Here is a 57,671-nt window from a genome sequence, read left to right on the forward strand (position 1 = left end):
TGATATTTCCAGGCGCCAATACTATTGATGGAGTAGCGCGGATCGGCCGGGACAGTCGCACTGCCTCACTTTGCGCGCGCATCAACGGGCCTTCACGGCGAGTGCACGGCGTTACCGCGCGAAGAGCAAACGTCTTCTCCTATTTTCTCAAGTCCTGCGGACTTAAGGGCGAGTACTCACAAAGCCAAATCTTGCAATGCCTGACCGTTACTCCTCGTCAGCTGATCGAGCACGGTTCGCTCATCCCCATTTGATCTACCGCAGTATCCTTGGATTAATAAGCCACGTTGAGATACCCAGGCAATTCCGCCCTCAGCGAACACTTCTGCGAGACCATCGCCTGCCCCCGTCACATGGACCCGATGAACGAGCGAGCGACCTGATCGTGATATTTCCCGGGCCGGGCACTACGGCATGGCAAGCAACCCGCGGGCCTAGCCGTCCTGTGTGAGCTTGGCACCGGAAGGCGATTGCTTGATCATGACTTGCCAGAGCGCTTGGCAAGCACAATGCCGGCGGCGCGGTGTGGATCATTCGTGATCTGTACACAGCGATCTCCACTGTTGAGCAGATGCAGGTCGAACTTTCCAAGCCGGCGGAACGGACTCTGCGTCATGTCGGACGCCTCGCAAGAAAGCAAGATGTGGAACTTTCTGCCGGAGCGTCAGGCAGGGCTCAGAGGCTGTATCAATAGCGGCGAGCGTCTGCTCGATCTCTGTCAAGTCGCCTTCGAGCACCATCTCCACAATCCTTATTGCCAGAACAAACGTTCAGGGTCGGCGTTCAGAACCGCTGTCGCCAAGCCAAGCCGTTGATGGGTCGAATGCCACTCCCAGACGCCCTTGCGGTGATCTTTGCGGAGCAGCTGCCATGCCGCCCCAGTCCTATCGTGGTGCAGCAGCGCGACGTCGACGAGGCCGCCCTCCGAATTGATATTGCCTGAGCAGCACGGGCTCTCGACCAGATAGCCGCCAGCAACCGCTGTCACCTTTGGCGAGACATATCGGTAGTGCTCGCGCTTCAACAGCGCGCGCACGATCCGCCACCGGTCGAGCTCGTTGGGATGCGCAGGCAATCCGGAATGATGTCGTCTGATGATTGCGGCGTTCATTGCGCGATATCCTAGACTGCAGAGATTTCTGCCTCGAGGCAGCCAACCACCAAGTGCTTGCCGAAGTCGACCATATAAATAGGTAGGTTCGCTTCGGTATGGCGACCGACCTGGACGATCTCACCAATGTACCCGACGCTGACCAGACACTCTTCCGCCGACGCGCCGGGAAAGGAACCGTCGTTGAGCAGATCGATTGCCGCCTTGACACGTTGGCCTGGCCGGTATTTTGGCGATCTTGGTTCGATCATCGGGGTGCCGCTCCTGGCAAGAACGGCTCCTCGCCTTCGTGGCTTGGCGTGACTAGATCGAGCTCCTTGCATTTCATGCCGACGCGATTGCCGGAGCCGAGGAATTCGACTCCATAGATATAAAATTGTTGCAGGAACGTGCCGATCGAGATCACATAGCCGAGCTCGCCTTTCTTGACCAGAACCTCACCGATGTCCTTGCCCACATAGGTGCCGTCGTTACGGATGGTGCGGTTGGCCCGCACGTTGTCACCATAATCAAAGAAGGGGGCGTCCGTCAGCTCGACGATGTCACTGTCACGGGCGATGTTGCTCATGCTGCCGTCCCTGTTCCATAGTTCAACTGTACCGCGCCTTGCAGGCGCCCGGCCTTACGGACCACCTATCATGATGCTCGATCAACCCCCTCCATTCCCGCACGGCGGCGCTTGCGATCACGGATTGCATGAGCCTGTCGGGATCCCGGTGCAGCAACATCAACGCCCGCAACCTAAACTCCAGATGCTCGAGACTATCGTGAGCCCATGGTTGATGTTGAAGAAGCCATCGACGCGGCACGCGCGTCTGCCATCGAGGGAGGCGTGCTTGAGCCGGCGGCGAGGCGCGTGCTTCAGCGCGGGATGCGCACAGCCGACAGAGTCGACCTGATTACCCCGGCAACCGATGGCATTGTGGACGTCATCACTCACGGTCCCGCCCATACGCTCGAGCGTGCCCAACAACACCTTGGCGCCAGCCTTGTCCGCGGGGCAAAGCCCCAGCAGTCTCCCGACAGCTGCCGTCCTTCCCGAGTTGCCCGAGACGCATCTGCAAGTCGGCAATATGCGTCGAGCGAGAACAGGAAGACCCACACGAGGTGCTCTCATAGCAGGCGAATTCCGGCTTGGTGGCGCCCACCGCACCGGTGGCAGGAAATTCGTTTCCGCATCACGTGATCGGGTGCGAACGCCTTGGCGTGGCGCAGGTGTACTTTCTGCACTTTCATCGAGGTGATAGGATAGCCCTGTCGCCCTGGGATGATGCTCGGCCGGCTCGACACCGTGCGACCAAGACAGGACTCGGCGAGGACGTCCTCTTTCGGATGACCAACTGAAGAAGGCCTCGGGCATGAATGTCGCCTCATCAACAATGGCTGCAGGTGCCTGGATTGATGTCGCGGAAGACGCGTCCGCCCTTCGTGGGCCCATCGGCGAAATCGATCCTCCACGCTCAAGACGCCGGCCTTCGGGCCGACAGGAATAGCTCGAAGCGCTCCCGCCGACGTGCGCGTCGCCAGAATATGACTTGGCAACTTGCGAAAACGTTTGCGACCAGGGCGAGCCGTCCACCTGGTCAGAGAAGGCGAAAGCTGCGACCGGCGCCTCGTCAAGGCGGAGCATCATCCGCCCGAGTTTCTGAACCTTTAGTGTCGTAGTGACATCCATCGTAGCCCTCAAGCAGGCTCCTGGTGACGCGGCAGTGCCGTGTCGAGCACGCATGTATTGTCAACCGGGCAAACCGCCACGCATTGCGGCTCATCAAAGTAGGCGGCGCACTCGGTGCATTTCTCAGGATCGATCAGGAAAACGCCGGCTCGCTCGGAAATAGCAAAGTTCGGGCACTGCGTTTCGCACGCCGAACAGCCCGTGCATTGCGAGGCGATGATCTTGAACGGCATTGTCTGAACCCATCCTCTCAGGCGGCGGAAATCAGCGCATTGCGGCGGGCCGCCGGATCGACCCGCTCAATGTGCTTGATCTTCCCCTCATTGACTTTATCGAGATAGAGTTTGAACCAGGCGATCGCCGAGCCATCAATGAACTCGTAGGCATACTGATCGACCGGTTCGATTCCGGCCTTGATCAATTCGGCCTTCGGGCAGCCGCCGATCTTTGACACGAACACGGCATGACAATCGTTGATGGCGCCGATGGCGATTTCGAGCTTGCTGTCCTCGCCATGGCCGCCCTGGCAATAGGGATGAATAGGACGATGACCAACGAATTTTGCGCCTGAAGTCGAGAGCTCGTAGATCTGGAACTCCTTGGCATGACCGAAGTGCTGGTTGATCAATCCCGAGCCCTTGGTTGCAACCGCCACCAGCACCTTGATTTCGCTGGACGCGCTGGCGAGCCCCGCAACCTGCTCCTGCTTGGCCGCAAGCTTTGCAATGCGCGCCTTCTCGACTTTGGCCTGATACTCCTTTCGGGCCTGCTCATCATATTTGATGTCCATGGCCATGATCTTTTCCATGGTGAACTCCGCGCCGCGGTCCTCCCCGAGTAGTCCGACGGCGTCGGCGCGGCACTGGCGACAGTGACGCATCATGTTCATCTCTCTTTCGCAGCTATCCTGCAATGCTGTCACTTCCTGTGCGGTCGGGCCGCGTTGCCCGCTGAGACCGAACACGGTGCCGTGCTCGGGCGACGATATCAGCGGCATCACGTTATGCAGGAAGGCGCCGCGCGACTTCACGGCCTTGTTAACCTCAACCAGATGCTGATCGTTAATCCCGGGAATCATCACCGAGTTGACTTTGCAAAGGATGCCGCGCGCGGTGAGCATCTCCAGGCCCTGGAGCTGCCGATTGCTGAGGATGCTTGCAGCTTCAATGCCTGTGTAGCGCTTGTGGCGGTAAAAGATCCAGGGATAGATCTTTGCGCCAATATCGGGATCGATCATGTTGATCGTGATCGTCACGTGATCGACCTTGAGTCTTGCGATCGTGTCGACATGATCAGCTAGCGCCAGGCCGTTCGTCGAGAGGCACAGCTTGAGATCTGGCGCGAGTTTATTGACGAGCTCGAACGTCTTGAATGTCTTGTCCGGATTCGCCAGGGGGTCGCCAGGGCCAGCAACGCCGACCACGCTCATCTGAGGGATCGCGGAAGCGACCGCCAGCACCTTCTTGGCGGCCTGCTCCGGCGTCAACTTCTCGCTGACAATGCCGGGGCGCGATTCGTTGGCGCAATCGTATTTACGATTGCAGTAATTGCACTGAATATTGCAGGCGGGCGCGACCGCGACATGCATGCGGGCATAATGGTGGTGCGCCTCCTCGCTGTAGCAGGGATGGTTCTTCACCTTTTCCCAGACCTCATTTGGCACATTGCCGATGCCGGCCTGAGATCCGCAGCTCGCCTTGCCGCTTCCACCGACCCTACCGCAGCTCTTGTGCTTAGCCATGACTTGCATGGTCTCGCTGATCTCGCCGCCGCCGCAGGATACCTGGTGTTGCGCTGAAGCACTCATTTTTCCAATTCTCTTCGCAAGTCGAATTCCTTCCAGGCAAGCATCCCCAGAATCGTTTCTGAAAAGCCAAGAGCAACTGGCGTGCCATACCTGCCCACAAACGAATTTTTTGGTTCGCTTCAAGCAGTTAGATAACGCCTGCTCGAATGTCCGTTTTATCAACTCATGTTGGAAAGCTGACAGAAATTGCGATCACAAGAGCGCTGGCCGCGCTATGATGACGGCGGGTACGCTGCTTCATCTATGCCCTTGGGCCAAGAGCATGGCGGCTGGTGTCGTTGAAAGTTGATCTTGTCGCCGAAATGTGACGCGTATGCAAAGCACAATCCGCAAAAGACGTTTCCGGACGCTTTGAAGGACAACTTGAACCGGCGATCCTACGTAGATGCAGACAAGAAGCAGCCCCCTATGTCGTGAAGATCACGCGGGCCCCTGCCCTGACACTCCGGAAGGCATTGTCGGGGTGAAGAGAAACGCCGAGTGGCCAGGGTGCCGACGGCCATGAATTGGACCGTGCGTCCAAACGTTGGTTGGCATCTCGAAAAGGTCGTGCGGGTTTGGACGCCGATCAGATTCGTAAGGCTGCAGCCGCCTCGGTCGACATCGCACGAACTGCCGTCCAACAACTACACTACGTCGCTGACGTCTCGGTATCCAGCCAGCCGATCCTGCTCTTCAGGAAACGCAGGCCCAGCACCAACAAGCTGGCGTGCTCCCTGTTGCCCTTGCCATAGCCGTGGCCGCCGGCGGCATGCTCGTAGAAATAAGCCTCATAGCCCATCGCCTGCAGCTTCGCTGCCATTTTGCGCGCATGTCCGGGATGGACGCGATCGTCCCGCCGCCTGGTGGCCATCAGGATCGGTGGATAGGACTGCCCGGGTCTTGCGGCATGATAGGCAGAATAGGTCTTCAGCCACTCCCACTCCTCAGCGTTGTCGGGATCGCCATATTCGGCGAGCCAGTTCGCCCCGGCGAGCAGTTTGGTGTAGCGGCGCATGTCGATCAGCGGGACGGTGCAGAACAGTGCGCCAAAGAGCCCGGGATATCGCGTGAGCATGTTGGTAATGAGGATGCCGCCGTTCGATCCACTCTCGGCCCCGATCCGCTTGGCCTGTGTCACGCCGCGCTTAACGAGATCGGCGGCGACGGCTGCGAAATCGTCATGCGACAATCTCTTGCCGGCCAGCCGGCCGGCGTCGTGCCAGCGCGTGCCGAACTCACCGCCGCCGCGCAAATTTGCCTGAACCGTGGTGCCGCCGCAGTGAAGCCAAAGCTTACCGAGCGCGGAATTGTAATACGGTTTCACGGAGATCCCAAACCCGCCATATCCGCTCAGATGGACCGGCGCGTTGCCGGTCTGTCTGACCGGGCCGGTCTGTAGGTAGGGAATTCGCTCACCGTCGATCGAGATGGCCTCGTGCCGCGTGACCACGCAGTGCTCCGCGGCAAACGTCTTCGGCGCCTGCTTCAGCACGGCGGGACTGCCAACGCCCCGCTCCATCAGGATGAGGGACGGCGGGGTGAGCGGATCCTCGACGTGAGCCAGCAAGTCGCCATTGCTCTCGGACGGATTGCGATCGAGAGACCAGATGTCGACCACGCCAAGATCAGGAAGCCCGCCCAATTGCTCGCGGATCCAGCCATGATCGGATGGCGTGCAGATCTCGAAGACTGGCCGGAGTTCGTCGAGAATACAAAGCACAACTTTGCCCGCACTCCAAAAGAAGCTCTGCAGCGCACGGCGCGGCCCCGGCTCGAAGAGAATCTCGAACTGGCGGCTGCCCGCCAGGAATGCCGGCAGCGGGATGACGAGCACCGTATCCGCGGCATAGGTCTGCCCTGCCACAGACCAGGATTCGCGCGGCTTCAGGGCAAGCCAGTTGCGATGCGACCGCATCCAGATGTTACTTGGCAAGTCGAGCCTCGTCTTGGCGCCCGTTTCATCGCCCAGCCAGACCACGCAATTGGAGACGTCTGTCGCATCGAGGAACCAGATCCTGGGCGGCACGACAGTGTCGTCAACACTGCAACCGACGGACACATGAGCGGCCTTGGCCTCAAAGATCACTGCCGCTTTGTCAACATGCGTACCACGCCGCCACAGCCTCACCGTGCGCGCATAGCCGGTGGTCGCGGCCATGCCATCGCCATGGGAGCTTAACAACACCAGCGTATCGGAATCGAGCCATACGCCGCTGCCTTTGGCTTCCGGCAAGATAAAGCCATCGTGGATGAAGAGCTTCGTGTCTGAATCGAATTCACGCAAAGTGACGGCATCGCTTCCGCCGCGCGATAGACTCAAGATCCATCGCGAGTGATTTCCAGGCGGTGCGGCCGTGGCATTCAGAAGCCAGTCTTTGCCTTCGCTGACGGCAAGTTGATCGAGGTCGAGCAGAATGTCCCATGACGGCTTCAGCGTGCGATACTCTTTCAGAGTGGTTCGCCGCCAGAGGCCGCGTGGATTAGTGGCGTCCCTCCACAGATTATAGAGATACCCGCCGCGCCGGCTGACATAGGGGATATTGTCAGGTCGGTCGTAAATCGCTGTCAGCGCATCTCCGTCTCGTTCGGCTGCGGGTCCGCCAAACACCTCCAGGGTTCTGCTATTCTGCCGCTCGACGAAGTTCAGCGCCCGCGCGCCTTCGATCTGTTCCAACCATAGATAGGGATCATCGTCAGGAGCGGAGGGCGTTGGCCTTCCAGTTCGCGCGCCATCGACGCTCCTTGTCTGACCATGCTTCATTTACAACCTTAGTCTTGACGCGTAGTTCGACTGATTCAAGGATTTGCATCGCGAACGTTGCATCAAGATTTGCAAGCTACGAGCTGGCCCGAGATTCAATCCTCTCGAAAATGAATCTTGCGGAGTTGCAGCAATTGGCCTGACGCTGTTAAGATGTGCGGAATGCAACGACCGGGCTGGCGATGTCAGCACAATGGGCCCTCGCGAGGGCCTTCCCACCAACGCCATCTCGTTGGCCCAACGCCTCAGTGCTGGCCTAGGCCGAGATATTGCGTGTGGCACCGCGCGTCGGCGCCTTCTTGGTTCCCAAGAATGCTTCGAGCGCTTCCGGAGTCATCGGCACGCTCGGCTGGAACCTTCGGTCACGCCAACCCAAAGCCAGAGAATGATGTGGCCTTCCTCGCAGGGGCCAAACCGCTTCGCCAAGAATAGCTTCCGCATCCGCCGGTTTGGCGAGGTTCTGTGGAGTCGCAGCATTCATCATTCGGTTGCCTCGCCGCCGCGCTTCTTGGCGTTGATAGTGATTGGAAGGATGGTGTCACTCGCCATCGCGGGTAGGTCGAGCACCCAGCCATTCGCGATTCGAATCCAACCACCCCACAGCGTCTCGTGCTCACATTCGACAATCGACTCCTCAAGATCCTTCTTGGGCACATAAATCGAAAGCCCCGTCTCGGGCGAACGGCAAATCATGACCTTCATAGGAGCTCCGCAAGTTGTGATCTCTCGCCCGCGTGCTCCTGACACGCACGCCACAAGGCTCTCTGTTTGGCATTGATGTCCGCCAGGACTTGCAGGACACGATCGATCTCATCCGCCGCCGTCTCGCGCGACAGCGAGAAGCGAACCGCACCGCGCAAAAAGGCCGGTGGTACTCTCATCGCGCGCAGGACATGGGACGGCTCCATCGAGCCGGACGCGCAGGCTGAACCGAGTGAGACGGCAATTCCGTTGCGGTTCAGGTGGTCGACGATGGCCTCTGCTTCGAGATGCTCGAATGCAATGTTAGACGTATTTGGCAAGCGGTTCTTGATATGACCAAGCACGATGCAACAGCCGAGAGCGAGAATGCCTTGCTCCAGCCGGTCGCGAAGGACGCCTATCTGCATCTGCTCTTGTACGAGGTGTGCCGCAGCGAGTTCCGCCGCCTTGCCGAGCCCAATAATGCCCGGAACGTTTTGGGTGCCAGCTCGGCGATGCCGCTCCTGTGCGCCGCCGAAGATTAGCGGTCGGAACTTGATGTGCTTGCGCACATACAGCGCGCCGATCCCCTTCGGACCATGGAGCTTATGGCCGGAGAGCGACAGCATGTCGATGTCCGTAGTCTTCAGGTCAATCGGAATCCGCCCGACCGCCTGGACCGCGTCGGTGTGAAAGAGCGCGCCGACTGAGCGCGCCATCCTGGCGAGGGATTTCACCGGAAAGATCGTACCGGTCTCATTATTGGCCCACATGACCGAGGCGATTGACGTGCGCCTCGACAATGCGTTGCGATAAGCCTCGATGTTCAATCGGCCGCTTGCATCGACCGGAATGACATGGGTCTTGATTCCTCGTCGGCCCAGCTCCTCGGCAAGGGACAGCACGGCTGGATGCTCAACGGCCGTTGTGACGATCTCGTCGCGCCCCTCCTGCACGGCGAGCGCGGACAGGATCGCTGTGTTGTCGGATTCAGTCGCGCCCGACGTGAAGACGATCTCGTGATCGAATGCCGCGCCAACGAGGGCCTGCAGCTTCTGGCGCGCTTGCTTCAATGCGGGCGCAACCTCAATGCCGAATACATGCGCGGACGACGCGTTGCCGAATTGCCCAGAGAAGAACGGCAGCATTGCCGCGACCACCAAAGGATGGGCACGGGTCGTCGCGTTGTTATCCAGGTAGATCGGCCGCACGGACTGTCCGCTCTGCACTTAAGGCCCCACTTTGGCAGCTCCGGGGAGCGGGATCAGGCGGACGAACTCGCCGAGCCGCACGATCAGGCGCGCTTGAATGGCCGCGAGCGTCGTTCCCGCAAGCTTGCATAACATGCAGGCGCCGGTGAGCCTGACCATGATCTTGTTGCCTTCGATTTCGACGAGCTCACAATCCCCACGATCACGCCTGAGCCTTGGCCGACTCTCATCGAGCACGGCGCGGACAATCCGCTGGCGATCGGAAGGCTCTGCAGTCGAAGATTGCTTCGTTCGTTCAGCCTTCAGGCCCATGTTCGATGCTCCTTCCATTGCGAATGGTCCGAAGGCGGCTCAGCTGAACGATTTGCCGCAGGAGCAGCTCGATTTGGCATTTGGGTTATCGAAGCGGAACCCTGATCCTTCGAGCGACACCACGAAATCGATCGTGGTGCCGTTGAGATGCGCCCGGCTCGCCTTGTCGACGAAGACTTTGATCCCGTCTTGCTCGAACACGGGCTCATCGGAGACCGGCTCATGAGCAAGACCCATTTTGTATGTGAACCCTTGGCAACCGCCGCCTTCGACCATGACCCGCAAACCGCTTGCCGGCTGGGCTGTCGAGGAGATTGCGGCCTTCAGTGCGTTGATGGCGCTATCCGTTAGGTTGATCATTGCTGGCTCGCTCTCAGTTTCTGTCGCGAGGCACAATTCGCAAATCCCATGCCAGTCGAGATGCAGCTGAAATCAATTGGTTTTGCAGGCGGCGACCATACGATTTGCGACCTGTCGGCTTTGCGACAGGCGGTTTTCCGGCGTCCCGACCTCATCCGGCCGAGACCTCGTGATGGTGCCGGCACGTATTCATGCACATTGCGCCAAGCCGCCGCTTACGCTGTGCATCGCTGCAGACATAGGCGCACGGCAAACAACTTGCATAGGGTTAGCGGACACGCCGCGTTCGGCGATGAATGTACACGACAGATTGATGAGGAGCCTTCCATGACGTCGATCGACAACACCGCTCTTGGCCAGTTGGACAAGGAGGGGCGGTTGCTGAATGCGGTGCTTAAGACCGAGACAACGAAGTCGGGGCGATTTGGATTTCGGGGCGACATCGCGCTGAAGTTCCAAGCCCAGCTCGCCGACGAAAAACGACCGCCGGACTATTCCATCGAACAAGTTCTTGCAATCGCGCAGGAAGGCGAACCGACCATCCCAGTCCTTGCCGGATATCTGCATTCCTTCGCCTATCTACCTCAGGCCGCAAAGGTTCTGGATGGCAGGCTGAGCCCCAAAGGCAGCTATTTCATGTTCTGCAACAACATTGATCTGCTCGCGAAGTACCGCACTAAGATAGGCGACATCACCTTCCGCATTCTGCCTTGCGACGAATCAACTGTATGGAAGGAGATGATGGACCTCGCCGGCGTCGACAAGAATGACATCAAGAAGCTCGGTACGGCCGGTAGGCTCGACTACTTGCTCGACGCGGCCAAGGACATCGGTGGATCATACACGGAAATTTCATACGAGGACGGCCTGGCCAAAATGGAGCCGGTGAAGAACAGAAGCGAAAACCGCCCCGTCTGAGGCATCGCCTCAGACCCTCTCTCTCACCAGCTCGACGAGTATGCCGCAGAGAGAGTCACTGCACCCGCTTCGCCGGGACTGGCTCTGACAAACCCTGGTGATGGACTTATCGGCCTACCTTTCGGGAGAGAACACACCGCCACTCTGCTAAGCGTGTGTTGGTCAAGAGCACTGTCGTCAATTGCACCGAGGAGCGGCTGGCCGCGACGGTCCGGCTGACTGCATCCATGGGGATCCGGACATTCCAGTGCTCATCGGTTCATGATCGCGGTCACATTTCAGAGGGCGGATCGACGATGTATGGATCGGCTTTCGCGCCTGTGCGCCAGGCCTTTGCCAGCCTGCGTGGCGCAGAGATGTCGCGCGTCGATGCTCGCCAGCCGACAGTTGTCGACGAGCTGCGCCCATGGACGATGGAAACCGACCCGGGGATTGGGTAACGCGCAGGTTGCATCGCTCGAGAGAACCCAGCGAGCCAGCGTCGAGCGGTTTGCCTCGTACATGCAGTTCCGCAGAGCCTCAAAATGCGACGGCGGGGTGCCGGTCGATCGAGCCAAGCCAAGCGATAGCTGAGCAGACTTGGCCGCCGTCCTCAATGTTGTGAGAACGAAGCGAAGCTATGCAGAATGCCGCAACCGAAGCTGTCCCAGGACCTGTACCTAAATAGCGCCAGGTGATTCCCTCTCCTGCGAGTTTTTGATTCGGGGGCGAGAGAATGCGCGCGGGTTTGTTTTGGCTGAATGATCGGCAATGGGGACGTATCGAGCCTCATCTGCCGACGGGACTGACGGGGCCGGATCGGGACGACGACCCGGGATCATTCACACGCTGCAGTCGGGTGCGCGATGGGGCGACTGCCCGCGTGAATACGGCCCTTACACGACCGTCTACAATCGCTTCAACCGCGGGGCCAACCGCGGGCGATGGTGCGCAATCTTCGAAGCGCTGGCCAAGCCCGGCGAAGACGGCGTCGTGCTGTCGCTCGACGCGACCTCGATTAAAGCTCACCGGTGTGCCTCCGGCGGAAAAGGGGGGAGCACAATCAAGCAATCGGCCGCGCGCGCGGAGGCCGCACGACAAAAATCCATGCGCTGAGCGATCCGCTCTGCCGGCCGGTCGTCCGGCATCTGACCCGAGGCCAGAATGCCGATATCGCGGCGGCGCCCGATGTTCTGGCGCTCGGGCGGCCCACGAGCGCGCTCCTCGCTGACAAAGGGTATGACGGCGTCGACCTTCGGGGCGAAATTGTTCGTCGCGGCGCCAAGCCCGTCATCCCTAACAAATCCAACCGCGTTGTCATCCATCGCTTCAACAAACGCGCCTACAAAGGCCGAAAGTCATCGAGCGCTGTTTTTGCAGGCTCAAAGACTTCCGCCGCATCGCCACCCGATACGACAAGCTGGCCGGGAATTTCTTGGCCACTGTTCATCTCGCCGCTCTCGTCGCATATTGGCTCAATTGAGTCTGGCACCTTCGGCGCCTGCCGGTAGGGCAGCATGCTTCCTAGCCGCGCCGTCAGTTCCATCAGCTCCGGTGTCGCTCGATCGGGACAAATTTCCTTCGGCGGCGGAAAGCACCGACCATCCCTGGACGGCATTCCCGGCACAGCATCCGGGGATTGCGAACCTCAACGGTGCCGCAGACGGTTCGGATCGGGCGTGTCGTGTAGTCCTTGACGCGGTCGGAACGTATGGCACTCCGGGCAAACCCGGCGAAGAAGGGCATACGTCTCCGCCTCATGATTCACGACCGCGTTCTGCAGCGCTGCCATGATCTTCTTGCTATCGCCGATCGACAAGCCGATGTCGCCGTCGAATAGGCTCTCCCAGCTCTTGTCTATGCGGACCTCCTTCCGGCATGTTTCACCAAATTCGTTCCGGCCCTCGATCGTAAGCGTCCATTCCACCGCCATCGCTTTGTCTCAAAACGATGCTGATGGACTGCTCGAGCCTAACAACCCGTGTTTGACCCCAGAGAAGTTACCGGTCTCCTCACGACCGACCGCGCATGACCGGGCGTCAATGTGGATCGCTACTCCTTCATTGCAATGGACTTGCACCATCTACTCCTTGCCGGTCTCCCGGCCCACCTTGTTCCGACCCCTTCAGGGGCTCAGCTCGTTCGGCTTGGCCGATCACCCCGATCAAAGCATCGACATAAGCGTCAAATGCGGCTTCACTCTGAGCTGTCCAGTCGGGCATCGCCGGGCGCTTCCCTGATCACGAAGCAACACCCTAACAAATCCGCGCCAGCGCGAATCCACCCGCATCCGCGACTTTCTGACTCAGTAAGACTAGGCGCCCGCCGCCACGTGCGGGCGACGCCGGCATCAACCGGCGGGCAGATGCGCCGAGGGCAACAAGCGCGCCTGACGCAACGCCGCGAGATCAGCCGAGCCGGTGCAGAAGCAGGCGACGGCCAACTGGCGGATGACGATCTCGAAATGCGCGACAACCGCCTCGGTGGATACCGTAGCCGCGCGCAGCACGCCGGCCGCCTGCCCGGCGATGTCCGCGCCCAGGCGAATGGCCTTGGCTACGTCGACGCCGTCGCGGATTCCGCCCGACGCGATCAGCTTCACGGTTGGCAGCGCCCGACGTACCGCCTGCACGCCGGCCGGGGTCGGAATCCCCCAATCGGCGAACGCCATCGCCACTGCACGGTCGGCGGCATCGCGGGCGCGCTCGCCCTCCACCGCGGCCCAACTGGTGCCGCCGGCGCCGGCAACATCGATCACCGCCACGCCCGCCTCGACGAGCGCACAGGCCACCGAGGCGGACAGGCCCGAGCCCACTTCCTTAGCTACGATCGGCACGCCCACGCTGCGCGCGGCGCGAGCGATCTGCGCTAGGACGCCGCGCCAGTCGCGGTCGCCCTCCGGCTGTACCGCTTCCTGCAGCGGATTGAGATGGACGATGAGTCCATCGGCCTCCAGCGCATCCACCGCCCGGCGCGCCAGGTCCAGGCCGTCGGTCTCGCGCAGTTGCGCAGCGCCGATATTGGCCAGCAAGGGAATGTCTGGGGCCAGGCGGCGCAGCGCGCGTGTCAGCCCCTGGGAGTTGCGGGATTGCAGGCTCACGCGCTGCGAACCGACGCACATGGCGATCCCCAAGACTTGCGCTGCCTCGCTCAGATGCCGGTTGATGGCCTCGGCGCGTGACGTGCCGCCGGTCATAGAGCTGATCAGCAGCGGCGCGCGCATGGTCTTGCCCAGCAGCGAGGCGCGCAGGTCGATCTGCGTCAGGTCCAACTCGGGCAATGCGCAGTGTTCGAAACGGATGTACTCCCAGCCGGCGGCGATCGTGGCCGGCGCCGTTCGCCGATCCAGCACGATGTCCAGATGGTCGTCCTTGCGCCGGCTCAGGGCGGTGTCGCTCATGCTCGCTCCATCCGTCGCATCGGGCGACAGCGTTGCGTCGGATCGGACCGACGGCAGCGCGCGCACGCCGCCGCCTCCCGCGCGTTCAGGCCGGCGCACGCTGGCCTCCCCCGCAGCGTCGCTGCGGTAGCGGCTGGTCGAGGTCTGGTAGTACTGCCCGCGGATGGCCGCCATGGCCTCGATCAACGGTCCCCACGGCGCGGGAAAGCGTTCTGAAGCCATCACCCGGTGCAGCATGCGCGTATGGCCGGCCAGCTCGTCGTTGAGGAACTCCACCACAGGCATAGCCGGATAGCGCTGCAGCAGCAGGATCGCCGCGTTATCGGCCTCGCCGGCCGACCTGTCCTTGTCGCGTCCATGCAGATCGTTCTGCAGGCGCCCTATCGCGGAGATGAGCCGCAGGACCTGGCGAAACGCCGGACGCGCGCGCAAGGTCGCCATGTCCAGCCCCCACAGCAACGACAGGCAACAGAACACGTTCGTGTAGGCGATCGAATCGATGCCGTTGTGCAGGTATTCGGCGTAGGACCAGCATTCCGCCCCTGCCGCCTGCGCGTGTCCGGCGCGCAGCGCCGCGCAGTAGCACCGAGTATCGGCAAGAAGCTGAGCATAGTCGCGACGATCGTAGGCGAGCGCGGCCAGCGAAGCACGCAGCACAGCGCAGCCTTCGAATCCGGGGAGCGCGCACGGCACGCCCTGCCCCAGCGCCTGCTCCACCGCAGCGAGCTGCTCCGGCGCGATCAGGCCAAGGTCGTTGCAATCGTCGAGCCAGAACAGCAGCGCCAGTTCGCGATAGAACGCCACGATCAGCGTTTCGTCCTGCGGATCGCGGCCGGTGCGGGCGCTGGTGTCGCGCAGGCTCGGGTGGATGCGCTGCAGGATGTACTGGCCGCCCCTGACCGCTTCCGCGGCATGCTCGTCGGCGAACCCGGTCAGGGAACGCCCCCACTCCAGCACCTGCTGCAGCGCGCGTTCGGTCTGAATCATGGCGCCGCTCCTGCTCCCCCGGCCGGGACGCGCCGCCCCCAACGAAGCGCCAGCCACAACCCGGCGAGTTCGGCCACGCGCACGACCCGGGTGGGGCAATACAGTTCCTTGCCGATCCACAGCTGCGTCTGCGGCAATGCATGCGCCGCATGGCGGGCGAGCATCCACTCCAGCGCACGCGCCACCGCCTGCGCGATGCGCCGGCGCCCTGTCGGCTCTTCGCTCCCGTCCATCACGTACAACGCGAACAGCGCATAGGCGGTTTCCTCGAATGTGGACGCGCGACCGGCGCCCCAGCCGCCGTCGTCGCGCTGCGCCTGCAGCAGCGCCGCCAGCGCGCGCTCGTCGCGCCACTGGGGCTTGCCTTGCGCCAGCGCAGCGATCGCATGCGCGGTGGGATACAGCCACGAAACGTGCCATTTTTCGTTGTCCCATAGACCGTGCGTGTTGCGATTGGCCTCGACGTAGGCGCTGGTGCCGGCGGCGGGCTTTCCCAACAGTCGCAACGCATGCAGGGCATGGATGTTGGTCGACACCGAGGCATTGCGCTCGCCGGGGAAGGTGACGAACAGCTCGCCAATTTCGAAATGGCGCAACGGATCGACCGCCGGGTCGCGGCCTGCAAGGCACAGGACGCACAACGCAACGGCGGTGTCGTCCGCATCGGCCGCGAAGTGCAAGGCCGGTCCCAGACCGCGCACGCCCAGACGGGCGTCGAGCTGCGCGATGATCACGCGCACCGCCTCGGCGAGCGCGGGATGCGCGAACAGCCCGGCCAGATGCAGGGTGTACAGCGACCAGCATGGCTCGAACACATTGATCGGCCAGACGTTGGGAACGACACCTTCGATGCCGCTGCGCGTCGCCCGCGATGCCGCCTGCAGATACGCGTCGGCGCGCGCGGCCTGCGGCGTGCTCCCCTGTGTCACGGCGTGCGCACGACACGCCGCGGTGGCCGCCGGACTGATGCCGATGCTGCCGTCGTCATCCGGGCATGCGGTGGTTAGCGACGTGCCCCAGGCTTCCCAGGAGTGCAGCAACGGATGGCCGCTCGGCAACGTCGCCACCGCCCCCAGCTTGACTAGGCACGCTTGCCGCAACGGCAACAGCGCCGAGTGGCGCGGAAACGCCACGCCGCCCAGCAAGGATGCGGCCTCGCCGCACAACTGCGGCAGGATCAGCTCCGCGCCGATCGGCGCGTCTTCCGGCACCGTCTGCGCGTAGGGATCGGGCTCGCGCTCGAGGAACCGGGTTGCAGCCTGGACTGCGTCGGCAGCGCCGGGAAGACGATCGGCACGCTGCAATGCCAGCAACGCCGCCCAAGTGGGCGCATGGCGGAACAGCGGGAAGTCCGATTTTCCCCATCCTCCATCGGCCTGTTGCTGCGCGATGAGCCACGCGTATGCGTCCTGCCGACCGGTGACGTTGCCGCGGAACTGTAGAGCTCGCGCCGTGTCATAGACGGACGGGCCGACGCTGCCGCCGTCGCTCATCTCGCTCAGCAGGTGGCGCAATTCGGAAAGGATCTGTTCAGACAGCGCGTTCACTCGGGATGTTCCTTCTGCAGACGGTTCGGGCAGACGCCGCGCACGTCGCCGCAGGCCCGTCGCGGCCCGGCGCATGGGCGGTGCCGGACGGTCGCCCTGCTCCGGCGCGGCGACGCGCCGATGCTGGCGCCGGTCCGCCGCATAGGCTTGCGCGCAGCGCGCCGCGGCCGTGCTGGGCAACCGCTGCGATCGGCGCCGCGGACTCGGACACAGTGCAGCATGCACCGCTGCCGCCGGGCGATCGCAGCGGCAGGGGCGACTCCATGCGGACGGGCGCGCTCATGCGCATGGCGCGTGCTTGAACAGATACGCGTTGGCCCGCTGCAGCATCTGCGCCAACCGTTCCGCACGAGGGCCCAGCGGAGCGATGGCCTCCCCGGCGTCGCGCAACAAATCCAGCGCGAACTGGCGCGCTGCCTGCAGCCCCATGATCGACGCGCAGGTCGGCTTCTGCGCCGCCGCGTCCTTGCCGGGGGTCTTGCCCAGCGTCGCGGTATCAGCTGTCGCGTCGAGAATGTCGTCGACCACCTGCAACGCCAGGCCGAAACAGGCGGTGTAGCGATCGAGCGCACAGTACAGCGCAGCGTGCGCGGCATCCTCCGCGATCGCGCATAGCGCGCCCATGCGAACGGACGCGCGCACTAGCGCTCCGCTCTTCATCCGGTGCATCGCCACGATCCTGTCCAGCTCGACGTGCTTTCCGACCAGCGACAGATCCATGGCCTGCCCGCCTGCGGCACCCTCGGCGGACACCGCCTGCGCCAGTTCGCGCACGAGCGCGATACGGTTGTCGCCCGGCGCATCCAGGCTCGCCAGGGTCAGGAAGGCGTGCGCCTGCAGCGCATCGCCGACCAGGATCGCAGTGGCTTCGCCGAACTTGACGTGCACGGTCGGGAGGCCGCGGCGAAGCACGTCGTCGTCCATCGCGGGCAGGTCGTCGTGGACCAGGGTACAGGCATGCATCATCTCGAGGGCGGCGCCGACGTTGTCGAGCATGTGCGCCGGCGTGTCAGCCAGTGCGCCGGCAGCCAGACAGAGCAAGGCGCGGGTGCGCTTGCCGCCATTCAAGGTGGCGTAGCGCATCGCCGCCATCAGCTCGGTCTCACCGTTGTCTTCGGCGCAGAGAAGACGCGCCAGCGTCTGTTCGACCCGCTTTGCGCCGTCCTGCATCCAGATCTCCGGCAGCAGCCTGCCGGACGCGCCGCGCACCTGCGCGCCCAATCCGCCGAGCGCGGAAACGCCAGTTCGGTCGTCCTGTAGCGTAGAACCGGTCTGCATGTTGTTCATGTCCTTGTACCTGACACGGCCACGGCGAGCGCCGAGCCGCCGCGGTGTTGCCGGCGTCGCACCGAGCGCACGCGCCGAGTGCAGCAATGCCGCGCGTCGCCGGCGCCGCTGCCTCGCCACACGGGGATGCGATGCCAGCTCATGAGAATTCGATGCGGATTGTCATGGACGGATGTGCGGTCGGGTAATAGCGCCGGCCTTTTTCGACGCCGCTCAGCAACCGCGGCCGCACCCCGGCCTTGTGCATGGTCAGCGCCAAGGCGATGCAGAACTGCACCAGTTCCAGCCATACCAAGTGGTAGCCGATGCAGACGTGTGGGCCGGTACCGAACTGCAGCATGTCCACCGGCTGGATCGGCTCCGTGCGTTGCAGCCACCGCGCCAGGCGGAACTGATCAGGCGCCTCGTGCAGCAGCGCCGAGGTCGAGAAATGGAGCAGCGGGATGCACAGATGGGTGCCCGCGGGAATGCGCCGTTGGCCGAGTTGCAATTCCTGCAGCGCGCGACGCGGCAGGAGCGTGGCCGTCGGATGCACGCGCAGCGTCTCGCGGAACAGCGCCTCGGCGACCGGACACTGCGCCAGGTCCGCGTGCCGGGTCGGCACCGCGCCCACGCGTTGCGCCTCCTCGACCAGGGCGTCCCACAGCACAGGCTGCCGCGCCAGCTCGATCACCATCCAGGCCATCGTCGAGGCAGTGGTGTCGTGACCCGCAAGCAGCAGCAAGCGGATATTGGCGACCAGGACGTCATCGGAGAGCGCATCTTCGCTGCGATCGAAAGCGCTCACCATCTCGTTGATCAACCCCGTGCGCGCGGCATGCGCGCGCACGTCGCGGACGAACTGGCGCAACTGCGCGTCGATCCAGTCGCGGGCGGCGCGGCCGCGCCGCAAGGGCAGTCCGGGCAGGTCGACTGGGGGCGCGACGATCAACTGCACCACTTGCCGGTACTTGCGATGCCATCCCGGCAGGTCCTGCGCGGGGATTCCCATGAGGCTGAAGATGAGCTTGAGCATCAGGTCGCCGGTTTCGCGCAGGATGGTTACGTCGCCGCGGTCGCGCCACGCCTGCACCCGTGCCCGGATGACGGGCACGAACAGGTCGCCGATGCCGGCCTGGGTCAGCCCCTTGGGCAGGAACGCCGCCTTGATCGCATCGCGCGCCTGCCGGTGCGCGCCGCCGTCCTGGGTAACCAACGTTCCGCCAAGCAATTCGGGCGCGATCTCTTCGATCAGCGCCGAGGACACGTCCTTGTGCCGGAGCAGTGCGAACGCATCCGGATCCACGCAGGTCATCAGGTGTCCGGCAGGGCCGAAATCCAGCCAGAAGTGGCTGCCCAGCGTCCGTTCCGCGCGCCGCAGCAGGCGCGGCAGGTCGCAGACGATGGCGGGAAGATGCCCGACCAGGGGGAAAGCGCCGGGCACGACCGGGATGTCCTGCCGCAGCCGGTGCCGACGGTCCAGCGGGTTGAGCAGCATGTCCATCAGCAGCGCGGCGCCGCGGCCGCTTCGGCGGTGTGCCGGCAGGCCGCGCGGCGCGGCTGTTGCCACCGTCGGCGTACGTCGGCACATGCGCCAGCATGCCGCCGTCGATGCACACGACCTGGCCGGTGATGAACGCAGCATCGTCGTAGAGCAGGAATGCCATCAGCGCGGCCACGTCCCTCGGGGCAGCCGACGCGCGGCAGGAGCTGGTGCCGGCGCAGATGCCGTTGCATGCACTCGTGCAGCTTGGCGAGGAGACGCTCCGTCATGACGAGACCCGGCGCAATCGCGTTGCAGCGGATCTGCGCATGACCGTACTGGGTAGCGAGCGAGGCCGACAGCATTTTCATCGCCGCCTTCGACGCGGCGCAGGACGTCTGCGCGGTGTCACCGCTGAGCCCCTGGCACGACGACATGTTGACGATCGCACCACCGCCGCGGGCATATGGCCTGCCGGCAGCAGAGCAGCATGGCGCGCAGATTGGTCGCCATGTTCTGATCCCAGACCGCCAGGTCCAGGTCGAGGATCGCACGGTGGCGCGGGGTCAGATGCATGTCGCTCCACCAGCAGGTCGACCCCAGCGAAGTGCCGCTCCGCAGTCTCGAGCAGCGCTGCGCGCATCGGCGATGTCCATGGCCAGGGCCAGCGCGTGGCCCGCTTCGGCCGCGACCTGCGCGGTGCAGGCGATGGCCGCCGAGCCATCAATGTCGGCCACTACCACTCTGCCGCCCTCGCGTGCGATGGCGAGGGCGCATGCCTTGCCAACGGCGCCGGCGCCGGTCACCACGGCCACCTTGCCTTCAAACCGTGCCATCGTGTCCTCCTGGATTGCGTTGGTCTTTCGCGGCATGCCGCTCGGCCCCCGCAGGAGAAGGCGCAGGGCCGACGCTGGCGCGCTCGTCATCACCAGCGTCGCTTTCGATGACCCGAATGGCGGCGACCGGGCACTGGCTGGCCGCGAGTCGCATGGCGGCGTGCAGCGCCTGCGGGACCGTCGCCACGCACACTTCGGCCACGCCGTCGGGTTCGCGTTGGCGAAAGGTGCCCGGCAGCGTCAGCACGCACTGCCCGCTGGTTGCGCACATATCCTGGTCGACCAAGATGCGCATCTCAGCCCCCCTGCGCATGCAGCCGCACCGGCAGCGCGCGGAACGTCCTAAGGAACTCGGAGGTCTCCCGCGTCGGCGGCTCGGCCAATGCCAGCGTGGGGAAGCGCGCCTGGATCCGCGGCAGGCTCTCGGCCAACTGCACCCTGGCCAGTTGCGCACCGAGGCAAAAGCGGATGCCGTGGCCGAAGCTCAGCATGATCTTCCCGTCGGTCGACATGCCAGGACTGGTGCCGTAGAACCGCGCGGGATCAAAGCGGTCGGGATCGGCGAAGGCGTCCGGGTCGCGATTGCCGGCCGCGATCAGCACGCGCACGTCCGCGTTCTTCGGGATCACCACGCCGCCCAATTCGATGTCGCGCTGGGCGATACGCAGAGTGGCGCTGAACATGACGGGCGAGTCGCGGCGCAGGACTTCTTCGACGAATGCCTTCACCCCCACGGCGTCTCCCTGAAGCCAGTGCCGCTGTTCGGGATACGCCAGCATCGCCAGGACCGCATGGTCGATGGTCGCAGCAGTGGTTGCGAAGCCGCCCAGCAGCATGCCCCAAAGCATGCTGATCAATTCCGCATCCGACAGCGTGTCGGCATCGTCGTCGTGTGCGCCGACCAGCATCGACACGATGTCGTGGCGGGGATCGGTGCGCTTGCGCTGTATGAGGTCGCCGAAGTAGGCCTGCACCCTGGCGCTGGCCGCGTCCGCCGTGGCGAGCTGGGCGTCGCTGGCGTGCGGGCCCAGGCCTTTCAGAATGGGGTCAATGACGGCGGCGAGCCCGAACATGTCGTCCTGGGGCATGCCGAACAGTTCGGCCAAGACCAGCATGGGCAAGGCCAGCGCGAATTCCCGATGCAGGTCCACCGCCTCCCCGCGCTCCAGCGCGGGCGCCATGCCGTCCAGGCGCGCTGCGACGATGCGCGCGATGCTCGGCCGCAGGTTGTCGATCTGGCGCATGGTGAAATCGGGCGAGATCAGCCGGCGCAGACGCGTATGCGTCGGCTGGTCCTTCATCGCTAGTGTAGACGCCAGCAGATTGAGTGATAGGCTGGTCGCCGCACGCGGGAAGTGGCGCGCCAGTTCGCCCGGCGCCGGTGCCCGAAACGCATCGCCCGTGGCCGTGAGCGCCCAATAGATGTCGGCGTGGCGGCTCAACAGAAAGAGGCCCGACGCCGCGCGATGCACCGGATCGTGCTCGCGCAACCAGTGCATAAACGGATACGGGTCGTGGATGCGCGCTGGCGACGCCAGTTCGGCGAAGGCGTCCCGGCATGCTGCCGTGGTTTCTTGCACGTCCATCTTGGTTACCTGTTGGCTGGCTGATCTGATCGGCGCGCGCCAGGCGCGCCGGCAAATTGCGGAGAACATCGCGATTCCCGGCGGCGTCCGAGCATCACCAGAGCACCGGGAACCCCTCGAACCCGCCAGTGATGATCTCCTTGCGCAACTTCGCTCCTTCGGGCGCCACGGCCAGGCGCAGCGCGGGAAAGCGCGGGAAGATCGAACCGAACACCACCTTGAGTTCAAGCCTGGCCAGCGCCACGACGATGCAGTAGTGCGGGCGGCGAGCCTGTTTGTTAGGGGGCGATTTCGCCGAGGCCCCCTTCCCATAGAATGCTATCTGATGCGGATTTGCCATTTTGCTTTTCTTTCTTCGTTCCATCGATCGCGGTGTCATCCACGAAATGAAGGTCGGTCGGCGGCTCCCAGCTCGCAACGAAGGGTTTCAAAACTCGTGCCAATTTGGCCGACCCAGCAGAAGAAAAGATTGTGATTGCTTTTCAGCGGATTAGCCTGAGGCCAGACAAGAGCTCGGCGAAATAGGCCGGTGTCGCGGACCAACAAAGGCGACAGGACAGTGTCGGATAGTCATCAGACGTCAGACCGGCGACACCTTCTTTATCAGTTCTCCTGAATGACGATTCCAGTTGCTTAGTATATCCGGCCTCTCGCCGCTGTTGCAGCCAAGCCATGATGAGATCCACGCACGCCGTTCCCAATAAATGGTTGGGGCACGAAGCCCGCTTTTTGCACAGGGTTTACGGTATGCTGATCCACTGTTTCGTCATCACTATTCGCGAGCCTTGCGATCGAGCTAGAAGCGTCAGGTAAACGCGGGATCTCTGCGTTCGTTGCCAGAACAGCATCTGTTCGAAGCGCTAACAAAGACAGTGCTCCAGATCGACTTCACGTCGGTCGTCATGAACGGGATGCTAGAATTCTAGCTCTTCGCGGGAGCGCTCCACGTCGATCTCGCAACATTGGTAAGCCGCGCCGTACCCGCAATCGTGCTTGCCACTTCGCCACCATCACGTCGACGTTTATCGTTGGCTTTCTATTCTGGCAGGCCGCTGGTCTCCTTGGTCAGTCGCTGCCGCTGTCCTGGGCGCTGGTGTTTGGCGCGCTCATCGGCCTGACCGATGCGGTGGCGGTCATACGCTCAAAATGTAAAGGCACCTGAAAGGTCGAGATGCAGGGCGAGTCACTCTTCAACGACGGTGTCGGCGTTGTCGTTTTCACGATCCTGCCGGCCTTCGCCGCGGGGGCCCATGCGAGGTCGCGGCCGATTCGGAAACTGCCGGCTTCACGCCAGAACAGGTAGGATCTGGGCGTTCCCTACCAGCTACTATCTGACAACTGGCTCGTCGATCTCGTCGGAGAAAGCTAAGTCAACCAGGTGGTGTGTGGGTCTGACAGTTTGTTGGGCACACCCGGGCGCAGGCGCTGCAGCCGATGCAAGCGCCTTCGTCCTTCAGCACCATGACCTTCTTTTCGAGCTCATCGTCGTCCTCGTCGAGATCGATGATCTCGCCACCCTCACTTAGCCCCTTCAGCGTCATGACCTCACGGCCGCAGATCTTGTAGCAGCGGCCGCAGCCGATGCACTTCTTGGGATCGATAGCAACCAGGTAGTCCGGCCTCCAATTGCGACCGTCGCGGGTCCTGAATGACATGGCTAACCGTCCGTTATGTTTTGTCCAGCGCCTGGAGATATTGGCGTTTGCTTTCGAGCTCGCTGAAGGCAGCGTGGGCCTTCTGGGCCACGCTCAGGATCGACGACCAGTTGACCGGCAGCTCCTCGGAGAGGTCGTGGAGGTCCATCTTGGCCTGAGTCGCCTTGGCCGACAGCTTCTTTATTTCCGCTTTCAGAATTTCGATGTCGCTCACACTTGCCTCAACAACTCGCCACTTCCGGGAACTTACGGATCATCTGAACGCCACTGTTGACGAATTTGTCGCCTTGATTGGCGAGATCAGAGAGATGGTCGAAACCAAAGCGATGCACGTCGCGCAGGTGCTTGCTCACGACAACGAGCCGGCCGCCGATCAGCACGATCCGACCGAACCCTTCGTGATGCATCTTCAGCATTGGCGAGATCATCACACCGGTCGCCTTCTCGATCGAGAGCGCAACGGCGTCGAAGAACAGCTCCAGCCGCCATGTCGTGTCCGGGTCGGGATTGCCGACGATCGGCAGCGCACGGCGCTTGCGCTTGTCGAGAACGTAGGGTTCGAGCAGCTCGAGATCCGTTTTGCCCTCCCAGGCGCCGTGGGTGTCCTGGGCGCGCCAGATCTTGATGAGCTCTTTCAGAAATGGCCCCTCCGCCGCGGCGGCGGCTGGAGTGACTTCAGACGGATCGGCCATCTTTGTTCCTTCAGGCTTCGAAATCCACCGTACGTTCACGGCTTTTGGTGAGCAGCTTCCGCAGCCAGGGCGGCGGCGACCCCTTCAGCACGGTTTCGAGTTTGACGCAAAGATCGTGGATGGGCTCTGGCTGCAGCACCTTCATGGGATGGATGTTCCTGGCGACGACTCGCGCAGCACCCGAGCCGCCAATCGCCGCAACATAGAGGATTGCGCACTCCCTGATCGCCTCGATCTTCGGCGCGAGCTTATCCTCATTGCCGTCTTCGGTGAGGTCACCGTCGAACTGGATCGCCCCAATAAACCGATGCCCGTCCGGGTCGACCTCGTAGATCGCGATGTTCTTGGCCCAGCCGAAGTGGGCATCGACGTGCTTCAAGTCCTGAGTGGCGAATGCAACTTTCATCCGGGTTGTTTTCTCTACCTGCTCAATGCAACTGGGGCGGATTGGCCTGCGGCCCGCCGCAGGTTGATCGCCAGGTGTCGGGCGTCGGCCCATGGTTGGCTTCGCGGTCGGTGATGATCAGATTGGCGATGTCAAAGATCAGATCGCGCGTGCCGCGATAGCCAGCGATCGTGAGGTGCGCAGCGCCAACGCGATCGAACATCGGAAAGCCGACCCGGAAGAACGGGACATTGAGTCGCGAAGCGGCCTGGCGGCCATGTGAATGCGACATCAAGAGGTCGCAGTCACGCGACCTGGCAAGCTCTTCAAGATCCTCCAGATCGCCGATCAGGACGTCCTCGGTCCTGACCCGCTGGAGCACCGGTGAGTTCGTCGTCGTCACCGCAGCACTTACCTGTGCGCCCATTTCGTGGAGCAAGCTGGAGAGATCGAATAACAAGTCCGGCTCGGCGCCGATCGCGAGCTTGCGGCCGCCGATATGGAAATGTGCATCCAGCATGGCGTCTGCCAGCTGTCCACGCTGCCGGCGATATTTCCAGGGCACCGACCGGCCGCTGATCTGGCTCAGGAAGGCGATGAATTCGTCATTTGGGACAAGGCCACAGAGCCGCTCGAACAGGCGGAACGGCGTGCCTGTCCGCACCTGCATGGCCTCGGCCGCACGGCGCATTTGTGCTCCGATCGCGATCGTCCAGGCCACCTGCCCCATGGTCGCAATCTCGTCCACTCCAATGCCCCCGATCGTGGTGGGCGTGAATTCGTCGGGGATGTGACCGTCCAGCGAACCGGCAACGTCCGGCAGGAACGAGGGCTTGAGCCCAAAATCCTCAAAAATCGTGCGAAGCTCGTCGAGATCGCCGGGCGTGAGGTGACAACCAGGTAGTACGTTGACGCGGGAGATATCGCGCGGTCTCGCTGTGTCGACCGGAGCCACAAGCACCTCGATCATCCGCGCCACTGTCTTGCCCCAGCCATCCTGAAAGGCATCCTTGAAATCCGGGGTCGAGACGTAGACAAGGGGGAGCTTTTCGAGCTTCGGATGCTTCTGTCGGATCAACCGGATGAAGGCTTCGACGTCATCGCCGTTGGTCTCGGTGACGCCAGTCGAATTGATGCCAATGATCTCGGGCTCGACCCGATTGTAGATGTTGAGGATCGCCTGTTCGAGATTCTCGTGGCCACCGAGCACGGTGGCAACCTCGCTCATGGCGGTCGTCTGCATCGGCACGGCTTCATTGAAATGGCGCACGAACAGCGTCAGCCCGAAGGAGGTGCAACCTTGCGGGCCGTGCAAAAGCGGCATCGCGCCGCGCAGGCCCAGGAAGGCAAATGAGCCGCCGATCGGCTGGCTCATTTTGAGCGGATTGACCGAACAGGCTTTCTTCGAGGTCGTGACGATCGCCATGTCGTTCCCCTACTCCGCCGCCTGCAGTGCCGGGGGCTGCAGATCGGAACGAATGTCCTTACAAGCAACGCACCGTGCGGTGGAATTGGTGCACGGCCTGGCGGGCTTGGCGAGATTCGGGCCATGCGCCTCAATCGCGCTCTCACCACCGCCGGCCTCACCTTCATTGGAGGAACTTATCGTATTGACGCCGTTCTTGCTCGCGTCCCGAACTGGATCAGCGGCTTGCGCATACATCTGCGCAACTGTCCTTGCCTGACGCTTCCGGTCGAACTCATCCCATGGCGCGGGTTGGCGGAGCTGATCCCATATCGGATTGTAGAGCGCTTTCTCGATCTCCTCCATGAGATTGACAATCCCGATATACCCCATGTAGGCGTGGCAGCGCTCCTGGTTGATATCGAGCCACGGCATCGCCGCCTTTAGTGCGACGAATTGCGACTTGCCGCCGGAGAGCATGATGTCGGCTTTTGCGTCCTTCAGCATCTTGTAGATCTCGCGAGGCGACATGTCCTCGATCATGTGGGCGTCCTGGCCCATTAATTCCTTGATACGTTCCTTGTCCTTCTTGGTCGATTTCTTCACGGACGTGCCGACGATCTCGAGCCCGGCCTCTTGCAAAGCGGCCACCATCGACCAGGATTTCACGCCACCGGTGATGAGAACAACCCTCTTGGCGGCAAAGCGTGGTTTGAAACGTTCAATCGCAGCCCAGGCTTTGGTCTCTTCGCGTGCGATCAGGGCTTGCGTGCGCTCCATCAGCTCAGCCGGCGCGCCGCGTTCGATCAGCATGCGCGCGATCTGGCGCAGTGAATCGCTGGAATCCTCAATACCGTAGAACGAGCCTTCAAAAAACGGGATGCCGTAGCGCTGCCTCATCTTGCGTGCGACGTTTATCATTGCCTTTGAGCAGACCATCATCGCGGCTTTGGCTCGGTGCGAATAAGCGACCTCGCGATACTTGCCGTCCCCCGAGATGCACGACAGGACCCGGATTCCGAGCTCATCGAGCAGCGGCTTGATCTGCCAGAGTTCGCCGGACAGGTTGTATTCGCCGATGATGTTGATGTCATACGCAGTGGTGTAATCGGGCTCTCCGGTACCGATGACGTGCTCCAGCAGTGCTTCGCCCGCGAGCTTGTTGCCAAGGTTCTTCGACCCCACAAATCCCGGTGCATTGATGGGAATGACCGGTTTGCCAAATTTGGCGGAGGCCGCCTTGCAGACCATATCGATGTCGTCACCGATCATTGCGGGCACGCATGTCTGGTAGACGAAGATGGCCTGCGGGTCGTATTTCTCTGTGATCTCCTTGACTGCCCTGTACAACCGCTTCTCGCCGCCGAACACGATGTCGGTCTCGCTCATATCTGTGGTGAAGCTTCTGCGCCACAGATCGGAGCCGGAGGAGGCGGAACCGCGATTGTCCCAGGAATTGCCCTCACAGGCGATTGGACCATGCACAAGATGGGCAACATCGGTGAAGGGCTGCAGTGCGACTTTGGCGCCATCGAAGGCACACCCACCGGCGACGCCGCCCGGCTTCAGCTGCTTGGTGCATCCATTCTTGCGCTCGACGTTCGACTTGCTCGCGTTCCTGGCGCAGCCCGGTTCGTTAAAGACGTCCTGTATGGTCGTGGGAAGCGAAGTCATGGCGTCTCTTTCGGGGATGTCAAGACATTCGCACAGACCAAGAGGATGGTCCGGCGGATAACCCGGGATCCCCGCCACAGCGCCGCTGTTCCTGCGGACAATGAGGCGGGGCGCTCGCCTCAACGTATGATGTCGAAGCTGTAGTCTGTCTTGCCAACTGAGCTGGTTTTTCGATCGATCTCATCAAAGATCTTGTCGAGAATCTTGACCAGCACATTCATGCTACCCTGATAGCCCCACACTGGATAACGATGGTGATGATGGCGATCGAAGATGGGAAACCCGATGCGGATTAGCGGCGTTCCAGTGTCACGCTCGAGATACTTGCCATAGGTGTTACCGATCAGGAAATCGACTGGTTCTGTGAACAGGAGCGAACGCATGTGCCAGAGATCCTTGCCCGGGAAGGCGCGGCAGTTTTTACCGAACGGCGAGCTCGCGAACAGCGCCTGCATCTTCTGCTCCCAGGCCTTACTTCCGTTGGTCGAGAGCACGTGCGTCGGCTCAGCGCCAAGCTCCAGCAAGAATGCGGCCAGGCCATAGCAGAGGTCGGGATCGCCGTAGATCGCGAACTTCTTGCCGTGAACATGCGCGCTAGAGTCAGCCATTGCGTCTACCAGACGCCCGCGCTCCCGCTCCAGCGCATTGGGAATTGCCTTGTTGGTGATACGCGACAGCGTCATCAGGAAATCGTCCGTGGCGCTGACACCCAGCGGGTGATTGAAGGCGACGACCTCCTGGTCGTGCCCCTTGATGAAGGGCAACGTCTTCTCCGTACAATATTGCTGCATGGAAATGGTTGCCTTCGCATGGACTGCGTTCGCGGCATCCTTTAGTGTGGTGCCGCCATCATACATGCGGAACTCGCCGTCGGTGGGGGTATCGAACACATCGCTGTTATCCGCGAGGATCGTGTAGCCGATCCCCATCAGCTCGAAGATGCGCTTGATCTCACGGATGTTTCCGACAGTGTAGCCATCGAAGCCACCGATGAAGTTGATCCAGTTGTTCGCTTTGCGCTGGAGTTTAGGCGCCGTGCCGGCTTTGCCATCCCAGAAATGCTCGAGGATGCCCTTGAGCGTGTTGTCGTAGCCCGTAATGTGGCTACCGACGAATGCAGGAGTGTGAGCGAATGGTACGTCGTAGTCCGCGGGGACTGAACCTTTTTCCTTTGATGTTTTGATGAAGGCGTTGAGGTCGTCGCCAATGACTTCCGCCATGCAGGTCGTGGCGACCGCGATCATCTTCGGCTTGTACATGTTGTAGCTGTTGGCAAGCCCGTCGGTCAGGTTGTTGAGCCCCCCGAACACAGCCGCGTCTTCCGTCATGGACGAGGAGACGCACGAGGTCGGCTCCTTGAAGTGCCGCGACAAATGGCTGCGATAATACGCGACGCAACCCTGGGAGCCGTGGACGAACGGCAGTGTGCGCTCGAACCCGAGCGCGGCGAACACCGCACCTAGCGGCTGGCAAGCCTTCGCCGGATTAACAGTTAGCGCCTCGCGGGCGAAGTTCTTCTCGCGGTATTCGGGCGTCTTGGACCATTCTCTGATACGGTCGACTTCGGCGGGATCGTGCGGATTCTCAAATAGCGCCTTCTTATTGGCCAGCATCTGCTGGTATTCGTCTCCCCGGAAAAGCTCAGAGTGGTCGAGGATGTGTTCGGCGTTCTGTGTCATCATGGCACTCTTCAGGTTCTTGTGTTCGTTCTCCTGCCCTTCCCTCCTCTGCGGAAGAAAGGGCCCGAGCGTCGGCTTTCCTATTCCGCCGCCATGAGGCTCGGCCGCGGAGCGTCCTTCCATGGTGCGCTGGTCTTCCCCCAGATCGGGGAGTTGATTGCCATGTCCATGTCTCGGGCGAAGATCGCGAAGCCGTCATAACCGTGGTAAGGACCCGAGTAGTCCCAGGAATGCATTTGGCGGAACGGCACGCCCATTTTTTGGAAGACGTATTTTTCCTTGATACCGGAGCCGACGAGGTCGGGCCGGATCTTTTCTACGAAGCGCTCGAATTCGTAGCCGGTGACGTCGTCGTAGATCAGCGTGCCGTCCTTGACGTAGTGCTGGGCGGTGCGCTGATAGTCGTCGTTGTGACCGAACTCATAGCCTGTGCCGACAACATCCATGCCGAGGTCCTCATACGCGCCGATGACGTGGCGAGGACGTAGGCCGCCTACGAACAGCATTACGGTCTTGCCATCGAGCCGCGGCCGGTATTTCGCGGTCACCGCATCGACCAGCGGCTGATATTTCGCGATGACGCGCTCGGCGCCCTCCTTGATCTTATCATCGAAGAAGCTTGCAATTTTGCGCAGCGACTCCGCGATTTTGGAAGGCCCGAAGAAGTTGTACTCGCACCAGGGAATCCCAAATTTTTCCTCCATGTGCCGTGAGATGTAGTTCATCGAGCGATAGCAATGCAATATGTTGAGCTTCGCTTTCGGCGTCGCCTCCAATTCAGCGAGAGATCCATCCCCGGACCACTGGGCGATGACGCGCAGGCCCATTTCTTCGAGCAGGATCCGTGACGACCAGGCGTCGCCGCCGATGTTGTAGTCACCGATGATGGCGACGTCATATGGGGTCGGCTCAAATTTAGAGCTGGCTTCTGGGGCGCTCTTGTCGAAGATCCAATCTCGAACGGCGTCGTTCGCGATGTGATGGCCGAGCGATTGTGACACTCCACGAAAACCCTCGCACCGCACAGGCACGATGGTTTTGCCGCCATATTGCTTTGACTTTTCTCTGGAGACTGCCTCGATATCGTCACCGATCAAACCAATTGGACATTCGGACTGAATGGTAATGCCCCTGTTGAGAGGAAACAGCTCCTGCAGCTCGTCGATGAGTTTGGTGACCTTTTTATCTCCGCCGAACACGATATCCTTTTCCTGGAAATCGGAAGTGAACTGCAGTGTCACGAACGTGTCGATGCCGGTCGTGCCGACGTAGTAGTTGCGCCGCGAGCCCCATGAGTACTGACCACAGCCGACCGGACCGTGGCTAATGTGGATCATGTCCTTGATCGGCCCCCAGACCACGCCCTTGGAGCCCGCGTAGGCGCAGCCGCGGATGGTCATTACGCCCGGAATGGACTTGATATTGGATTTGACGCCACAATCCGACTTTCCCGCCTCGTGAACACTCAGATGCTTGGCGCGCCTTTTGGCGGTCTTCTCTGGGTAGACCTTCAACACCTCATCAATTAGCTGCTTGTTGCGCGCCTTGATCTCTGCGACGCTTTCGGTAGTTGATCGGCTCATACAAATTTCCTTTCCATTGTCGTCTCAAATGAAGAAGCGACGCTTTTCCGGTAGATCGACGGATTTCCGATCCGGCGTTGCGGTGTAAAGCGTGCAAATCTCCCTGGCCGGTCCTACCGAACGCAACTTCGCGGGCTTCCGGATCCAGCGGCCGATCAGGATGTTGCAGCTCATCTCGGCTAAGCGCTTGCGAGCACCATGTGTGACGCTGTTGATTTGTCGACGGAATCGCTGACCAAGACGCGTCTCGGTGATGTCATGCCTGCCCTCCAGCGATTGGTCATATCGGCTTCTTTACTCGCTCGCGTGCCATCAGGGGCGGCCTGCCCGTCTGCATGTCGTGCAAAGGGCTGACAGCCGCCTGTTGCGCAGGGGTCTGCAACGAGTGTGCCAGTGCTGGTTGAATACAAAAACCCACGTCTGTAGAGCTAGATAGCTGATAGGATGCGGATTGTTATAAAACTGACCCTGCGTGGCACCGACAGGCTTACCCGCTAAAGCCCTGTCTGAAACAAAACAATCACTTGCGCTCTCCGCCAGCGAGATGGCTAAAGTCTTCCCCGCGCGCCGACGTCACTCCGGTGCGGCAGCTTTGCTTGGCGCACCCATCGAGCGATCGCAAACACGATCGGTTCGAGAGAGTTCAGCGCACGTGACCTTGCCCCACAGGCTTAATCCAGTGTGAAGTTTGCTCTGGCCCAAGACGAGGACCAGAGCATGAAGCGCAATCGTTTTACGGAAGAGCAGATCATCGGGATCTTGAAGGAGCACGAGGCCGGGGTTTCGGTGGCCGATCTGTGCCGCAAGCACGGTGTCAGCGACGCCAGCATCTACAAATGGAAGGCCAAGTTCGGCGGGATGGACGTCTCCGAGGCCAAGCGGCTGAGAGTGCTGGAGGACGAGAACACGAAGCTGAAGCGGCTCCTGGCCGACGCCATGCTGGACAATGCGGCGCTGAAGGACCTCTTGGGAAAGAAGTGGTGACGCCCGCTGGGAAACGGAAAGCTGTCGCTCATCTGGTGGATGCCCACGGAATGAGCGAACGGCGGGCGTGTAAAGCCATCGGCTGCTGCCGCATGACCATGAGATATCGGACGACCTTGGCTGACGATGCCAGCCTTCGTCAGCGCATGAGGGCGATTGCCCAGGAACGCCGCCGCTTCGGTTACCAGCGGCTGCATGTTCTGCTCAAGCGGGAGGGGTATCTGATCAACCACATGGCCTAATCGCACGCGCGAAGCTGAGGCAGAATGTTCTCCTCAGTGCAAACGAGGAGCATGTGATGACCCTTTATGTTGGTTTGGACGTATCGCAAAAGGAGACGGAAATTTGTGTGATCGACGGCGACGGTCGGCGCACTTGGCGGGGCAAATGCTCCTCGGAGCCGGAGTGCATCGCAATGGCGCTGCGCGAGCACGCTCCAGACGCGGTTCGGGTTGGTATGGAAACCGGGCCGCTGGCGATCTGGCTTTGGCATGGGCTGCGCGCTCTCGACGTTCCAATCGACTGCATCCACGCGCGCCATGTCGCGGCGGCGCTCTCGCTACAAGTTAACAAGACGGATGTGAACGATGCATTTGGGATCGCGCAAGTGGTGCGCTCCGGTTGGTACCGGCCCGTCGCCATCAAGAGCCTGCAGAGCTGTCGTATCCGAGCCCTGCTCTCAGCCAGAAGCGAACTCGTCGCGATTCGTACGACGCTTTACAATCAAATTCGTGGTCTACTGAAGACCTTCGGCGTGGTGCTCGCAGCCGGTAAGGGTGGAACGTTCGAGCGCGCAGTGCTCACGCGATGTCCGGAGGACCCCTTGATCCGAAGCGCCATTGACGCGCTGCTTGAGGCTTGGCGTGTTGCGGGAGAGCGCAGGCAGAGGCTCGATTCGCAGCTTCTACGTCTCGCGCGCACCGATGAGGCCTGCCAGCGCATGATAACGATCCCCGGTGTAGGCGCGATTACTGCATTGACGTTCACGACGGCCGTAGACGATCCTAACGCTTCTCCCGATCCACTGATGTCGGAGCGTTTCTCGGCCTGACACCTCGGCGCTATCAATCCGGCGAGGTCGATATCTCTGGCCGGATATCCAAGTCAGGCGACCGCATGGCGCGAAGCCTTCTGTTCGAGGCGGCCAACGCGCTCATGACGCGCGTGCGCAAAGATAGTGCACTCCGCCGTTGGGGGCAGCAATTGATGGCTCGGATCGGGTCGCGAAAGGCCAAGGTCGCCGTGGCGCGCAAACTCGCCATCATCCTGCACCGTATCTGGCTGGATGGCACGGAGTTCGCAGCTGCGCCGGCTAGCTGAGCCTAGCTAGCTAAGCCAGTATCTCTGTAGATCGTCCTGGAGGACGCTGGCCGGATCATCCCGTAACTTCTTGGGCGGCTTCAGACCGCGGGAATCACATGGGGAGATCCACTGGCGAGGGCCATGATGAGGCGGCACATTCTTCCGACCTCGAAGACGACAAGGTCCGGCACCCAGGGCAATTGACAGCGATTAGACGACAAAAAGCTCTTCCGGCTCTATCGGGAAGAGAAGCTGACGGTGCGCCGCCGTGGTGGCCGCAAGCGGGCGATCGGGACCAGGGCGCCGATCCTGGTTCCGATGACGCCGAACGACCGGTGGTCGCTCGACGTCGTCTCGGACCAGCTGACCGACGGTCGCCGCTTCCGCATCCTGACCGTCGTCGATGATTGTACCCGCGAGTGCCTGGCGCTGGTGGCCGACACCTCGCTCTCCGGCGTCCGCGTGGTGCGGGAGCTGGACCGACTGATGATCGAGCGTAGCACGCCGAAGATGGTGGTCAGCGACAACGGCAGCGAACTCACCAGCAACGTCATTTTCGCATGGGGCCGACCAGAGCCATGTCGCATGGCACTACATCGCGCCTGGCAAGCAAACCCATGCAGAACGCCTTCATCGAGAGCTTCATGTATAGACGGCCCCGCGGATGCGATGGATTTAGACAACATTTTGGAAAACGGTCGGGTGCGTTCATGTATACGGCCTGTTAGTGCGACCGATGCCATGGCCGCTGGCCCTGATGGAGATCGCGGATCGAGGCCTCATCAACGGGTCGCGCTTGCTGCGCTTAAAGCTCTGCCCTCAAATTCGCGTTGAGCGTTCATCGCCCGTCAGTGAAGCTTCGCATATTCTCCGTTTGGCAAATAGGGCCTGTGGATAGCCCACTTTATCTGCTTCGCGGCGCGAAATTGACGCTTTCCAGCCTTTGGCCAACGGCATGGGACAAAACAAACCCCACCGGGTGGACGGCGGGGGTCTGAAGCGAGCATGATGGGTGCGAGATCTACGGAGCGGCTCGGCTGCTCATCGTCGAGTCACTTCCAAAAAAGAGATTCTGGCCAATCTGTGAACTTCAATTCGAAGCTACGTAGGCCAGTAAGTTTGGTGGTGAATTTAAGGGTCTTCCCTGAAAGGGCTGCCAATGAGCCAGATGCGAACTTGAATACTGTCGTGCCGGAAGTTGCGACCGCAATGCCTTGCTCGCCTTCCATGCTAGAGAAGCCGGTCGCCTCGGAGAGTTGCCCAATTGCAACTCCCTCCAGCGCGCGGTGCAATTCCAGGGACGCTAGGTACGTTCCTTTATCAGCAGCCCACTCGCTGACCGACACTGCTGTAATCCCCGCGTCACTCGAGAGACCATCCGCGATCCGGCAGCCATATTGAACCGTGAGAATGACCCGCTCGTTCCGAACTCCGGCCGGCTCCTTATCGGCGGCAGTGATCGTGCACGCGTACCGCCTTGTGTCCGCAACCGCGCTCGCGCTTAGCCCGAGCAGCTCGAGAGCGGAACATAATGCAAAAGCGATAACGGCTCTTCTCATTCGGCTACACCTAGTCTGGAGTATCGTTCGCCTGCTCTGTACAATCTGACGCTACGGCCGATTCAAGCTTCTTGGATCGCTCTGTCGGATGAAAGCTACTCATGGTGACCGCGGTTTCGCAGAAAACGGCGCAATCGGTGTCCCCCCAGCCGTGGTCCTGGATGGGCGGCCCGAACGGTTTCATTATCGACGCTCACGGTGCGCCGCAGGCCAGCACATCGGTGAACCAAGGCCGAGGACCGGCGCATTTCAGTTCGGCGGCGGCCATGATGGGCGCGGCGGTCCGCGGCGACGGAGCCTACGTTTCTGACGCAGGCGCATGCGTTCTATGAGCCGACGCCATTTTGCGCGCCAATGACCCGCGGCAGGTCCCGAATTTTGCTTGACACTGTCAATGTAAAAGGAAACGTGGTCGTTAGGAGCCGTTCAAAGGCAGATTGCCGCTCAAGCAGGCGATCTTCGAGAACCTTACGCTCGAGATCACTTAGCTCGCTTTTAAGCCTTCTTCGACAGCGCCAAATGTCATTCCGCACGTTTCGGATCTCATTCAATCGATCGTCAATTGAAGCCATCACGGACACCATATCTAACTTGAACCAGCCATGGACAACTGGTCAATCACGTCGTTCCCTCGGTAAGACGCCGATGAGATCTCACGACGTGGCCATCTGCGGACATGATGTAAAGATCTCCTACCAACATGTCCCCTTGTACCGAAGTCTTTCACGCAAGAGCACGAAATGACCATTGCTTCTGCAGAAGTTCAGCGATTTTTGCGATCAGCGCGCAGGATTTCAAAAGCTGCCACCCGGCCGTGAGGGGGTCGAAATGGTTCTTATCCCAACCCACACGCGGCCCGATCAGGCGTCAGGCCGGCACTTAAGCTGGTGTCGAATGGGAGTATCCGAGTAAATCGGACGGTCGTACCGTCATACTCTGGGTAACAGTTTTGACACCGGCAACTGCCATGCCAGCGAACCCAGACGAGCCATGTTCAGGCCTCGGGGCTCGTCTGTTACAAACGAGGGATTTCGGCGGCGGCACGCAAAGAGCCGGCCCGGATATGAGGTCGGAGAGCCTTCAGTTGGCAAGGCGAGGCGAAATCGTGAGCGATGCGCACCGCCGGGCGCCTCGGCTCAGTGTCTCGCCGTAGGCCAGCGTAGATCTTTGTACCGCCGTCCCACGTGTGGCCGGCAAGCCTGGCGATTGGATCTCATCACAAAGCTTTCTGTGCGATGATGTCTAGCCGGGACTGGCGCTTGTCACATCTGTGACACTGTATGTATTCATCAAAACAAGACATCCGACGTTGTTCGGTAGCCCGGATTCGTTTTGTAACTAAATCAGCAGCTTGCATGCAGATGCAACTGGCATGGGGGTTGCTATTGTCCAGCGGCACCGTGAGCGCTGAGCGCGACCAGCGGTGCAACACGGATAGATCAACTTCGCTGGAGCGTATTGGCCACCCAATCGCTCAATGGAGAACCGATGCGGCCACTTATCCTTTTTCGGCACGCTTGTTGTTGTCAGATCGGCCATCATTCCGAAGGTTGAGGCGCTAGTCTGATCTACCAAGGTCGTGATCTAAGCTCAAAGCGAACTCGCGAATCAAATAACGGCTTAAAGCCTCTTGGGCGAACGCCGGCAGCGAGCACCTCGAAATCGAACATTTGATGCAGCCTCGCTTCACAGGATCCGGTGCATGCTGCGCCGGCCCGTTGAGGGAACAGAGTGTGGCATCGCTTTCGACTGTTTCCTTGATTCAATCAGAACTGATGAGGCGGGTGTATGAACAAATCGATCCGGGAGCTTCGGCTTGTCGCTGAAGCATCTGTTTTGGCGATTGGGCTGCTGATGTCGTCAGGAGCTAGCGCCGACGATGATCTGATGAGAACCGCCAGGCAGATCTTCCATCCGATCCCCTCAGTCATTCCTGCGGTAAAGGACAATCCAGTCACGCATGAAAAGGTCGAGCTTGGCAAGATTCTGTTCTTCGATCCGCGGCTATCGGCAAGCGAGATCATTAGCTGCAATACGTGCCACAATCTCGGCAGCGGCGGAGTCGATGCCGGTCCGACCTCAGTCGGTCACGGCTGGAAGGTCGGCCTACGTCGGGCCCCAACCGTCTACAACGCGGTGTTCAATGCGGCGCAATTCTGGGACGGACGCGCCGCGGACCTCAAGGCGCAAGCAACTGGCCCTGTGCAGGCGAGTGCCGAAATGAATGCGACTCCGGATCATGTGCTCGACACTTTGAACTCAATGGCCAGTTATGTCGTCTTGTTCAAAAATGCTTTCCCGAACGAGGCGAGCCCGGTCAGCTTTGAAAACTTTGCGAAGGCAATCGAGGCTTTTGAAGCCACCCTCATCACACCTGCGGCCCCGTTCGATCAGTATTTGGAGGGCAATACACATGCTCTCGATGATCAGCAGAAGTCAGGGTTGGCGCTGTTTATGGAAAAGGGATGCTCCTCTTGCCACAATGGAATCAATGTCGGTGGACAGGCCTACTTCCAGTTCGGCGTGATGAAGAAGCCGGACGCAACCCTGCTTCCGCAAGCCGATAAGGGCCGATTCGCGGTCACCAAGGCGGTCGGCGACGAATATGTCTTCCGCGCGGCGCCGTTGCGGAACGTTGCTTTGCGAGCCCCTTACTTCCATTCGGGCCAGGTTTGGAGCCTGAAGCAAGCTGTTGCCCTGATGAGTGAAATCCAGCTCGGCGCCAAGCTTAGCGACGGGGAAGAAAACGACATTGTGGCGTTTCTGAATTCGCTTACCGGGCGGCTACCTAAGATCGAGTATCCAATACTACCCACCCGTACGAACACGACGCCAAAGCCTTCAATAGACAGGTAGGATTAACAGCACCGGCCTCATGTCTTGCCGAATGAGAACAGATGCGGCGCAAGAACCCGGCGTCCCGCAATGACGTTAAAATGAATGATCCCGTGGTGTCACTCATAACCAAGCGATCGGGTAGGAGGAAGCCTCGCGGCCTCCCCCTCCCACACCACCGTACGTACGGACCCGTATACGGCGGTTCGTCAAGCACGATTGACATGGCGGTGCAGTCCAATGAGGAACAGCAGAGAGGTGCACGAAGAAGGCGGTGCGATAAGCATCGTTCATGTGGCTGGCCCCGGCATTCCACCATGGGCCGCGGCCGTTGAAGGTCGACCGCCATGCCCACCCCGGATCGAGCCCACGTTGCATCAAGCGCTTGGCACGTGTCCGTGGTCGCTTCCACGGGCGCCAAAGGCCGGCCTTGGGGTCGGACGAATAGTCTCCGCCAGCGTTGCGGTGCCGGCTTGCGAACGCGTCCCTCAGCGCCATCAAAAGGCGGTGAGCAAGAGAGCGCGCGATTCGCTGTCCACGCCGCGGATGCCCTTGGTCAGCAAGAGGCGGTCCACGATGGGCCCGAGCAGCTTCTCTAATTGTTTGGCCGGCCCTCTCCCACATCTCCGTTACGGCCGTCCAGTGAGCTTCCTGCTCGTCGTGACTCTCAGTGTCCGGCGTCCAGCCGACACCGGGCGCGTGAACCATGGCGACACTCCGGGCGCGGCTCTCGCTGTCCGCCCAGACGCTAGAGTTCGCCTGCTAAGGCTGTCGCTTGGCGGTGGGTCGGATGCATGGGAGCGTCATCGCGGACGGCCTGCCAAACACCCTCTAGATTGGCCACGGCGACTCCATGCGCGACTTCGCTTCGGGGGGCTCTGTCCGGGGTGCGGAGGGGAAATCGAACGGCCTGCGCTCTCGCTAGGCGTCACAAAAACGAAATCATCACCGAGCGGAATAGCCAGCTGAATGCCCGCAGGAAAGCGAGACCCGTCCGGCGCATCGGCCGAACAACCCTGAACAGCAATGTTACACCCCATTGTTACACAGTCGGAGCCAGCGCAACACTCTGAAAGAGCATAACTTCTTTGAATTGCTGCACATCAAGAAGTTGATGATGCCCAGGAAGGACTCTGACCTCCAAGTCATCGAACGGACAGCACTCCGGCCGAACGCGCCAGTCACGGCGGTCCGCGCCATGCCTGGCGCACCAAAAAAACCGGCCTCCTCCGGAGGCCGGGCGAAAGTCACGCAGGAAGGACGCTGCTTTGCGCATCGCACCAGCTTTCGCCGGTAGGGAGGACTTACCGGCGATCGATTTTCGGCGAGGGCATTCGCCGTCAAACAAGGAGGAACGGATATCACTCCGCGTGAAATCTGGAGCCGTTTGCCTTCCGCCCCTGTCGGAAACTTCACGACTTTCCACCACTCGCCCGCTGTCCGGTTGGGACGGCAGTGCCTTGATCGAGCTGGGATCCTGCGCGCAACCGGTTTGGCTGCCGTGCCCTGAAACACAAGCGGCAGTTTGCCGTCGCGCAGCAGCATTTGGCACGTCCCCAAAACCAACAACGCTCGATTACCTCTCCCGAAGGGCGTGCCAGGGCGTGAATTTCGTATGACGTTCCGTAAGGACCGTAAAATAGATTGTTGTGATGGGACGCACACGCGATGGATAAATGAAAAATAGCGCTGTGCTTCGCGTCGGGCGATAATGTTCGGAATATGTGACCTGATCGGGCATCGCCGGCATGCTGTCCGCCGTCGGATCGAGAACCGAGCTTGTCGCCGGCTGTATGCGACGGCCTCCGCCGGCGCCGGCCGGCATTCCCAGGCACTGGGAACTTTGGGAGCTCGCAAGGACATCGTAAGCCCCCAAAGCGCGTGCATCTTATTCACAAACGCGTTGGCGAAACGCTCCGCACCATCATGGCTCAGCCCGCAACTCGCGTGCGGCGGCCACCATATTGACGAGCGCGGGACGCACCTCCTCCCAGCTTCGAGTTTTCAGTCCGCAGTCGGGATTGATCCAGAGCTGCCGATCGGAAACTCGCTGCCGCGCCAACACAATCAGCTGCTTGATTTCCGCCGCTGCGGGAATGCGCGGTGAATGAATGTCATAGACGCCGGGCCCGATCTCATTGGGATATTTGTAGCTCTTGAAGGCCTCGAGCAATTCCATCTTAGAACGGGACGTCTCGATTGAAATGACGTCAGCATCCATTGCTGCGATCGCATCGATGATTTCGTTGAACTCGGAATAGCACATGTGGGTATGGATCTGAGTTCCGTCGGCGACAGCGGACGAGCAAACGCGGAAGCTGTCCACTGCCCAATCGAGATAGTTCCTCCACTGCGATTTGCGTAGCGGCAATCCCTCCCGCAACGCAGCCTCGTCGATCTGGATCATGGTCGCTCCAGCCGCCTCAAGATCGATCACCTCATCTCGGATCGCAAGAGCGATCTGACGGCATGTCTCGCTCCGCGAGATGTCGTCGCGGACAAACGACCAGTTCAGGATCGTCACCGGTCCGGTCAGCATAGCCTTGACGGGTTTCTTGGTCAGAGACTGCGCGAAGCGCCACCATTCAACGGTCATCGGCTTCGGCCGGGAGACATCTCCGAACAGGATAGGCGGACGAACGTACCGCGACCCATAAGACTGAACCCAGCCGTGCTTGGTGAAAGCGAATCCCAACAGCTGCTCGGCAAAGTATTGAACCATGTCATTGCGCTCGAACTCACCGTGTACGAGCACGTCCAGGCCGATATCTTCCTGCCACTGCACGGTACGGGCTGTCTCCGCTTTCAGAAGCTGCTCGTACTGCGCGTCATTCAGCGCTCCCCGCGCATGAGCCGCACGCGCATTCCGGACGTCGACCGTTTGCGGGAAGGACCCGATGGTTGTCGTTGGAAACATCGGCAATGCGAACGCGACCCGCTGGACGTCGGCACGCTGGGTGAACGCACTGCGACGGCGACGCATGCTATCGTCGATCGCGGCCATTCGTCCGGCGACATTCGCATTGTGGATCTCGGGCGATGTTTCGCGGGTCACGGCTGCGTCCTCGGAAAGCGCAAGTTCATCGGCCACCTCGGCAGCATGGCCGGCCAGCGCTTTGCCCAATATCGAAAGTTCCTTGAACTTCTGAACTGAGAACGCCAGCCACGTCTTCAGATTGGGATCGAGATCGGTCTCTAGCTCAATGTCGATCGGAACATGAAGCAGCGAGCAGGAAGGAGCAATCTGAACACGGTCCCTGCACAGCTTTTTGACCAAAGGGGCAAGTTGGTCGAGCAGCGCCGCAAGATTGGAGCGCCAGACGTTGCGACCATCAACCACGCCTAGCGAGACCACGAGATCTCTGCGGGCTGTGGCGACAATTGCGTCCAACTGGTCGGGTGCCCGAATCAGATCGACATGAAGCCCGGCAACGGGCAAGGCAAGGGCTGTTTCAAGATTGTCGCCGATAGCGCCGAAATAAGTGGCCAGCATGATTTTAAGGGCCGGCACAACCTTTGCGAAATGAGCATAGGCCCGGCGGACAGCCGCCCGCGACGCTTCGTCGATGTCCATCACCAGGCATGGCTCGTCGAGCTGAACCCATTCAGCACCGCACGAGGCTAGTTCGCGGAGCACATCGACATAGACTGGGAGGAGCCTATCAAGCAGCGACAGCGGATTGAATGCGGGATTTGCGCTTTTGCCGAGCTTCAGGAAAGTGACTGGGCCAACTAGGACGGGGCGCGTTTGGTAGCCGAGGCTTTTTGCCTCCTCATATTCCTCGATCGGCTTTCGAGAGGAATACTTAAAGATCTGATCCTGGTGAAATTCCGGCACCATGTAGTGGTAGTTGGTATCGAACCACTTCGTCATTTCCTGTGCGGCTACGCCTGGCCCATGCTGAGTGTGATCACCGTCCTGAGCGCCACGTGCCATGGCGAAGTAGGTCTTGAGCGACACAGGACCTTCGGTCCAGCCGTAGACGTCGGGAATGGCTCCGACCATTACGCTGGTATCGAGCACCTGGTCGTAGAGCGAGAAGTCATTCGAAGGAATGACCGTCACACCGCAGGATTTCTGCCGTGCCCAATTAGCGGCACGAAGTCCACTCCCCGCCTCGAGGAGCTCGGCTTCGCTGGAGTTTCCCGCCCAGTAGCTCTCGAGCGCGAACTTGAGTTCGCGTCGTGGGCCGATGCGTGACGTCCCCAATGTGGCAACGGGAAGCGCAAGAATAGACATAGATCAGACCCCATAATTGGGGCAAAGGCCATGGCGGACGCATGCAGCGAATATCGCGTGAGCGACAGCTGCTTGGCGCACACCGGGACACCCCGCCCGTGGACGATATATTGTCGAGGCAGGTCTCCTGGCTCGCGGGTCGTCGCTGCTGTCCGGCCTTCCCGAAGCCGCATGGCTTCAGTGACTTCGTTGGACAGCGGCTCGCCGCTTACAGTTGCGGGGGCAGCGCCGGCATTGCACCGGCTTCCCTCTTAGCTCCGGATCAAACGAAATCCGAAGACCACGACGGCTGGCATTAGACGCACGAGGATCGATCCGTCAACCTACTAAGTGTTGCCGCGATATTGCCCAAGCGATTGCCAGCTGTACCAGGTAGGGCACAACGGTCTTACTCCCGGCCTGGTAAAAACGCGTGGATCTGTGAAGCCTCCGCTTATGAATGCGTTCGCTCAACACCCTCTTGGCGTTGTCGTGAGCTAACGCGAGCAGAACGAACGCGCTGGGCGCTTCGACATCTGCGTGATCGCGACAAGCCTGGTCTTTTCCGTCAGCAGCTTCTCGAACTCGCCCGTGAGGAAGTTGCGATCATGCTCGGCCGACATCCGCTTGAACACAGCGCCATGAGGCTCCTTAGGAATTGCCAAGGCCGGGATTGCTCCATGATCGCACGGATGATCAGGTCGGACTGCCTGTGTTCGGCGGACCCCGCGACGAGCCGCGAGCTCGATCGCCTCCGTGGCGTTGGTCAAGATGATCTCCTCGGTGCGCCAAGCACTTACGTGCTGAGCGACTTTGGCGCGCCTTCGTTGTTTCCGTCGCCGCTGGCGAGTAGTGCAGCCTGGACGTTGGCCTGCGCAACATCGCAGGAACAGTTCCGGACCTCAGGATGCACGCTGACTTGCGAAACTGGAGTAAGCGGCGAGAGCGGGGGCGGCGGGGATCCTGCTATGACCCTAGGCTCATGCACGCGTGCATGGTGACCACGGCCAAGCGGATGCCGAGCTTCTCGCACGTCTTCAGGATCTCCGGACCGATCTCGTCGCATCGAGACCGTCTCTTCGGCTTCGAAGTGACGTAGCTTTAGATATCCTGCAGAGCCCTTCGAGGGCTTCTCGGAGTCGATCGGCGCCTTAAGGTCATAACGATGTTGATCGACCTCGATCCGCCCCACGCGGTCGGCGGCCGCCACAAGCGCGACATCTACTACTTCGTTCGCGAAATCGAGCGGTGAAGCCTTCTGGACGCGGGCTGCTTATGCTGTCTTAGACGGGACACAGGTGTCAGGCACCGGACAGACCACCGCACATTGCGGCGTGTCGGAATGGCCCTCGCACTCCGTGCACTTTTTGACATCGATAACGTAAATGTCGCGCTTGAGGCTGATCGCCGCGTTGGGACACTCGAACTCACATGCCCCACAAACGGTGCATTGCGAAGCGACGATCTTGTAAGCCATGCCTTCCGACTCCTTAGGCGAGCGATGCCATTGGCGATCCCTTTCAAATGCCGTGCCAAGGACAGACGCGCTAAATGATGGGCAATTTGCCCCAAGGTGCTGTCCCGGGTCTGAGACCATGCTACATCTGCGACAGCAACGGGCCACTCAATTTCAAGCTATGCGAGCCCTCAGGCCCTACTCCGAGAGCCAGTCGCGACTCGACCGCTGGGAGCTTCCGTCGTTTGTCTGGCATGGCAGCGCGGGGCCAAGCGACGCTCGACGATTCCGAAACCGGCGGCGCGACTAAAAGCCGCGAGCCGACGCACGTCTACGCCGGATCTCGGCAAACCTCCGGTCACACACCCTGACTGGAGGTTTTGTGCAAGCCTCGCTCACGGCTGCAACGTTAACTCCGCTTTAATTGCAGTCAGCCGCATGCCTGGTGCCGAGTAGGCATGGCGGCGCGGGCGAGCGCTGGTACGCTTTGCCTGGCTCTGCTCAGCCACTCCTCATGCAACTATTTTGGACGAAGTGGAACAGGGCTGAAAGATGACTGTGCAAATTGCTTCAGCGGCATGGCCTTTCCGAACAGATGGCCCTGCGCAAGGTCGAAGCCGAGTTCGGTCACAGCGATCAGGTCGGCGTGGCTCTCCACACCTGCGGCGACGGTGCGCACGCTGTACTCTTTGGCTAGATCGACGATATGGCGGCACACCGTTCGCTTCAGGGGTCCATTTCCGCAACCGGCGACGTACCGCCGGTCCACTTTTAATTTCATGAACGGGAATTTTTCCATCCCCATCAGCTGCGGCCAATTGGCGCCGACATTGTCGATTGCAAGGCCAATGTTGTGAAAGCGAACCTCACGCGCGACCTCAATCAGGAGATCTAGGTTCTGGATCGCTTCCTCGCTATCGATTTCAATCGTCAAGCCGCCGAAAGCGGGGTGCGACGGCATGCGCTGACAGAGATCGCGTACCGCTTGCGGGTCAATCAGGAATGCTGCCGGGAGATTGATGGAGAGATCGATCGAAGTTTGCTGCTCCAGAAGATACTGCCAATCCTTGATCGCGCGGTCGATCACGAACTGCGACAACTCCCTAAAATGCGGATCGTGAGCCTCCGCGATGAAATAGGCCGGTGGAACAACGCCCCAGGTCGGGTGCCGCATTCGCACAAGCGCCTCGGCGCCGCGGCGGCTGAGGGTACACGCGTCAAACTTCGGCTCATACCAGAGCTCAAGCCAGCCAGCGTGTAAGGCTTCCCCGACATGGACCGCGGGACGGGGCGCCGGCTCTCTGGGCAAGAGCATGGCGACCCGATCGCGCAGCGTCTCGGCTGCAAACGGCGTCCTCAGCGGCGGCAGCATATCAAGTCCATATTCGCCCCCGACCTGCTGCACTGCCGTCATGATGATCGACTCGCGGGCGCCGAACGCCAGCACTCCGCCTGCAAATCCTTCGCGTACGAGTATCTCGAGCAATCGTCCAGGCTCGATGCGATCCGAGCCAATGCCGAGCAGGATCAGATCAGGGAAGTCCGTGCCGAGTACGTGCGACAGCTCGTCAGCAGTCCCGCATTCGCTGATAACAAACCCCATATCCTCCAGCACATCCCGAAGAAAGGCGCGCAGATGCCGCTTGCCGACGGCCACGCACGCTCGCGGCCGCACCTTACGCTGTCCGAAGATTACAGGTTTTCCTCCGACTAGTTCGGCCTGCCCATGCTCCATTGCAACCACTCCCGTTCCGTGACGGTCCCTTAAACGAGGAGGGAAGGTAAACAAGCTGTGCTTGCCATTATCTTTCGATTCTTCGAGGTAAGCTTAAGATAGTGCATTAGCGTGCAAAATCTTTCGCGATGTTGTTCAGACGATTTTGTCGGGCGCACGCGTATGATACCTCTCCCGCCTCGCGCAACTTTGTACGAGTGACGCACACGAGTGTGGGGAATCTCACCTTCGGACGCGCCGAGCTGATGCGCCCTATGGCACGGCAATTACCATGCCGCAAGATCTACTGAATCGAGTCGCGCGTGAGTGATGATCGGAAATCACTCTTACGAAATGTTTGATCTTCATGGCCCGCCTGCCCACGCGCGAATGTGCCGTCTCGTGGACTTCCTTTCCAATCGAAGGAAGTCCATCATGAGTTCGCAGCAGGTCAAGCCGCAGTCGATTCTGAGAACGGCAACAGCTTGCACTTACCTCACCTCTGTTGCTGATAGCGAGTGCGGACGTCCTATTCCCTATCGAGCTTGATAGTTGCTCTCAGTTGCGTTTTCTGTATCCTTCTGAAGCATGGATATCCTCAAGAGGGACTGGAGGGACTAACTGACGGGTGTTCGTGTTGTCGCTGAAGCGCAAGGCCTGCCCCACGGGGGCACGGCTTTGCGCAAAGCGTGCCAGGAGATGAGAACGCGATCGCAGAAGCCGTCGAAAAGCTACTTTCTGAATTAGGTGGCCCCGGACCAGAGTTCAGCCTTGAAGGCGCGAAGCAGGCTGCTTTGCGCCTGATTCAGGATCCCGAAGAGGCTTCATTTTTGTCGTCGAGGAACAAGCCACCCGGCAGATTGTAGGGGTCGCTGCCACCTCGGCCGTACAGGCCGTGAGAGCAGCCGGAGCGTACGGTGTGCTTCAGGAGCTATGGATTTCTCGCGACTTCCGAAGCTCTGACCACGGTCGGCATCTGCTCGAGGCGGTACATTCGGAGGCGAAGCGCCGAGGCTGGCAGATGATTGAGGTTGCGTTGCCCCCGGATGGCTATCCAGCTTTACAACGGGTACGCCGTTTCTACGAGGAGAGGGGATATCGGGTTGGAGGATTGCGCGCGCAAGAGGCTATGACAGTGCGTCGCGGCCGAGGATGATCGAGAACCTCGACGCTGATGCGGTGCTTACTCCTACTGCGAGCGGATTACCTCTTCGACCTTCTTGGCGGGTATCAGCCATCAAATCGTTCTTCATGGTGCGAAGCGATACCATGGTCTTCTCAAGGCTCGTGGACCGCGAGCCGAAACCTGCCCGGCTAAAAGGCGCGGAGCCAGGTCGGCCGCGACCCGTTGGGGGCGAAGCCCGACCCCAGCCTTACAAACGATGGCCGAGTCGTTCTTTCGTGCTTCCCACACAATGCGACTTACTGACGCCAGTTTCGGATCACCGCACACAAATGCGATCCATTCGTCGCCAAGTACAATGCCTCGGCAACTGGCAAGCCAATCATCTACCGGGCTCCTTCCTGCATCTTGATTCGGTGGACCGTCGCGTAAAAGGATTCGGTACCACCTTGTCACTCCTGCTGGCGAACGTTCAAGGAAAGTGAGTGAGATCAGCCATCAACACTGATCCGGTAGAGGATTCCGTAATGAGCAATGTGCCGTTTGCCGCCTCCAATACGAGGTTCGTGCAGGTCGCCCCAGCGCAGGACTTGATGCGGGCGATCGTTTCGCCGTTCGGCGCCATGACGAAGACGTGGCCGAGGGAGGCGTGCGCGACAAAGAGCCGCCCTTTTTGATCCATCGTCAGCCCGTCAGGATCGCTGGTCCCGAAGAACAAGCTGAACCGTCCCACCTTCCCAACCCCACCGTCACGCATCAGCGGCACGCGCCAGATGCTGTTGTCGCGCGTCATTGCAACGAGCAACACGGCCTCGTCGGGACTGAGCCCAGCCCGTTCGGCTTGACTCGTTCGAAATCGGTCAATCGAGCCGGCCGTCAGAACACAGTCGGAACACCCGGCCGGTCGGATTGTGCAATCCAGTTTGCCCCTGATCGGTGAAATAGATGTCGCCGCTGGTCGCGATATGCAGGTCGTTGCAGCCTCTGAAGGACTCGGAATCGCGGTGCCCCAGAAGCAGGCTGATAGTATCCCGCTGCGGATCGAGCTCCATGAGGCCATTCATGTAATCGGCCACCAGCACCCGGCCATCAGGTGCGATCTTCAGACCATTCGGCCAGCCGTCATATTCGATTATCAGAGACCAGATGCCGTCGCACGAAATCCGGAAAATGCGGCCGAAGGGGATATCGACGACGTAGAGATTCCCGGACTTGTCGAACGACGGCCCCTCGATGAAACAATCCACCGGATCGCCCCCGCGGTTGGCATCCGCCCATTTCGAGGAAACACCAGGGCGACGAAATTCCGCCGGCATCGACGAGAACACGCGGGTCTCAACCAGCTGAGGCGGCTTGTCGAGATACATCATGACGCGCCTCCCAGCGTGCGGCGCGGCTGTCCCTCGTATTTGTAGCCAAACTGCTTGGGCATCGGTCCCTTGTTACGATCCTTGCGCCTGGTCTGTTCCCAGGCGTGGGCCAGGATTCCGACCGCGCGCGACAGGCAGAAGACGCCGCGCGCCAGCGGAGGCGCGAAGCCGAGCTCGCCATAAATGACCGCGGTCGCGCCATCAATGTTCACTGGGATGAGTTTGCCCTTGCGCTGCTGCATCACGCGCTCGATCGCGCGGGCGGCCTTGGCATAGTCGCCGCTGACACTGCCCTCAGCACCTGCGTCATCCACCAGCGCCAATAGCGGTGCCGCGCGCGGGTCGACCGGATGAAACCGGTGGCCGAAGCCGGGCAGATATTTGCCGCGCCTTGCGGTGAAATGGTCGATTGCGGCGGCCGCGGCCTCGCCTATCTCTAGGCCATCGCGCCTCCGCAGCACATCTTCGTAGAGTTCGACCGCCTGCTCCCCTGCTCCGCCGTGCACGTCATCGAGTGTATTGATCGCGGAGGCCATCGCACCGTTCAGGGGCAGCCCGCAGCTCACCGCCATTTGCGCAATTGCGATGGAGGGCGCGTGCGGACCGTGGTCAACGGACGCGACCAGCGCAGCTTGCAGCAGCCGCTCCTGCGCTGGCGTCGGCAGATCGCCGCGCAACATCAGCCAGATCATGGCGGGAAAGGAAATCCGGCCGATCAAATCTTCGATTGGGTAACCCCGATAGGCGATGCGACCGGGCGCGATGTCGCAGATGGAGGTTCGCCACCAACGGGCCGCTTGCTGTCGCAATTCTTCTTCGCTCATTTCCGGTTCCGCCCCTTCAACCTGCCGATTGCCAACCGCCGCAAGCCGTCGAATATCATGATATTGGTCCGTCCGCGGCCACGCAGACGGGCCGGAAATCAGCCCCTCCTTGCTTTGGTGTCCCGACGGCCCGGCTTGAGACCAGTTGCTCGACCTCCGCATACGAATAGCCGAGCCGCTGCAACCATCGCTCGGTGTCTGCTCCGAGCGTCGCAGGTGGTGAAGGCACCGAAAACTCCTCATCCAGCCGGAAGCCCGGCCGCGTGATTCGTAACGGCTGCGCACCGTCTTGTTCTGGGGCCAAAGTCTCGACGAATCCGCGCTCGAGGAGCTGTGGCTGCTGCAAAACTTGCGAGACCGTCAGCACGCAGCCTGCGGGGACTCCAGCCAGATTCATTTGGGTCTCCCATTCGTCAGCGGGCTTGCAACCCAACGCCTTGTTCAACTCCGTGTTCAGCGCTGCGCGATTGACCTTGCGCATCTCGCGCCCAGCAAAGCGTGGATCCGTCTTCAGGTCCGGTCGGCCAATCAGGTCGCATAGGGCTTGGTACTGCTTCTGCTCGTTGGCGGAAATGTTCAGCAGGCCTGTTGCGGTGCGGAACGTGCCGGAGGGAGCCGCGGTGAAGTTCTCGTTGCCGATGGGTTGCGGCTCGACGCCAGCGTTCAGGTGGTTGGAGACGACCCATCCCATCGCTGCGACGGTGGCTTCGAGCAGGGACACGTCAATGAACCGACCGCGGCCGCTATGCCGCTGGTCGACCAGAGCCGCGGCGATGGCAAAGGCAGCAGTCAGTCCCGCAATCGTGTCGGAGATCGGAAAGCCCGTGCGCAGGGGAGCCGAGGCCATATCGCCAGTGACGCTCATGGCACCAGACAGACCCTGAACGATCTGGTCATAGGCAGGACGGGCGGACCACGGCCCGCTCTGCCCAAAGCCGGAGATCGCGCAGTACACCAGACGCGGGTTCTGCCTGCTGAGCACATCAAAGCCTAGGCTAAGCCGTTCCATCACCTTCGGCCGGAAGTTTTCGAGCACCACATCTGCTTCCTTGACGAGCCGCAAGAATACCTCGCGGCCCGATTCCGACTTCAAGTCCAGCGCCACGGATTGCTTGCCGGCGTTCACCGCGACAAAAGAGAGGCCCTGCAGGCGCTCTGCCCTTTGCGGATCGGCGCCGAGGCGCCGCGCGAGGTCGCCGCCGTTCGGATTTTCGACTTTGATGACCTCCGCGCCAAGACGCGCGAGATGATAACCGCAGAACGGACCGGCTAACACGTTCGACAGGTCCAGGACGCGGATGCCGGTGAGCGGCAGAGACATCTGAAGAAGCCTTCCTTAGGTGATCCGATGGTGAGGGCTTGGTCTGCGAGCAGCTATTTCAGTTGTTGAGCGGCGCGTTCCGCGAAGCGATTGGTGAAGGTTTTGTTCAAGTCGATCTTTGCGGCAGCGATTTTTGGATCAGAGTCGCTCAGGACAGCCAGCGGGACCTTGGCCGCCTCAATGTCCATCTGCCCGGTTCGCGAGAAGAGCGCTTTCGATGCGTTCATGATTTCGATATTCACCTCGCGATTGTCAGTCTTGTAACCAGGAGGAATCGTATCGACGAGCTGCTCCGTCGGCGTTGCGTTGATCCAGCGGTGAGTTTTGAGCAAGGCGTTGACCAGGCGCTGGACCGTTTCGGGATTTTTATCGATGAAGGACTGCTGAAGATAGAGACACGCGGTCGGATAGGATCCGCCGAAGGCCTGCTTTGAGCCTTCGATCGTGCGCGCATCGAACAGCGCTGTCGCGCTCTTCTTGCGCGCGAGAAGCGTCGCGATGGGATCGAAATAGACCAGGGCATCGACGTTCATGGCCTCAAGCGCCACCATGCCCGGTGCGCCGCTGCCGACGGCAATGACGTTGACATCGCGTGGACCCAATCCTGATTTCTTGATGTAGTAACGCGCCATAGTCTCCGTCGATGACCCCGGCGCCGTGATCCCGAGCCTGAGACCCTTCAGGTCGGCGGCGGTTCTGACCTTGTCGGCGAGGTCGCTGCGGACACCGAGCAGGACGCCGGGAAAGTCGTTCAGCAGGAACACGCAGGAAATTTGTTTACCCTGCGCCTGCATCTGAATGGTGTGATCGTAAAAGCCGATAGTCCCGTCGACGGAGCCGCCGATCAGGGCCTGCAGAGCCTTTGAGCCACCGGCCTGGAAGTTCTCGACGGCAACGTCAAGGCCTTCTTCCTTAAAGGAGCCAAGCTTCACTCCAAGTTCGACAGGCATATAGTTGAGGATCTGTGACCCCATGGCGATCTTCAATTTTGTTTTCTCGGGCTCGGTGGCATGCGCCAAAATGACCGAGAATGCGGCCAGCGCCACGACCGGCGTCAGTCTTATGGAAACGTGCATGCGAACCTCCATGATTGGTGGGAGAGCGTACGATCAGCTTTCGTGCGCAGGCGCCGGCCGCCAGACCAGGAGCCGCTTTTCCGCGCAGTCGACGATGGCATCGAGGACAACGACGAAGGCGGCGAGAACGACAATTCCTGCGAACACTCCGGTCGCATCGAGGACGCCTTCGGCCTGCGCAATTAAGTGCCCCAATCCTGCGGACGAGCCGAGATATTCGGCGACCACGGCTCCCATCACGGCCATGCCGACTGACACCCGCAGGCTCGACAGAATCCAGGTCGTAGCGGACGGCAGGTAGACGTGCCGTAGCAGGGACGACTTCGATGCACGCAGCAGGCGGGCATTCGCCAGCACGACCGGATTGACCTCGCGGACGCCCTGGAAGGTGTTGAAGAATGCGACGAATAGAACCAGCGTGACGCCGAGCGCAACCTTGGAGGTGAGGCCCAATCCGAACCAGATGACGAAAATGGGTCCAAGCAAGATCCGCGGGATTGCATTGAACATCTTGATAAAGGGCTGAACGACTTCGGCAGCAAACGGGCTTAAGCCCAGCCAGATACCAAGTGCTGTGCCGATCCCGATGCCAGCCAGGAACGACAGGACCGTCTCCAGCAATGTTATGCCAATATCGGTCCAAAAGTCCGCCATCGACATCCACTCCCCGATCCTTACGACAAGTGTCGACGGTGCCGGAAAGAAGAAGGGATCGATCAGTCCGGCCCACACGCCCAATTCCCAGATCAGGATCAGGCCAAGGAGGATGGCGAACTGCGTGAGAGCGACCCTACCCCTGCGTGACATAGCTTTTCTCCACTTCGGCGCCGAGCAGCGACCAGATTTCACGATAGAGCGCGACGAATTCGTCGGTGGTCTGCAGCGCCCAAACATCGCGCGGACGAGGCAGCGTGATCCTGACGTCGGCAACCATGCGGCTGGCGGGACCGGCAGACATCACAACGACGCGGTCCGCTAGCGTGATCGCCTCATCGAGATCATGGGTGATGAAGATGAGCGAGCGCCGGTCCGCCTGCCAGAGGTCGAGCAGGATGCGGTGCATGAGTCGGCGTGTGTGAACGTCCAGCGCGGAGAACGGCTCATCCATGAGAACGATTTTGGGCTCCATGATCAGCGTTTGTGCCATCGCAACGCGCTTGCGCTGGCCGCCGGACAATTGATGCGGATAGCGCTCCTCGAATCCCTTCAATCCGACCTTGGCGAGCCAGGGCCGTGCCTGCTCGCGCGCTTTCGCGATCGAGCTGCCCTGAAAGACGAGCCCCAGGCCGACATTGTCTTGGGCGGTCTTCCAGGGCAGCAGCCCTTCCTGTTGAAGCATGTAGCCGGACTGACCGTTCAGGCCCGTAAGAGACTTGCCGAAAATGCGAACGTCGCCGGCGGCGGGCTTCAGCAGTCCGGTGACAGTGTTGAGAATGGTGGATTTTCCGCAGCCGGTCGGCCCCACCACTGCAACGAATTCAGTCTCGGCCACCTGGAGGTTCATGCTTTTGACCGCCGTGAAGTCGCCAAAGCGAATCATGACGTCGTGCAAGTCCACGGCAAGTCCCGGCCGCCCCATTGTTTCGCTCCATAGAACTTGTTCTGGCACCTGGAACCGAGTAGCTCGCGTTCTCACGAGGAGTCAATCGTATTCTGATGTGCAGAATGGCCCTCGCGCTAGCTGGCTGGACTCCTAGCGTCATTCTGACTACTGGTTCTGCACAGCAGAACCAGAGGTATCGATGGTAAGAACAGGGGTTGATGCGGTCGCGCGGGCACTGGCAATCCTTAAGGCGTTCGACCCGGAGCGCGCCGCGATGACGCTGACGGAGATTGCGGATGCGACTGACCTGTACAAGAGCACAGTCCTTCGCCTTGCCGCATCTCTGGAGGCGGATGGCTTCCTGGTGCGGGGTACGGACCGGCTATTTCGACCCGGACCGGAGCTATGGCGCCTTGGGGCGCTCTATCAGCGCGGGCTCGACCTCGGTGACCTGATCAGACCCTCGCTCCATCGTCTGGTCGAGGCAACCGGAGAGACCGCATCCTTCTACATCGCGGAGGGCGACGAGCGCATCTGCCTTTATCGCGTCAATTCTCCGCGTTCGGTCCGGCATCACCTCGAAGAGGGTCAGCGATTGCCGATTGACCGCGGCGCTGCCGGCCGTGTTCTTACCGCCTACCGCGATTCTGCATCAGCCGATGGAAAGAAGGTCAGAGATCGTGGCTCCTACGTCTCGATCGGCGAGCGGGATCCTGAGGTCGCGGCCGCAGCTGTGCCTGTGATCGACGTTCATGGCCAATTGCGCGGCGCCCTCTCGGTCTCCGCCATTCGGACGCGCTTTGATGCAGATGCTCGGAAGGCTGCGATTGTAGTTCTGAAGTCCGAGGCTAAAGCGCTGACCGGTCTGCTGCCTGCAAGCGAGCGCTGAGCTACAATGGCAGCGTTCCGTTTATGACGCACAGCTCAGCGGTGCCGCAAGGGCCTCTCCTGAGCGCAGTTTGCCTTGGTAAGTTGGTGCGGTTTGCGCCCTCGAGGTCTCGCGCTTCGCTCGCAATCCTGCACGCGCTCGATGACGATCTTCAGTCGGGATTGGCAGCAACTCATCGAGATGTGCCGCGTGGTTGATACCGGTTCTGGTCGATCAGGAGACCATCTACGCATCGACGCATGGAAACGACGGCCTGCTGCTCGGGCTCAAGGGCAGCCTCAACGAGTACGAACCGGATCTGTTGCGCCAGCCCTCGCTCTCGGCACGCTAATAGAAGGCGCGCCGGGGGCGAGTTGGTTGTGGCAGCGCCCGTCGGCTTCATGAAGGCCGGCGACCGCTATGTGAAAGACCCGGATCGGCGTGTCCAGGAAGCGATCAAGATGGTGTTCGACAAGGTCGAGGAACTGGGCGGCGCGCGACAGGCGCTTTGCCGGCCCCACGAGTACAATTTCGATCTGCCGGTGAAGCAGACCAACGGGGACACGGCCCGGCGGCGACCACACTACTCCGTCATCGGCAGGCTTAAACACCGGGATGTGGTTGTTTGAGCGCATTGATGTGACGCGCTCGCGGGTACGCGATTGCCGTTGCCGGTGTTGAGGCCATTGCGATTGAGGAGGCCGGCGATGAGATCGTCGCTGGCGATCAGCACCAGTTGGCGCACGGCTGGATGATGTCGGCGGAGAGCATCACGCACCTGATCCCGCCGTTCCTTAGCTCTCTTGGCGGCCGCGATTGCAGCGGCGATCGCCCCGGGACAGATGACGCCAAGCAGCGCTTCCTCGATCACCGCGCTGAACGATGCGGAGTTGAATGCCCTACATTAACGCGCGTTCCGCGTATTGAGGGGCGATGGGACAACTGTTCGAAGCGCAACGTCCTGTCGGACGATAGCAGCGCAGACTGTCAGTCTCGAGACAAATGTCAGCAACTTGACGCTACACACCTTACGGAGTGCCTGCAGAGCCTCGAACTCTCTTCGGCACGAGGTTTGCGTTGGTCCCGTCATCATTACCAATCGCAGTGCGATGGTCTTCGGGACGGACTCGGCGCGCATCGCCGTTAGCGTCTGGTCCGCCCCGACGGCTTGCTGCGGCGATAAGTAAGGGCGCTCGGTTGTAGACCGAGAAAATGCAGGGAAGTATTGGATGTAATCTGGAGTTCTTCTTTCGGGAGCCACAACAATTGCGCTCATCGCAAGCGGTGCAGCCAAAGCGGCGGACCTTGAGCCGGAAGTGAAACTGCCACCCGTGGTGTGGAGCTGGTCCGGAGGCTATATTGGCGGGCACATCGGCGGTGGGTACGGCCGAACCTCCTTCAGCAATCCCTACGGTCCGTCAATCTATGGCGGCGTCGTCGATACCCCCGTGTTCCTCGTAGGAGGCCAGATCGGCTACAATTGGCAGAAGAACGGCTGGGTGTTTGGCGTCGAACTAGATGCCAGCCGTGCTGTCTCCGATGGCACAAATACTTGCCTGGCCGCCTTGGGCTTTGTTGTGAGCGCAAACTGCACGGCAATCCAAACCTCTTTGCAACCGGGACCGGCCGCGTCGGTTACTCGTTCGGCGCTCTCGGCCATACGCTGGCCTATGTCAAGCGAGGCGTGGCTTGGCAATACAATCGGGCCAACGCGCTCAATAACAACGAATATAATGGCCTGCAGCCACAGGAGAACACTCATTTCGACTATGGTCAGGTCGGTGGCATCATCGGGCTGGGCATCGAGCAAGCGCTTACGCCTGCATGGTCGGTCAAAGTAGAGTATGACTATCTGCATTTCGGTGGGCCAAGTGTCGCAACGCCTCCGACGGTGCAGCTTCCGCCGTTGGCAATTCTTCCGGCGAACACAACGAGCCTGTCCAGCAACTATCACATCGGAAAGATGGGGTTGAACTACCATTTCGGCGCGGACCCATGGGCGGCCCAATGGTCCGATGCGCCGCTGTACGCGAAAGCACCTGCCGGCGCGCCGCCGATTGCTTACACGGCCGGTTAGTCGTTCGAAGGCGGATCGCGGCTCTGGGTCAGCCGGGGACGATTCCAATGGGACGCCAGCGCTATTCCCTATGAGATCGCTACTGAAGATCCTAACATTCTTATATCAAGGCTCACCTACCACGCCCTCGATAGACTTTCCGGGGAATTATTTGGCCGTCTTGACAGCCTGTGGGGAGTGTTCCTGAAGAGCAACGTGGGCATCGGGCGCTTCGATAAAGGAAAGTTCAACGATGAAGATTGGGGCATCCCTCGCAGCTCTTATAGCAACACGATATCGGGCCAGGCAAACGGGAGGTTCACGTACTACACGGCCGACGTAGGTTACGATTTTTGCGCGGCGCGAACTACAAGCCCGGCGGATTTATCGGCTGGACCTATTACGCCCAGAACTCCGACACGATGGGATGCATGCAGATTGCCAACCCCATGACACTATGCCGGGCGTCCGCTGATCAAATCATTGGCAGCCAGGATACGCAGTGGAATGCACCTCGCGTCGGCCTGAGCGCCGAAACCATGCTTACGGAGCGTTGTCGTTTAAGCACGGATGTCGCTTACCTGCCTTGGACCGATTTCGCTGGTCGCGACCACCATCTCTTGCGCCCGACGACTACCTTCGCTGATCAACGCGGGAACGGAGGCGGGGGTGTACAGGTCGAAGGCGTGTTGTCCTACTTCATCACCAATAATCTCAGCATCGGCGTCGGCGGGCGCTATTGGGCAATGTGGACCCAAAAGGACAGCGAATCGATATGCACAGGCTGTTATCGGGGAACCACTGCGACTGTGTTTTCGAAGTTTAGCATGGAGCGCTGGGGTACGTTCTTTCAGGCCTCTTACAAGGTCAACTGAAAAGGCCCCCGCCGTAGTCAAGCTACAAACTCCAGCCTTCCTGGACGAGCATCCTGAAGCCGTACGCGTTTCCCTAGCAGAAGTACCTTGAACCGTCCGAGACGTTTTCGAAGGTGGAAGTCATTACCGGCCTGGCCCGCGGGCGGCGGGTTTACGGTGGAGTCCGCCGCCAAATAGTAGTCAGATACTGTCGAGCAGCTGATAGAAACGTGGAAGCGGCGCCAGGCTGGAGTCGGCAACTTCAACAAGCCCCGCAAAGATTTGCCCTTGTAGGACGATTCACGAAGTGTGACGGGCGAAACGAGGTTCAATTCTGATCGACGGGCGATTCGTAAGACGCACGCACTCATTCACTAGTAAAGAAGGGGCCGCCACCGTGAACTTCGGCGGCGACCCACCTGGGCCTAGGGTGCAGAAACTCCGGTCTGTCATCGGCCCGACATATCGAACTGACAACAAAGACATTCAGCGAGACTACACTACTAGGGAAACGGTCCGCGTGTTTCTTTTGCTCCGCGAAAGTGCTCGACACCTATCGCCATGGCTGCCGTGCGATTGAACAGGTTTTCACGTTTGCTTCGCGCATGACGCGCTCGAAAGCACGGTCCAAAAGTTGATACTCCCTACGCGTGACTTCCTCCTCTTCCCGGAACAGTCGCTGGAGGTCCTGCACCCATTCAAAGTAGCTCACCACGACACCGCCCGAGTTGCAGAGAATATCGGAGATGAGGAAGATCTCCTCCTGATGGCCTCTCTACTGGCTATTTCGGCCTCGATGCACCGTTCCAGGCAGCCGGAACAAGCACGTCACACGGGATCGTCAGCAACTCGCCTGGGTCTAGAGCAAGCTCGCTGGAGTAGCCATCCAGGCTACCTTGCGAGGCAGCATGTCCGACCAGCTGTGGTATATCGAGCCCCGAGGTCGATAAAGCGCGCCCGTGTGATCGCTGACCGCGATCACTTTTGTGTAGCTCGAGTGCGGTGATCGAACCGACATTTCCAAAGCTTGAACAACGGCTGTTGGCGCCATTGAGTGGGATTTTGAGCTCGTCCGCTGCGCGGCAAACCAAATGAGCCACACCCCACCTGTGGCTTCACGGCGACCGAGCGTTCCGCCAGCGCTGACAGGTTTGCCAGTCACGATCTCGGTGACGGTTTGGCCCTGATACATCGAGTAGATATCCACGAACCACGCCATGATCTGCTCGTTTGTTCCAAGATCGGGAGCTATGACATCTGTGTGCGGCCCAACAAACGGGATCATTTCCAGCATATACGCATATACCGGCGCGACAGAGTCTGAAGCTCACGGTTCGACAAGCTAGAAGGGTCGACGTTAATTCCGCCCTTGGCGCCGCCATATGGCAATCCGACCAGGGCACACTTCCAGCTCATCCAGATCGCGAGCGCTGCAACTTCGCCAAGGTCGACGGTTGGCCCGAATCTGGTGCCCCTTTAGTAGGGCCAAGTGTAAGGTGCTGCACCCGAGAGCCTTCAAAAACCGCCGTTGTGCCGTCACGGTGAATTGGGCACGACACCGTGACAGATCGCTTCGGGCATCAGCAGGCGGG

The 57,671-nt window shown here is 60.7% G+C and carries 49 protein-coding genes, 8 pseudogenes and 1 riboswitch; of the genes and pseudogenes, 13 read left to right on the top strand and 44 right to left on the bottom strand.

The genetic code is table 11. From position 1 onward, the window contains the following. Positions 1 to 751: 751 nt before the first annotated feature. From IVA91_RS16370 to IVA91_RS16415, 10 genes are all read right to left on the bottom strand, one after another. A complete protein-coding gene (locus IVA91_RS16370; RefSeq protein WP_247458995.1) occupies positions 752 to 1,111 on the bottom strand; it encodes a hypothetical protein in 360 nt (119 codons plus the stop codon). A gap of 11 nt (positions 1,112 to 1,122) precedes the next feature. Next, a complete protein-coding gene (locus IVA91_RS16375) occupies positions 1,123 to 1,362 on the bottom strand; it encodes a nitrogen fixation protein NifZ (protein ID WP_247458996.1) in 240 nt (79 codons plus the stop codon). After that, positions 1,359 to 1,679, bottom strand: coding sequence for a nitrogen fixation protein NifZ (locus IVA91_RS16380; RefSeq protein ID WP_247297548.1), 321 nt, complete (start codon positions 1,677 to 1,679; stop codon positions 1,359 to 1,361). The genes IVA91_RS16375 and IVA91_RS16380 overlap by 4 nt, the downstream gene beginning before the upstream one ends. Positions 1,680 to 2,794: 1,115 nt before the next feature. Further along, a complete protein-coding gene (locus tag IVA91_RS16385) occupies positions 2,795 to 3,019 on the bottom strand; it encodes a 4Fe-4S binding protein (RefSeq protein WP_247297545.1) in 225 nt (74 codons plus the stop codon). A 17-nt stretch (positions 3,020 to 3,036) separates the two neighbouring features. Beyond that, positions 3,037 to 4,593 (bottom strand): nitrogenase cofactor biosynthesis protein NifB, encoded by a 1,557-nt coding sequence (gene nifB, locus IVA91_RS16390; RefSeq protein ID WP_247459021.1) that lies wholly within the window; start codon positions 4,591 to 4,593, stop codon positions 3,037 to 3,039. Between the two features lie 631 nt (positions 4,594 to 5,224). Then, positions 5,225 to 7,336 carry a prolyl oligopeptidase family serine peptidase gene (locus tag IVA91_RS16395; protein WP_247458997.1) on the bottom strand — a complete coding sequence of 704 codons (2,112 nt, stop codon included), beginning with the start codon at positions 7,334 to 7,336 and terminating at the stop codon, positions 5,225 to 5,227. A gap of 480 nt (positions 7,337 to 7,816) precedes the next feature. Then, positions 7,817 to 8,038 carry a putative nitrogen fixation protein NifT gene (gene nifT / locus IVA91_RS16400; RefSeq protein WP_247458998.1) on the bottom strand — a complete coding sequence of 74 codons (222 nt, stop codon included), beginning with the start codon at positions 8,036 to 8,038 and terminating at the stop codon, positions 7,817 to 7,819. Beyond that, positions 8,035 to 9,228 carry a cysteine desulfurase NifS gene (gene nifS / locus IVA91_RS16405; RefSeq protein ID WP_247458999.1) on the bottom strand — a complete coding sequence of 398 codons (1,194 nt, stop codon included), beginning with the start codon at positions 9,226 to 9,228 and terminating at the stop codon, positions 8,035 to 8,037. The genes nifT and nifS overlap by 4 nt, the downstream gene beginning before the upstream one ends. Before the next feature lie 18 nt (positions 9,229 to 9,246). Then, positions 9,247 to 9,540 (bottom strand): NifU family protein, encoded by a 294-nt coding sequence (locus IVA91_RS16410; protein WP_247279048.1) that lies wholly within the window; start codon positions 9,538 to 9,540, stop codon positions 9,247 to 9,249. A 39-nt stretch (positions 9,541 to 9,579) separates the two neighbouring features. Beyond that, a complete protein-coding gene (locus IVA91_RS16415) occupies positions 9,580 to 9,900 on the bottom strand; it encodes an iron-sulfur cluster assembly accessory protein (RefSeq protein ID WP_247279072.1) in 321 nt (106 codons plus the stop codon). Positions 9,901 to 10,227: 327 nt separating this feature from the next. Between IVA91_RS16415 and IVA91_RS16420 the strand changes: the two genes are divergently transcribed. From IVA91_RS16420 to IVA91_RS16430, 3 genes and pseudogenes are all read left to right on the top strand, one after another. Then, a complete protein-coding gene (locus tag IVA91_RS16420) occupies positions 10,228 to 10,818 on the top strand; it encodes a hypothetical protein (protein WP_247279047.1) in 591 nt (196 codons plus the stop codon). A gap of 158 nt (positions 10,819 to 10,976) precedes the next feature. Beyond that, entirely contained in the window at positions 10,977 to 11,258 is a 282-nt protein-coding gene (locus IVA91_RS16425) for a hypothetical protein (RefSeq protein WP_247334072.1), read from the top strand. A gap of 256 nt (positions 11,259 to 11,514) precedes the next feature. Next, positions 11,515 to 12,280 (top strand): annotated as a pseudogene (locus IVA91_RS16430) (IS5 family transposase). Positions 12,281 to 12,445: 165 nt separating this feature from the next. Here the strand turns inward: IVA91_RS16430 and IVA91_RS16435 are convergent. The 19 genes and pseudogenes from IVA91_RS16435 to nifD form a co-directional block, all read right to left on the bottom strand. After that, a complete protein-coding gene (locus tag IVA91_RS16435) occupies positions 12,446 to 12,730 on the bottom strand; it encodes a hypothetical protein (RefSeq protein ID WP_247334074.1) in 285 nt (94 codons plus the stop codon). A gap of 417 nt (positions 12,731 to 13,147) precedes the next feature. Then, positions 13,148 to 14,197: a type 2 isopentenyl-diphosphate Delta-isomerase gene (fni, locus tag IVA91_RS16440; RefSeq protein ID WP_247334075.1), complete on the bottom strand. Its 1,050-nt coding sequence runs from the start codon at positions 14,195 to 14,197 to the stop codon at positions 13,148 to 13,150. An 85-nt stretch (positions 14,198 to 14,282) separates the two neighbouring features. Next, positions 14,283 to 15,184, bottom strand: a pseudogene (locus tag IVA91_RS16445) (hypothetical protein). Beyond that, positions 15,181 to 16,731 carry a hypothetical protein gene (locus IVA91_RS16450; RefSeq protein ID WP_247459000.1) on the bottom strand — a complete coding sequence of 517 codons (1,551 nt, stop codon included), beginning with the start codon at positions 16,729 to 16,731 and terminating at the stop codon, positions 15,181 to 15,183. The pseudogene IVA91_RS16445 and the gene IVA91_RS16450 overlap by 4 nt, the downstream one beginning before the upstream one ends. Before the next feature lie 279 nt (positions 16,732 to 17,010). Further along, on the bottom strand, positions 17,011 to 18,009 hold the full coding sequence (locus IVA91_RS16455; protein WP_247279071.1) for a polyprenyl synthetase family protein: 999 nt from the start codon (positions 18,007 to 18,009) through the stop codon (positions 17,011 to 17,013). A 148-nt stretch (positions 18,010 to 18,157) separates the two neighbouring features. Then, positions 18,158 to 19,501, bottom strand: coding sequence for a cytochrome P450 (locus IVA91_RS16460; RefSeq protein ID WP_247459001.1), 1,344 nt, complete (start codon positions 19,499 to 19,501; stop codon positions 18,158 to 18,160). After that, positions 19,501 to 19,917, bottom strand: a complete 417-nt coding sequence (locus tag IVA91_RS16465) for an SDR family oxidoreductase (protein WP_247459002.1) — start codon at positions 19,915 to 19,917, stop codon at positions 19,501 to 19,503. The genes IVA91_RS16460 and IVA91_RS16465 overlap by 1 nt, the downstream gene beginning before the upstream one ends. Positions 19,918 to 20,046: 129 nt before the next feature. After that, positions 20,047 to 20,316, bottom strand: coding sequence for an SDR family NAD(P)-dependent oxidoreductase (locus IVA91_RS16470; protein ID WP_247459003.1), 270 nt, complete (start codon positions 20,314 to 20,316; stop codon positions 20,047 to 20,049). Then, positions 20,303 to 20,611, bottom strand: a complete 309-nt coding sequence (locus IVA91_RS16475; RefSeq protein ID WP_247279043.1) for a ferredoxin — start codon at positions 20,609 to 20,611, stop codon at positions 20,303 to 20,305. Before IVA91_RS16475 ends, IVA91_RS16470 begins: the two co-directional genes overlap by 14 nt. Position 20,612: 1 nt before the next feature. Beyond that, positions 20,613 to 21,902, bottom strand: coding sequence for a cytochrome P450 (locus IVA91_RS16480; RefSeq protein ID WP_247279042.1), 1,290 nt, complete (start codon positions 21,900 to 21,902; stop codon positions 20,613 to 20,615). A gap of 94 nt (positions 21,903 to 21,996) precedes the next feature. Further along, positions 21,997 to 22,164 (bottom strand): annotated as a pseudogene (locus tag IVA91_RS16485) (cytochrome); the annotation flags it as partial. Positions 22,165 to 23,272: 1,108 nt separating this feature from the next. Then, positions 23,273 to 23,557: a ferredoxin III, nif-specific gene (fdxB, locus tag IVA91_RS16490; RefSeq protein ID WP_247279041.1), complete on the bottom strand. Its 285-nt coding sequence runs from the start codon at positions 23,555 to 23,557 to the stop codon at positions 23,273 to 23,275. Positions 23,558 to 23,570: 13 nt separating this feature from the next. Continuing rightward, positions 23,571 to 23,771 (bottom strand): CCE_0567 family metalloprotein, encoded by a 201-nt coding sequence (locus tag IVA91_RS16495; protein ID WP_247437403.1) that lies wholly within the window; start codon positions 23,769 to 23,771, stop codon positions 23,571 to 23,573. 7 nt (positions 23,772 to 23,778) lie between these two features. Next, positions 23,779 to 24,249, bottom strand: a complete 471-nt coding sequence (locus tag IVA91_RS16500) for a NifX-associated nitrogen fixation protein (protein WP_247459004.1) — start codon at positions 24,247 to 24,249, stop codon at positions 23,779 to 23,781. A 10-nt stretch (positions 24,250 to 24,259) separates the two neighbouring features. Continuing rightward, a complete protein-coding gene (nifX, locus tag IVA91_RS16505) occupies positions 24,260 to 24,655 on the bottom strand; it encodes a nitrogen fixation protein NifX (protein WP_247459005.1) in 396 nt (131 codons plus the stop codon). 22 nt (positions 24,656 to 24,677) lie between these two features. Beyond that, complete coding sequence (nifN, locus tag IVA91_RS16510; RefSeq protein ID WP_247459006.1) at positions 24,678 to 26,060, bottom strand: nitrogenase iron-molybdenum cofactor biosynthesis protein NifN; 1,383 nt, start codon at positions 26,058 to 26,060, stop codon at positions 24,678 to 24,680. Positions 26,061 to 26,069: 9 nt separating this feature from the next. Beyond that, positions 26,070 to 27,713, bottom strand: coding sequence for a nitrogenase iron-molybdenum cofactor biosynthesis protein NifE (nifE, locus tag IVA91_RS16515; protein WP_247459022.1), 1,644 nt, complete (start codon positions 27,711 to 27,713; stop codon positions 26,070 to 26,072). Positions 27,714 to 27,832: 119 nt separating this feature from the next. Then, positions 27,833 to 29,392, bottom strand: a complete 1,560-nt coding sequence (nifK, locus tag IVA91_RS16520; protein ID WP_247279069.1) for a nitrogenase molybdenum-iron protein subunit beta — start codon at positions 29,390 to 29,392, stop codon at positions 27,833 to 27,835. A gap of 80 nt (positions 29,393 to 29,472) precedes the next feature. Further along, complete coding sequence (gene nifD, locus IVA91_RS16525) at positions 29,473 to 30,975, bottom strand: nitrogenase molybdenum-iron protein alpha chain (RefSeq protein WP_247279036.1); 1,503 nt, start codon at positions 30,973 to 30,975, stop codon at positions 29,473 to 29,475. 717 nt (positions 30,976 to 31,692) lie between these two features. Here nifD and IVA91_RS16530 point away from each other — a divergent pair. The 3 pseudogenes from IVA91_RS16530 to IVA91_RS16540 all read left to right on the top strand — a co-directional run. Further along, positions 31,693 to 32,192 (top strand): annotated as a pseudogene (locus tag IVA91_RS16530) (transposase); the annotation flags it as partial. A gap of 65 nt (positions 32,193 to 32,257) precedes the next feature. Next, a pseudogene (locus IVA91_RS16535) lies at positions 32,258 to 33,279 on the top strand (IS110 family transposase). A gap of 192 nt (positions 33,280 to 33,471) precedes the next feature. Further along, positions 33,472 to 33,905 (top strand): annotated as a pseudogene (locus IVA91_RS16540) (DDE-type integrase/transposase/recombinase); the annotation flags it as partial. 408 nt (positions 33,906 to 34,313) lie between these two features. Here IVA91_RS16540 and IVA91_RS16545 read toward each other — a convergent pair. Further along, positions 34,314 to 34,607 (bottom strand): hypothetical protein, encoded by a 294-nt coding sequence (locus IVA91_RS16545; RefSeq protein ID WP_247419168.1) that lies wholly within the window; start codon positions 34,605 to 34,607, stop codon positions 34,314 to 34,316. 2,001 nt (positions 34,608 to 36,608) lie between these two features. Here IVA91_RS16545 and IVA91_RS16550 point away from each other — a divergent pair. Beyond that, positions 36,609 to 37,676 carry a cytochrome-c peroxidase gene (locus IVA91_RS16550; protein ID WP_247419167.1) on the top strand — a complete coding sequence of 356 codons (1,068 nt, stop codon included), beginning with the start codon at positions 36,609 to 36,611 and terminating at the stop codon, positions 37,674 to 37,676. A gap of 1,903 nt (positions 37,677 to 39,579) precedes the next feature. On the opposite strand, the gene metE is transcribed toward IVA91_RS16550, so the two are convergent. From metE to IVA91_RS16570, 4 genes are all read right to left on the bottom strand, one after another. Then, a complete protein-coding gene (gene metE / locus IVA91_RS16555; RefSeq protein ID WP_247459007.1) occupies positions 39,580 to 41,895 on the bottom strand; it encodes a 5-methyltetrahydropteroyltriglutamate--homocysteine S-methyltransferase in 2,316 nt (771 codons plus the stop codon). A gap of 99 nt (positions 41,896 to 41,994) precedes the next feature. Continuing rightward, positions 41,995 to 42,195: riboswitch (cobalamin riboswitch) on the bottom strand. 176 nt (positions 42,196 to 42,371) lie between these two features. Beyond that, positions 42,372 to 42,767: an aminotransferase class V-fold PLP-dependent enzyme gene (locus tag IVA91_RS16560; RefSeq protein WP_346015501.1), complete on the bottom strand. Its 396-nt coding sequence runs from the start codon at positions 42,765 to 42,767 to the stop codon at positions 42,372 to 42,374. Between the two features lie 380 nt (positions 42,768 to 43,147). Further along, entirely contained in the window at positions 43,148 to 43,351 is a 204-nt protein-coding gene (locus tag IVA91_RS16565; RefSeq protein ID WP_247419161.1) for a 4Fe-4S binding protein, read from the bottom strand. A 499-nt stretch (positions 43,352 to 43,850) separates the two neighbouring features. Then, positions 43,851 to 45,065 carry an EAL domain-containing response regulator gene (locus IVA91_RS16570; RefSeq protein WP_247459009.1) on the bottom strand — a complete coding sequence of 405 codons (1,215 nt, stop codon included), beginning with the start codon at positions 45,063 to 45,065 and terminating at the stop codon, positions 43,851 to 43,853. Between the two features lie 838 nt (positions 45,066 to 45,903). On the opposite strand from IVA91_RS16570, the gene IVA91_RS16575 reads away from it, so the two are divergent. Further along, a complete protein-coding gene (locus IVA91_RS16575) occupies positions 45,904 to 46,200 on the top strand; it encodes a GNAT family N-acetyltransferase (protein ID WP_247419255.1) in 297 nt (98 codons plus the stop codon). Between the two features lie 439 nt (positions 46,201 to 46,639). On the opposite strand, the pseudogene IVA91_RS16580 reads toward IVA91_RS16575, so the two are convergent. The 6 genes and pseudogenes from IVA91_RS16580 to IVA91_RS16605 all read right to left on the bottom strand — a co-directional run bounded on the left by IVA91_RS16580 (position 46,640) and on the right by IVA91_RS16605 (position 52,337). Next, positions 46,640 to 47,537: pseudogene (locus IVA91_RS16580) on the bottom strand (SMP-30/gluconolactonase/LRE family protein). After that, positions 47,534 to 48,361 carry a citryl-CoA lyase gene (locus tag IVA91_RS16585; protein ID WP_247276709.1) on the bottom strand — a complete coding sequence of 276 codons (828 nt, stop codon included), beginning with the start codon at positions 48,359 to 48,361 and terminating at the stop codon, positions 47,534 to 47,536. The pseudogene IVA91_RS16580 and the gene IVA91_RS16585 overlap by 4 nt, the downstream one beginning before the upstream one ends. Positions 48,362 to 48,416: 55 nt before the next feature. After that, on the bottom strand, positions 48,417 to 49,682 hold the full coding sequence (locus IVA91_RS16590; protein WP_247459010.1) for a CoA transferase: 1,266 nt from the start codon (positions 49,680 to 49,682) through the stop codon (positions 48,417 to 48,419). A gap of 53 nt (positions 49,683 to 49,735) precedes the next feature. Continuing rightward, positions 49,736 to 50,758, bottom strand: a complete 1,023-nt coding sequence (locus IVA91_RS16595; RefSeq protein ID WP_247459011.1) for an ABC transporter substrate-binding protein — start codon at positions 50,756 to 50,758, stop codon at positions 49,736 to 49,738. Between the two features lie 33 nt (positions 50,759 to 50,791). Continuing rightward, entirely contained in the window at positions 50,792 to 51,565 is a 774-nt protein-coding gene (locus IVA91_RS16600) for an ABC transporter permease (RefSeq protein WP_247336973.1), read from the bottom strand. Further along, positions 51,549 to 52,337, bottom strand: coding sequence for an ABC transporter ATP-binding protein (locus IVA91_RS16605; RefSeq protein WP_247459012.1), 789 nt, complete (start codon positions 52,335 to 52,337; stop codon positions 51,549 to 51,551). Before IVA91_RS16605 ends, IVA91_RS16600 begins: the two co-directional genes overlap by 17 nt. A gap of 163 nt (positions 52,338 to 52,500) precedes the next feature. On the opposite strand from IVA91_RS16605, the gene IVA91_RS16610 reads away from it, so the two are divergent. From IVA91_RS16610 to IVA91_RS16630, 5 genes are all read left to right on the top strand, one after another. Next, positions 52,501 to 53,190 (top strand): IclR family transcriptional regulator, encoded by a 690-nt coding sequence (locus tag IVA91_RS16610; RefSeq protein ID WP_247276701.1) that lies wholly within the window; start codon positions 52,501 to 52,503, stop codon positions 53,188 to 53,190. A 193-nt stretch (positions 53,191 to 53,383) separates the two neighbouring features. Next, complete coding sequence (locus IVA91_RS16615; RefSeq protein ID WP_247459013.1) at positions 53,384 to 53,521, top strand: hypothetical protein; 138 nt, start codon at positions 53,384 to 53,386, stop codon at positions 53,519 to 53,521. 28 nt (positions 53,522 to 53,549) lie between these two features. Beyond that, a complete protein-coding gene (locus IVA91_RS16620) occupies positions 53,550 to 53,798 on the top strand; it encodes a hypothetical protein (protein ID WP_247459014.1) in 249 nt (82 codons plus the stop codon). A gap of 923 nt (positions 53,799 to 54,721) precedes the next feature. Beyond that, positions 54,722 to 55,246 (top strand): outer membrane beta-barrel protein, encoded by a 525-nt coding sequence (locus IVA91_RS16625; RefSeq protein WP_247459015.1) that lies wholly within the window; start codon positions 54,722 to 54,724, stop codon positions 55,244 to 55,246. A gap of 332 nt (positions 55,247 to 55,578) precedes the next feature. Continuing rightward, positions 55,579 to 56,100: a hypothetical protein gene (locus tag IVA91_RS16630; RefSeq protein ID WP_247459016.1), complete on the top strand. Its 522-nt coding sequence runs from the start codon at positions 55,579 to 55,581 to the stop codon at positions 56,098 to 56,100. Positions 56,101 to 56,632: 532 nt separating this feature from the next. Here the strand turns inward: IVA91_RS16630 and IVA91_RS36660 are convergent. The 4 genes and pseudogenes from IVA91_RS36660 to IVA91_RS16640 form a co-directional block, all read right to left on the bottom strand. Continuing rightward, positions 56,633 to 56,794 (bottom strand): hypothetical protein, encoded by a 162-nt coding sequence (locus tag IVA91_RS36660; RefSeq protein ID WP_346015499.1) that lies wholly within the window; start codon positions 56,792 to 56,794, stop codon positions 56,633 to 56,635. A gap of 67 nt (positions 56,795 to 56,861) precedes the next feature. Next, positions 56,862 to 57,179: a hypothetical protein gene (locus tag IVA91_RS36665; RefSeq protein WP_346015502.1), complete on the bottom strand. Its 318-nt coding sequence runs from the start codon at positions 57,177 to 57,179 to the stop codon at positions 56,862 to 56,864. A 143-nt stretch (positions 57,180 to 57,322) separates the two neighbouring features. Continuing rightward, positions 57,323 to 57,373: pseudogene (locus IVA91_RS36670) on the bottom strand (hypothetical protein); the annotation flags it as partial. Then, positions 57,361 to 57,495 (bottom strand): Glu/Leu/Phe/Val dehydrogenase dimerization domain-containing protein, encoded by a 135-nt coding sequence (locus IVA91_RS16640; protein WP_247459018.1) that lies wholly within the window; start codon positions 57,493 to 57,495, stop codon positions 57,361 to 57,363. The pseudogene IVA91_RS36670 and the gene IVA91_RS16640, both read right to left, overlap by 13 nt. Positions 57,496 to 57,671: the final 176 nt, after the last annotated feature.

The organism is Bradyrhizobium sp. 153 (assembly GCF_023073835.1).
In the GTDB taxonomy this organism is placed as follows: Bacteria; Pseudomonadota; Alphaproteobacteria; order Rhizobiales; family Xanthobacteraceae; genus Bradyrhizobium.

Coding starts and splice junctions, on each gene's coding strand:
- IVA91_RS16370 (WP_247458995.1), bottom strand. CDS start 1,111: ATGAACGCCGCAATCATCAGACGACATCATTCCGGATTGCCTGCGCAT.
- IVA91_RS16375 (WP_247458996.1), bottom strand. CDS start 1,362: ATGATCGAACCAAGATCGCCAAAATACCGGCCAGGCCAACGTGTCAAG.
- IVA91_RS16380 (WP_247297548.1), bottom strand. CDS start 1,679: ATGAGCAACATCGCCCGTGACAGTGACATCGTCGAGCTGACGGACGCC.
- IVA91_RS16385 (WP_247297545.1), bottom strand. CDS start 3,019: ATGCCGTTCAAGATCATCGCCTCGCAATGCACGGGCTGTTCGGCGTGC.
- nifB (WP_247459021.1), bottom strand. CDS start 4,593: ATGAGTGCTTCAGCGCAACACCAGGTATCCTGCGGCGGCGGCGAGATC.
- IVA91_RS16395 (WP_247458997.1), bottom strand. CDS start 7,336: ATGAAGCATGGTCAGACAAGGAGCGTCGATGGCGCGCGAACTGGAAGG.
- nifT (WP_247458998.1), bottom strand. CDS start 8,038: ATGAAGGTCATGATTTGCCGTTCGCCCGAGACGGGGCTTTCGATTTAT.
- IVA91_RS16410 (WP_247279048.1), bottom strand. CDS start 9,540: ATGGGCCTGAAGGCTGAACGAACGAAGCAATCTTCGACTGCAGAGCCT.
- IVA91_RS16415 (WP_247279072.1), bottom strand. CDS start 9,900: ATGATCAACCTAACGGATAGCGCCATCAACGCACTGAAGGCCGCAATC.
- IVA91_RS16420 (WP_247279047.1), top strand. CDS start 10,228: ATGACGTCGATCGACAACACCGCTCTTGGCCAGTTGGACAAGGAGGGG.
- IVA91_RS16435 (WP_247334074.1), bottom strand. CDS start 12,730: ATGGCGGTGGAATGGACGCTTACGATCGAGGGCCGGAACGAATTTGGT.
- fni (WP_247334075.1), bottom strand. CDS start 14,197: ATGAGCGACACCGCCCTGAGCCGGCGCAAGGACGACCATCTGGACATC.
- IVA91_RS16455 (WP_247279071.1), bottom strand. CDS start 18,009: ATGCAGACCGGTTCTACGCTACAGGACGACCGAACTGGCGTTTCCGCG.
- IVA91_RS16460 (WP_247459001.1), bottom strand. CDS start 19,501: ATGGACATGCTGCTCAACCCGCTGGACCGTCGGCACCGGCTGCGGCAG.
- IVA91_RS16465 (WP_247459002.1), bottom strand. CDS start 19,917: ATGTCGTCGTGCCAGGGGCTCAGCGGTGACACCGCGCAGACGTCCTGC.
- IVA91_RS16470 (WP_247459003.1), bottom strand. CDS start 20,316: ATGGCACGGTTTGAAGGCAAGGTGGCCGTGGTGACCGGCGCCGGCGCC.
- IVA91_RS16475 (WP_247279043.1), bottom strand. CDS start 20,611: ATGCGCATCTTGGTCGACCAGGATATGTGCGCAACCAGCGGGCAGTGC.
- IVA91_RS16480 (WP_247279042.1), bottom strand. CDS start 21,902: ATGGACGTGCAAGAAACCACGGCAGCATGCCGGGACGCCTTCGCCGAA.
- fdxB (WP_247279041.1), bottom strand. CDS start 23,557: ATGTCATTCAGGACCCGCGACGGTCGCAATTGGAGGCCGGACTACCTG.
- IVA91_RS16500 (WP_247459004.1), bottom strand. CDS start 24,249: ATGGCCGATCCGTCTGAAGTCACTCCAGCCGCCGCCGCGGCGGAGGGG.
- nifX (WP_247459005.1), bottom strand. CDS start 24,655: ATGAAAGTTGCATTCGCCACTCAGGACTTGAAGCACGTCGATGCCCAC.
- nifN (WP_247459006.1), bottom strand. CDS start 26,060: ATGGCGATCGTCACGACCTCGAAGAAAGCCTGTTCGGTCAATCCGCTC.
- nifE (WP_247459022.1), bottom strand. CDS start 27,713: ATGACTTCGCTTCCCACGACCATACAGGACGTCTTTAACGAACCGGGC.
- nifK (WP_247279069.1), bottom strand. CDS start 29,392: ATGACACAGAACGCCGAACACATCCTCGACCACTCTGAGCTTTTCCGG.
- nifD (WP_247279036.1), bottom strand. CDS start 30,975: ATGAGCCGATCAACTACCGAAAGCGTCGCAGAGATCAAGGCGCGCAAC.
- IVA91_RS16550 (WP_247419167.1), top strand. CDS start 36,609: ATGAACAAATCGATCCGGGAGCTTCGGCTTGTCGCTGAAGCATCTGTT.
- metE (WP_247459007.1), bottom strand. CDS start 41,895: ATGTCTATTCTTGCGCTTCCCGTTGCCACATTGGGGACGTCACGCATC.
- IVA91_RS16565 (WP_247419161.1), bottom strand. CDS start 43,351: ATGGCTTACAAGATCGTCGCTTCGCAATGCACCGTTTGTGGGGCATGT.
- IVA91_RS16570 (WP_247459009.1), bottom strand. CDS start 45,065: ATGGAGCATGGGCAGGCCGAACTAGTCGGAGGAAAACCTGTAATCTTC.
- IVA91_RS16585 (WP_247276709.1), bottom strand. CDS start 48,361: ATGAGCGAAGAAGAATTGCGACAGCAAGCGGCCCGTTGGTGGCGAACC.
- IVA91_RS16590 (WP_247459010.1), bottom strand. CDS start 49,682: ATGTCTCTGCCGCTCACCGGCATCCGCGTCCTGGACCTGTCGAACGTG.
- IVA91_RS16595 (WP_247459011.1), bottom strand. CDS start 50,758: ATGCACGTTTCCATAAGACTGACGCCGGTCGTGGCGCTGGCCGCATTC.
- IVA91_RS16600 (WP_247336973.1), bottom strand. CDS start 51,565: ATGTCACGCAGGGGTAGGGTCGCTCTCACGCAGTTCGCCATCCTCCTT.
- IVA91_RS16605 (WP_247459012.1), bottom strand. CDS start 52,337: ATGGGGCGGCCGGGACTTGCCGTGGACTTGCACGACGTCATGATTCGC.
- IVA91_RS16610 (WP_247276701.1), top strand. CDS start 52,501: ATGGTAAGAACAGGGGTTGATGCGGTCGCGCGGGCACTGGCAATCCTT.
- IVA91_RS16640 (WP_247459018.1), bottom strand. CDS start 57,495: ATGAGCTGGAAGTGTGCCCTGGTCGGATTGCCATATGGCGGCGCCAAG.